General features: G+C 73.3%; 52 protein-coding genes, 1 tRNA gene and 1 pseudogene (1 of these 54 running past the window's edge). 43 read left to right on the top strand and 11 right to left on the bottom strand.

Annotated elements, in window-relative coordinates:
• Positions 1-47 precede the first annotated feature (47 nt).
• The 3 genes from ACF9IK_RS27715 (at position 48) to ACF9IK_RS27725 (ending at position 2,922) form a co-directional block, all read left to right on the top strand.
• Positions 48-1,436 carry a chloride channel protein gene (locus tag ACF9IK_RS27715; RefSeq protein ID WP_395296813.1) on the top strand — a complete coding sequence of 463 codons (1,389 nt, stop codon included), beginning with the start codon at positions 48-50 and terminating at the stop codon, positions 1,434-1,436.
• Between the two features lie 142 nt (positions 1,437-1,578).
• On the top strand, positions 1,579-2,595 hold the full coding sequence (locus tag ACF9IK_RS27720; protein ID WP_395296814.1) for a DUF2278 family protein: 1,017 nt from the start codon (positions 1,579-1,581) through the stop codon (positions 2,593-2,595).
• A gap of 102 nt (positions 2,596-2,697) precedes the next feature.
• Positions 2,698-2,922, top strand: a complete 225-nt coding sequence (locus ACF9IK_RS27725; protein ID WP_395296815.1) for a hypothetical protein — start codon at positions 2,698-2,700, stop codon at positions 2,920-2,922.
• A 106-nt stretch (positions 2,923-3,028) separates the two neighbouring features.
• Here the strand turns inward: ACF9IK_RS27725 and ACF9IK_RS27730 are convergent.
• A tRNA-Leu gene (locus tag ACF9IK_RS27730) sits at positions 3,029-3,113 on the bottom strand.
• Between the two features lie 290 nt (positions 3,114-3,403).
• Between ACF9IK_RS27730 and ACF9IK_RS27735 the strand changes: the two genes are divergently transcribed.
• The 3 genes from ACF9IK_RS27735 to ACF9IK_RS27745 all read left to right on the top strand — a co-directional run bounded on the left by ACF9IK_RS27735 (position 3,404) and on the right by ACF9IK_RS27745 (position 6,395).
• Complete coding sequence (locus ACF9IK_RS27735; RefSeq protein WP_395296816.1) at positions 3,404-4,750, top strand: M20/M25/M40 family metallo-hydrolase; 1,347 nt, start codon at positions 3,404-3,406, stop codon at positions 4,748-4,750.
• Between the two features lie 243 nt (positions 4,751-4,993).
• Positions 4,994-5,239, top strand: coding sequence for a chaplin (locus ACF9IK_RS27740; protein ID WP_395296817.1), 246 nt, complete (start codon positions 4,994-4,996; stop codon positions 5,237-5,239).
• A 322-nt stretch (positions 5,240-5,561) separates the two neighbouring features.
• Positions 5,562-6,395: a chaplin family protein gene (locus tag ACF9IK_RS27745; RefSeq protein ID WP_395296818.1), complete on the top strand. Its 834-nt coding sequence runs from the start codon at positions 5,562-5,564 to the stop codon at positions 6,393-6,395.
• Between the two features lie 200 nt (positions 6,396-6,595).
• On the opposite strand, the gene ACF9IK_RS27750 is transcribed toward ACF9IK_RS27745, so the two are convergent.
• Positions 6,596-6,805 (bottom strand): DUF5703 family protein, encoded by a 210-nt coding sequence (locus tag ACF9IK_RS27750; RefSeq protein ID WP_395296819.1) that lies wholly within the window; start codon positions 6,803-6,805, stop codon positions 6,596-6,598.
• Positions 6,806-7,204: 399 nt separating this feature from the next.
• Between ACF9IK_RS27750 and ACF9IK_RS27755 the strand changes: the two genes are divergently transcribed.
• A complete protein-coding gene (locus ACF9IK_RS27755) occupies positions 7,205-7,810 on the top strand; it encodes a hypothetical protein (RefSeq protein ID WP_313763062.1) in 606 nt (201 codons plus the stop codon).
• Positions 7,811-8,023: 213 nt separating this feature from the next.
• Here ACF9IK_RS27755 and ACF9IK_RS27760 read toward each other — a convergent pair whose 3' ends face one another.
• The 3 genes from ACF9IK_RS27760 to ACF9IK_RS27770 form a co-directional block, all read right to left on the bottom strand.
• A complete protein-coding gene (locus tag ACF9IK_RS27760) occupies positions 8,024-8,584 on the bottom strand; it encodes a cysteine hydrolase family protein (protein WP_395296820.1) in 561 nt (186 codons plus the stop codon).
• 168 nt (positions 8,585-8,752) lie between these two features.
• On the bottom strand, positions 8,753-10,996 hold the full coding sequence (locus ACF9IK_RS27765) for an ATP-binding domain-containing protein (RefSeq protein ID WP_395296821.1): 2,244 nt from the start codon (positions 10,994-10,996) through the stop codon (positions 8,753-8,755).
• 294 nt (positions 10,997-11,290) lie between these two features.
• Positions 11,291-12,271: an aldo/keto reductase gene (locus tag ACF9IK_RS27770; RefSeq protein WP_395296822.1), complete on the bottom strand. Its 981-nt coding sequence runs from the start codon at positions 12,269-12,271 to the stop codon at positions 11,291-11,293.
• 256 nt (positions 12,272-12,527) lie between these two features.
• Here ACF9IK_RS27770 and ACF9IK_RS27775 point away from each other — a divergent pair, with 256 nt between their 5' ends.
• Positions 12,528-13,574, top strand: a complete 1,047-nt coding sequence (locus ACF9IK_RS27775) for an LLM class F420-dependent oxidoreductase (protein ID WP_395296823.1) — start codon at positions 12,528-12,530, stop codon at positions 13,572-13,574.
• Between the two features lie 92 nt (positions 13,575-13,666).
• Here the strand turns inward: ACF9IK_RS27775 and ACF9IK_RS27780 are convergent, their stop codons facing one another.
• Complete coding sequence (locus tag ACF9IK_RS27780; protein ID WP_395296824.1) at positions 13,667-14,659, bottom strand: magnesium and cobalt transport protein CorA; 993 nt, start codon at positions 14,657-14,659, stop codon at positions 13,667-13,669.
• Between the two features lie 159 nt (positions 14,660-14,818).
• Here ACF9IK_RS27780 and ACF9IK_RS27785 point away from each other — a divergent pair, with 159 nt between their 5' ends.
• The 6 genes from ACF9IK_RS27785 to mshC all read left to right on the top strand — a co-directional run bounded on the left by ACF9IK_RS27785 (position 14,819) and on the right by mshC (position 20,633).
• A complete protein-coding gene (locus ACF9IK_RS27785) occupies positions 14,819-15,532 on the top strand; it encodes a histidine phosphatase family protein (protein ID WP_395296825.1) in 714 nt (237 codons plus the stop codon).
• A gap of 151 nt (positions 15,533-15,683) precedes the next feature.
• On the top strand, positions 15,684-16,250 hold the full coding sequence (locus ACF9IK_RS27790) for a DUF3090 domain-containing protein (RefSeq protein ID WP_395296826.1): 567 nt from the start codon (positions 15,684-15,686) through the stop codon (positions 16,248-16,250).
• A 44-nt stretch (positions 16,251-16,294) separates the two neighbouring features.
• Positions 16,295-17,092 (top strand): SCO1664 family protein, encoded by a 798-nt coding sequence (locus tag ACF9IK_RS27795; RefSeq protein WP_395298703.1) that lies wholly within the window; start codon positions 16,295-16,297, stop codon positions 17,090-17,092.
• A 105-nt stretch (positions 17,093-17,197) separates the two neighbouring features.
• Positions 17,198-18,115, top strand: a complete 918-nt coding sequence (locus ACF9IK_RS27800) for an AraC family transcriptional regulator (protein ID WP_395296827.1) — start codon at positions 17,198-17,200, stop codon at positions 18,113-18,115.
• 184 nt (positions 18,116-18,299) lie between these two features.
• Positions 18,300-19,181, top strand: coding sequence for a carbohydrate-binding protein (locus ACF9IK_RS27805; RefSeq protein ID WP_395296828.1), 882 nt, complete (start codon positions 18,300-18,302; stop codon positions 19,179-19,181).
• 222 nt (positions 19,182-19,403) lie between these two features.
• The gene (gene mshC, locus ACF9IK_RS27810; RefSeq protein ID WP_395296829.1) at positions 19,404-20,633 is read left to right on the top strand and encodes a cysteine--1-D-myo-inosityl 2-amino-2-deoxy-alpha-D-glucopyranoside ligase; all 1,230 of its coding nucleotides are present in this window, start codon (positions 19,404-19,406) and stop codon (positions 20,631-20,633) included.
• Between the two features lie 125 nt (positions 20,634-20,758).
• Here mshC and ACF9IK_RS27815 read toward each other — a convergent pair whose 3' ends face one another.
• Positions 20,759-21,709: a PAC2 family protein gene (locus ACF9IK_RS27815; RefSeq protein ID WP_308222265.1), complete on the bottom strand. Its 951-nt coding sequence runs from the start codon at positions 21,707-21,709 to the stop codon at positions 20,759-20,761.
• A gap of 345 nt (positions 21,710-22,054) precedes the next feature.
• On the opposite strand from ACF9IK_RS27815, the gene ACF9IK_RS27820 reads away from it, so the two are divergent.
• Positions 22,055-22,570: an SRPBCC family protein gene (locus tag ACF9IK_RS27820; protein WP_395296830.1), complete on the top strand. Its 516-nt coding sequence runs from the start codon at positions 22,055-22,057 to the stop codon at positions 22,568-22,570.
• A 24-nt stretch (positions 22,571-22,594) separates the two neighbouring features.
• Here ACF9IK_RS27820 and ACF9IK_RS27825 read toward each other — a convergent pair whose 3' ends face one another.
• On the bottom strand, positions 22,595-23,575 hold the full coding sequence (locus ACF9IK_RS27825) for a hypothetical protein (RefSeq protein WP_395296831.1): 981 nt from the start codon (positions 23,573-23,575) through the stop codon (positions 22,595-22,597).
• Positions 23,576-23,828: 253 nt separating this feature from the next.
• On the opposite strand from ACF9IK_RS27825, the gene metH reads away from it, so the two are divergent.
• From metH to ACF9IK_RS27840, 3 genes are all read left to right on the top strand, one after another.
• Complete coding sequence (metH, locus tag ACF9IK_RS27830) at positions 23,829-27,335, top strand: methionine synthase (RefSeq protein ID WP_395296832.1); 3,507 nt, start codon at positions 23,829-23,831, stop codon at positions 27,333-27,335.
• Positions 27,336-27,494: 159 nt separating this feature from the next.
• Positions 27,495-28,199 carry an HAD family hydrolase gene (locus ACF9IK_RS27835; protein ID WP_395296833.1) on the top strand — a complete coding sequence of 235 codons (705 nt, stop codon included), beginning with the start codon at positions 27,495-27,497 and terminating at the stop codon, positions 28,197-28,199.
• A gap of 356 nt (positions 28,200-28,555) precedes the next feature.
• Complete coding sequence (locus tag ACF9IK_RS27840) at positions 28,556-30,163, top strand: ABC transporter substrate-binding protein (RefSeq protein WP_395296834.1); 1,608 nt, start codon at positions 28,556-28,558, stop codon at positions 30,161-30,163.
• A 90-nt stretch (positions 30,164-30,253) separates the two neighbouring features.
• Here ACF9IK_RS27840 and ACF9IK_RS27845 read toward each other — a convergent pair whose 3' ends face one another.
• A complete protein-coding gene (locus tag ACF9IK_RS27845; RefSeq protein ID WP_148647703.1) occupies positions 30,254-30,925 on the bottom strand; it encodes a response regulator in 672 nt (223 codons plus the stop codon).
• Complete coding sequence (locus ACF9IK_RS27850) at positions 30,926-31,831, bottom strand: RecB family exonuclease (RefSeq protein ID WP_395296835.1); 906 nt, start codon at positions 31,829-31,831, stop codon at positions 30,926-30,928.
• A gap of 166 nt (positions 31,832-31,997) precedes the next feature.
• On the opposite strand from ACF9IK_RS27850, the gene ACF9IK_RS27855 reads away from it, so the two are divergent.
• The 3 genes from ACF9IK_RS27855 (at position 31,998) to ACF9IK_RS27865 (ending at position 34,981) form a co-directional block, all read left to right on the top strand.
• Positions 31,998-33,218 (top strand): site-2 protease family protein, encoded by a 1,221-nt coding sequence (locus tag ACF9IK_RS27855; RefSeq protein ID WP_395296836.1) that lies wholly within the window; start codon positions 31,998-32,000, stop codon positions 33,216-33,218.
• 45 nt (positions 33,219-33,263) lie between these two features.
• Positions 33,264-34,217, top strand: coding sequence for a tRNA (adenine-N1)-methyltransferase (locus ACF9IK_RS27860; protein ID WP_395296837.1), 954 nt, complete (start codon positions 33,264-33,266; stop codon positions 34,215-34,217).
• Between the two features lie 125 nt (positions 34,218-34,342).
• Positions 34,343-34,981: a hypothetical protein gene (locus ACF9IK_RS27865; RefSeq protein ID WP_395296838.1), complete on the top strand. Its 639-nt coding sequence runs from the start codon at positions 34,343-34,345 to the stop codon at positions 34,979-34,981.
• Between the two features lie 68 nt (positions 34,982-35,049).
• On the opposite strand, the gene ACF9IK_RS27870 is transcribed toward ACF9IK_RS27865, so the two are convergent.
• Complete coding sequence (locus tag ACF9IK_RS27870) at positions 35,050-35,352, bottom strand: ferredoxin (protein ID WP_395296839.1); 303 nt, start codon at positions 35,350-35,352, stop codon at positions 35,050-35,052.
• Between the two features lie 284 nt (positions 35,353-35,636).
• Here ACF9IK_RS27870 and arc point away from each other — a divergent pair, with 284 nt between their 5' ends.
• The 22 genes and pseudogenes from arc to ACF9IK_RS27980 all read left to right on the top strand — a co-directional run.
• On the top strand, positions 35,637-37,403 hold the full coding sequence (gene arc, locus ACF9IK_RS27875) for a proteasome ATPase (RefSeq protein ID WP_395296840.1): 1,767 nt from the start codon (positions 35,637-35,639) through the stop codon (positions 37,401-37,403).
• 240 nt (positions 37,404-37,643) lie between these two features.
• Positions 37,644-39,155 carry a depupylase/deamidase Dop gene (dop, locus tag ACF9IK_RS27880; RefSeq protein ID WP_395296841.1) on the top strand — a complete coding sequence of 504 codons (1,512 nt, stop codon included), beginning with the start codon at positions 37,644-37,646 and terminating at the stop codon, positions 39,153-39,155.
• Between the two features lie 175 nt (positions 39,156-39,330).
• A complete protein-coding gene (locus tag ACF9IK_RS27885; protein ID WP_238739917.1) occupies positions 39,331-39,549 on the top strand; it encodes a ubiquitin-like protein Pup in 219 nt (72 codons plus the stop codon).
• Between the two features lie 163 nt (positions 39,550-39,712).
• Positions 39,713-40,555 carry a proteasome subunit beta gene (gene prcB, locus ACF9IK_RS27890; protein WP_395296842.1) on the top strand — a complete coding sequence of 281 codons (843 nt, stop codon included), beginning with the start codon at positions 39,713-39,715 and terminating at the stop codon, positions 40,553-40,555.
• Positions 40,556-40,585: 30 nt separating this feature from the next.
• Positions 40,586-41,344 (top strand): proteasome subunit alpha, encoded by a 759-nt coding sequence (prcA, locus tag ACF9IK_RS27895; RefSeq protein ID WP_395296843.1) that lies wholly within the window; start codon positions 40,586-40,588, stop codon positions 41,342-41,344.
• A 124-nt stretch (positions 41,345-41,468) separates the two neighbouring features.
• Positions 41,469-42,830: a Pup--protein ligase gene (gene pafA / locus ACF9IK_RS27900; protein WP_395296844.1), complete on the top strand. Its 1,362-nt coding sequence runs from the start codon at positions 41,469-41,471 to the stop codon at positions 42,828-42,830.
• Between the two features lie 141 nt (positions 42,831-42,971).
• Positions 42,972-43,958, top strand: coding sequence for an FKBP-type peptidyl-prolyl cis-trans isomerase (locus ACF9IK_RS27905; RefSeq protein WP_395296845.1), 987 nt, complete (start codon positions 42,972-42,974; stop codon positions 43,956-43,958).
• A gap of 298 nt (positions 43,959-44,256) precedes the next feature.
• Entirely contained in the window at positions 44,257-45,573 is a 1,317-nt protein-coding gene (locus ACF9IK_RS27910) for an FKBP-type peptidyl-prolyl cis-trans isomerase (RefSeq protein ID WP_395296846.1), read from the top strand.
• A gap of 157 nt (positions 45,574-45,730) precedes the next feature.
• Positions 45,731-46,105 (top strand): FKBP-type peptidyl-prolyl cis-trans isomerase, encoded by a 375-nt coding sequence (locus ACF9IK_RS27915; protein ID WP_395296847.1) that lies wholly within the window; start codon positions 45,731-45,733, stop codon positions 46,103-46,105.
• Between the two features lie 178 nt (positions 46,106-46,283).
• Positions 46,284-47,234, top strand: a pseudogene (locus ACF9IK_RS27920) (helix-turn-helix transcriptional regulator); the annotation flags it as partial.
• A gap of 92 nt (positions 47,235-47,326) precedes the next feature.
• Positions 47,327-48,301: a helix-turn-helix transcriptional regulator gene (locus tag ACF9IK_RS27925; protein ID WP_395296848.1), complete on the top strand. Its 975-nt coding sequence runs from the start codon at positions 47,327-47,329 to the stop codon at positions 48,299-48,301.
• A 17-nt stretch (positions 48,302-48,318) separates the two neighbouring features.
• A complete protein-coding gene (locus ACF9IK_RS27930) occupies positions 48,319-48,558 on the top strand; it encodes a hypothetical protein (RefSeq protein WP_395296849.1) in 240 nt (79 codons plus the stop codon).
• A 51-nt stretch (positions 48,559-48,609) separates the two neighbouring features.
• Entirely contained in the window at positions 48,610-48,786 is a 177-nt protein-coding gene (locus ACF9IK_RS27935) for a hypothetical protein (protein ID WP_238739908.1), read from the top strand.
• Between the two features lie 239 nt (positions 48,787-49,025).
• A complete protein-coding gene (tatA, locus tag ACF9IK_RS27940; protein WP_395296850.1) occupies positions 49,026-49,319 on the top strand; it encodes a Sec-independent protein translocase subunit TatA in 294 nt (97 codons plus the stop codon).
• 142 nt (positions 49,320-49,461) lie between these two features.
• The gene (tatC, locus tag ACF9IK_RS27945) at positions 49,462-50,352 is read left to right on the top strand and encodes a twin-arginine translocase subunit TatC (protein WP_395298704.1); all 891 of its coding nucleotides are present in this window, start codon (positions 49,462-49,464) and stop codon (positions 50,350-50,352) included.
• Positions 50,353-50,485: 133 nt separating this feature from the next.
• Entirely contained in the window at positions 50,486-51,655 is a 1,170-nt protein-coding gene (locus tag ACF9IK_RS27950) for an NAD(P)/FAD-dependent oxidoreductase (RefSeq protein WP_395296851.1), read from the top strand.
• A 185-nt stretch (positions 51,656-51,840) separates the two neighbouring features.
• The gene (locus ACF9IK_RS27955; protein ID WP_395296852.1) at positions 51,841-52,170 is read left to right on the top strand and encodes a (2Fe-2S)-binding protein; all 330 of its coding nucleotides are present in this window, start codon (positions 51,841-51,843) and stop codon (positions 52,168-52,170) included.
• Complete coding sequence (locus tag ACF9IK_RS27960) at positions 52,151-53,593, top strand: FAD-dependent oxidoreductase (RefSeq protein WP_395296853.1); 1,443 nt, start codon at positions 52,151-52,153, stop codon at positions 53,591-53,593. Before ACF9IK_RS27955 ends, ACF9IK_RS27960 begins: the two co-directional genes overlap by 20 nt.
• Before the next feature lie 149 nt (positions 53,594-53,742).
• Positions 53,743-54,606, top strand: a complete 864-nt coding sequence (locus tag ACF9IK_RS27965) for a dihydrodipicolinate synthase family protein (RefSeq protein ID WP_255751613.1) — start codon at positions 53,743-53,745, stop codon at positions 54,604-54,606.
• A gap of 101 nt (positions 54,607-54,707) precedes the next feature.
• Positions 54,708-55,712 (top strand): proline racemase family protein, encoded by a 1,005-nt coding sequence (locus tag ACF9IK_RS27970; RefSeq protein WP_395296854.1) that lies wholly within the window; start codon positions 54,708-54,710, stop codon positions 55,710-55,712.
• 44 nt (positions 55,713-55,756) lie between these two features.
• Positions 55,757-57,121 (top strand): aldehyde dehydrogenase family protein, encoded by a 1,365-nt coding sequence (locus ACF9IK_RS27975; RefSeq protein WP_395296855.1) that lies wholly within the window; start codon positions 55,757-55,759, stop codon positions 57,119-57,121.
• Positions 57,121-57,157, top strand: the beginning of a protein-coding gene (locus tag ACF9IK_RS27980) for a proline racemase family protein (RefSeq protein ID WP_395296856.1). It continues 992 nt past the right edge of the window; 37 of the gene's 1,029 nt are visible here — the first part of the coding sequence; its start codon is at positions 57,121-57,123; its stop codon lies off the right edge, out of view. The genes ACF9IK_RS27975 and ACF9IK_RS27980 overlap by 1 nt, the downstream gene beginning before the upstream one ends.

A 57,157-nucleotide genomic window follows, 5' to 3' on the forward strand; every position in this document is an offset into this window, starting at 1 on the left:
CAGGACGGGGCCGGGCTGCCTGCCCCGGCGAGCGTGAAGGAGCGGGCATGCCCCAGCAGGCCGTGCCGGCGGGCGGCCCCACCGTGCGGGACGTCCTGCTGGCGAAGGGGTACCTTCGCCTCCTGCTGCTCTCGGCCGCGCTCGGCATCCCGGTCTCGCTGATCGCCTTCGCCTTCGTCAGCCTGGAGCACGAACTCCAGCACTGGGTCTGGGAGAGCCTCCCGGTGACCGCAGGCTTCGACCGCGCGCCCTGGTGGTGGGGGCTGCCCGCGCTGCTGCTCGCCGGTCTGCTGCTCGCCCCGATCGTCACCCGGGTGCCGGGGCACGGCGGCCACATCCCGGTCGACGGCCTCGGCGGCCCGCCCACCCCGCCGGTCGCGCTGCCGGGAGTGGTGCTGGCCGCCCTCGCCTGCCTGCCGCTCGGTGCGGTGCTCGGCCCCGAGGGCCCGCTGATGGCGATGGGCAGCGGCCTGGCCCTGCTCGCCGTCCGCTCCTTCCGGCAAGCCGAGCGGCCCCGGCTGGCGCCGGTGCTCGGCGCGGCCGGCTCGGCGGCGGCGATCTCGACCATCTTCGGCAGCCCGCTGGTCGCCGGTGTGATGATGATCGAGGCGGCCGGCCTCGGCGGCCCGCGGCTGATGGCGCTGATCCTGCCCAGTCTGGTGGCGAGCGGCATCGGCGCGCTGGTGTTCACCGGCTTCGGTCACTGGACCGGCCTGTCGATCGGCGCGCTCTCGCTGCCCTCCGTACCGCCCGAGGGCGTCCCCGACTCCGGCGACTTCCTCTGGGGCCTCCCGTTCGCGGCCGCGGTGACCGTGGTCTGCGTCTGCGGCCAGCTGCTCGGACGACGGGTCAAGGCCTACGTCACGGGGGACCCGCAGGGGCCCGCGTCCCGGCCGGCCACCCGTCAGACCGCCGTGCGGACGGTGGTCTGCTCGGTCGCCGTCGGGGCGTGCATCACCGCGTACGCACTGCTCACCGGGCGTTCCCCGGAGGAGGCCGCGCTCTCCGGGCAACTCACCCTAGGCAGCCTGGCCGCGGACCCGGGGGCCTGGCCGATCGGCGCCCTGCTGGCGCTGACGCTCTGCAAGGCGGCCGGCTGGGGCATCGCCCTGGGCAGCATGCGCGGCGGTCCGATCTTCCCGGCCGCCCTGATCGGCGCCGCCCTGGGGGTGGCCTGCGGCCCGCTGCCCGGCTTCGGGGTGGCGTCGGGGCTGGCCGCCGGCATCGCCGCCGCCGCGGCGGCGGTCACCCGGCTGCCGGTCACCAGCGTCATCCTCGCGGCGGAGCTGATCGGCCAGGACGCGCGGAACGCGATGCCGCTGCTCATCGTGGCGGCCGTGACCGCCAGCGTGGTCGGCGCGCTGGTCCGCGCCCTCGCCCGACGGCGGAGCACGGACGCGGCCGTCGCCCCGCCGTCAGCGCCTGCGGCCCGGTAGACCCGTTCGGAGGACGGACGGTGAACACCCGTCGATTCCCGCGCGGTCTTGCCCGCCGGTACGGCATAACGGAGGGGTTTCCCGCACCACGGACGGGCTCCCGGCCACCGGGGCCCACCGGACCGACCGAAGGACCTCACCCATGCCCCTGAAGAACTACGGCGTGCTCGCCGCCACCGCCGTCGACCGCCGCCGCGAAGGCGCCACCGACACCCCGCACTACCAGATCCACCTGCGTGACGCGCACGGCACCGACTACCGGGCGGCGGTCAACGTCCAGTCGCAGCAGGCCCCCTCGGACCTGCTCTACGTCGTCGTCGACGACTTCAGACACCCGCTCACCGCGCAGCTCCCGGACGCCGGCAGCGGCTGGACCGACCTCGACTCGAAGCCGGGCACGGCCAGTCTGGACTTCATCCGGGGCAACCTCTTCGACCCGGCCGCCCTGCGCACCCTGCCCCCGGACCTGCCCGGCGCCGACAACGACCTGGCCGACCTGCTCGACCACTACGTGCAGCGCGCCGTCGCCGATCCCGCCGCCGCCGTGTACCTGATCGGCCAGCGCTTCGGTCCCGAGCCGACCGTCCCCGACAAGGTCTTCGGCTTCCTGCCCGGCAACGGCGTCCACGACATCCACATGAACCAGGGCAACAGCGGCCGCTTCCGCTCCGACGACGGCGTCTTCCAGGACGGCGGCCTGCTGATCCACCTGCCCGCCGACGACCGCTGGGTCGCGGTCTTCCTCGCCTTCCAGTCCCAGGCGTGGCACACCGACGACGTCACCGGCCACGCACTGCCCGGCACTCCGCCCCGCCCGACCGACCCGACCGGCCAGGAGGCCGTGCTGCGCATCGTCGCCGCCGTGGTCAACCCGGTCGGCCCGGCGCCCGAGGACGAGACCGTCACTCTGCTCAACACCTCGGCGGCCCCGGTCGACCTGACCGGCTGGCACCTCGCCGACCGGGCCAAGCACCGGCTCGCGCTGCCGGCCGGCCCGCTGGCGGCCGGTGCCACGCTCGTCGTGCACGGCGGCAACGGCTTCCAACTCGGCAACCACGGCGGGTCGATCACCCTCCTCGACCCCAGCGGTCTCAAGGTCCACGGCGTCGCGTACACCGCCCGCCAGGCGGCCGCCGAGGGGCGGACGATCACCTTCTGAGGGCCCGCCCCGGCCCTGCGGTCGCGGGGCACGGCCGCCGCGGGTGTCCCCCGTCCGGGTGACACCCGGATTCACCCGCCGCGGCCGGGGCAACCTCGCCCCGTGACCACCTCTGCCCCCCGCCGCCGTCGGCGCCGCCGCCCGCCCACCCCGGCCCAGGCGGCCGCCCCCCGCGCGGCCGCCGCGCCGCCCTTGCCCTCCCAGCAGTCGGCCGCCCGGCCGCCCCGCTGCTGCGACGCCACCACCACCGAGCACCGCGCCTTCGGCGGCACCGTCATCCGCACCCGCCACCACCGCCCGACCTGCCCGGTCTGGGCAGCCCGCTGACGCCCCACCGCCTCCCCCTGACGGGACCCGCCCCGAGCAGCCGGCACGGCCGCGAAAACGAAGAATCCCCTCGGAGCTCTCACGAGCCCCGAGGGGATTCCATCTGTGTCCGAGGGGGGACTTGAACCCCCACGCCCGATAAAGGGCACTAGCACCTCAAGCTAGCGCGTCTGCCATTCCGCCACCCGGACCGGGTGTTGTCTCTTCGGCCTCGTCGGCCGCGCTGACAGATGTAACTGTAGCAAAGATCGGCTTGTGGTCCCAAAACGCCTCCGAGCGGGGAGCCGGGCCGGCGGCCGGGGCGGGGGGCGATCCGCGGGGCCGGTGTGACCAGCGGCTTTCCCCGGCTTCCGCAGGATGCGCGGGGTGGATCCGGCCACGGGGCTGGGGGAGGATGGGCGGACGTGCTCGTACGGCCCGGGTGCAGGTCCCGGGGGTGGCGCGCTGGTGCGTCGGTGCGGGCCAGAGACGAGGAGTGACCGTGAGCGAGCGGAGCGAGTCGACGACGGGGCGGGCTGCGGCGCCGAAGGCGACGGCCGAGTCGGAGGTCGTCGAGATCTGCCGCGATCTGATCCGGATCGACACCAGCAACTACGGCGACGGTTCCGGTCCGGGGGAGCGGAAGGCCGCCGAGTACGTGGCCGAGCAGCTCGCGGAGTTCGGCCTCGAACCGCAGATCTTCGAGTCGGCCAAGGGGCGTGCCTCGACCGTGGTCCGGATCGAGGGCGAGGACCGGTCGCGTCCGGGTCTGCTGATCCACGGGCACACCGACGTGGTGCCGGCCAACGCGGCGGACTGGACGTACGACCCGTTCGCCGGGGAGATCGCCGACGGCTGCGTCTGGGGGCGCGGCGCGGTCGACATGAAGGACATGGACGCGATGACGCTGGCCGTCGTCCGCGACCGGCTGCGCACCGGGCGCAAGCCCCCGCGCGACCTGGTGCTCGCCTTCCTGGCGGACGAGGAGGCCGGCGGGACGTACGGCGCGCGCTTCCTGGTGGACAGGCACCCCGGGCTGTTCGAGGGGGTGACCGAGGCGATCGGCGAGGTCGGCGGCTTCTCCTTCACCGTGAACGACCGGGCCCGGCTCTACCTCATCGAGACGGCCGAGAAGGGCATGCACTGGATGCGGCTCACGGTCGAGGGCCGGGCCGGGCACGGGTCGATGGAGAACGACGACAACGCCATCACCGAACTGTGCGAGGCGGTCGCCCGGCTCGGGCGCCACCAGTTCCCGCTGCGGATCACCAAGACGGTCCGGGCGTTCCTGGACGAGCTGTCCGACGCCCTCGGCGTCGAGCTCGACCCGGAGAACATGGACGAGACCCTGCGCGTCCTCGGCGGCATCGCCAAGATGATCGGCACCACGCTGCGCAACACCGCCCAGCCGACCATGCTCGGCGCCGGCTACAAGGTCAACGTGATTCCCGGCCAGGCGACCGCGCACGTGGACGGGCGCTTCCTGCCCGGCTACGAGGAGGAGTTCCTGGCCGAGCTGGACAGCGTGCTCGGCCCGCGGGTGAAGCGGGAGAGCGTGCACTCGGACAAGGCGATCGAGACCAGCTTCGACGGCGCCCTGGTCGAGGCGATGCAGACCGCGCTGCGGGCCGAGGACCCGATCGCGCGCGCGGTGCCGTACTGCCTCTCCGGCGGAACGGACGCCAAGTCCTTCCAGGACCTCGGCATCCGCTGCTTCGGGTTCGCGCCGCTGCAGCTCCCGCCGGAGCTGGACTTCGCCGGGATGTTCCACGGCGTGGACGAGCGGGTGCCGGTGGCCGGGCTGGAGTTCGGCGTCCGGGTGCTGGACCGGTTCATCGACGCCTGCTGAGACGCTTGCCGCGGCCCGCTCCCGGAGTGCCGGGGGCGGGCCGTCCGCATTGTCCGAGCTAATGATTTGGGACGGCGGAACGAAGATCGGGAGAAACGATTCTTCTTGAATCTCCGGTTCGATCATCTGTGCGCAGCATCACCGCTGCGAGTGAATGGGCAGTCCGCTCCGTACCCCGTTTGCCACACCCTCGTTCATCCCTGTGCAGCCCGCCGAACGGGTTGCGTTGTCCATACAGGAGGAATGATGAAGGTCAAGAAGATCGCCGCCGTTACCGCCGTCACCGGTGGTCTGGTGCTGGCCGCCGCCGGTGTCGCGTCCGCTCACGGCGGTGCCGCCGCCGAGGGTGTGGCCGCGGGCTCCCCGGGAGTCGTCGCGGGCAACCAGGTGCAGATCCCCGTGCACATCCCCGTCAACGTCTGCGGCAACACCGTCAGCGTGATCGGCCTGCTGAACCCGGCGTTCGGCAATCACTGCGCCAACTTCTGAGCCGCGTACGACACGCGCCGCTCGACGGGCGCCGGCGGAATCCCGCCGGGCGCCGTCGAGCGCGGGGTTGAGCTCCGGGCCGGCTGACCGGCCGGCTGCCGGGTCGACTCTCCTGGCCCCCGGGTGGCGGACGCGCCGCACCGGGGGCGCTTGTCTGTTCGGGACCGGTCGCCGGCATCGCTCGATCGGGTGAAGCTGGTTCGTTCGGCTCAACCGCGCCGCCGACGCCTCGTTAAGCCTGTGCACTCAAAGGCCGGACCAGTTATTCGGAAATTCCGACTTTCGGTAGGTCTTACCTCGTCTCGATATGTCAGGGGAATATATGAGGAATGTAGCCAAGAAGGGGCTCCTCACGGTCGTGGCCACCGGCAGTGTCCTGGCCTCGACCGCCGGCTACGCCCACGCGGGTGCCGAGGCGCAGGGCGGGGCGGCCGGGTCGCCGGGTGTGGCCTCCGGGAACTCGGTGCAGGTGCCGGTCGAGGTGCCGATCAACGCCTGCGGCAACACCGCCGACGTGGTCGGGGTGCTCAACCCGGCCTACGGCAACCGCTGCGCCAACGTCGACGGCCGGGCCGGTGGCGGGCACGGAGGCGGCGAGAGCGCCGCCTCCGGTTCCTCCGCCTCCGGGACGGCGGCCGGTTCGCCTGGTGTGGCCTCCGGCAACAGCGTCCAGGCGCCGGTCCACGTGCCGGTGAACGCCTGCGGCAACTCGGTGAACGTGGTCGGCGTCGGCAATCCGGCCTTCGGGAACACCTGCGCGAACGAGGGCGCCCCGGTCCCCAACCCGCCCGGCAAGCCCGATGACGACTGCCCCGAGGAGAACGGCACGCCCAGCCCGCCGCCGCCCACCCACTCGACCCCGACCACGCCGCCGTCGCAGCCCCCCGGCGGTGAGACCACGCCGGGCAACCCGCGGACGGGTGGCCCGTCCACCGCGCCGGCCACCCCGGCGGTCGTCCCCGCGGGCAGCCCGAGCAGCCAGGCCGTCCCGGCCGCGGCCCACACCGTGAGCCCGCCGGCCGCCGCGCCGGAGGTCGTCGGGAGCGAGCTGGCCTCGACCGGTGCGGGCGGCACCGAGGTGCTCGGTGCCGCCGGCGTCGCCCTGCTCGTCGGTGGCGGTGTCCTGTACCGGCGGGCCCGCGCCGGCGTGCGCTGAGCCGCTGAGGCCGCCCGGGCCGGCCGGAGGAGCCGGCCCGGGCGGCGGCCAACGCCGCGCGCCCGCGGTCGTCGTCCGGATCCGACGGCCGCGGGCGCGCGTGTGGGTTCAGCGGGCGCCCAACGGCTGCTCGGCCGTCGAGGTGCCCGGGCCGGCTGCGACGCCTGCGGCGCGCGGCCCGGGAGGTGCGGGCGACGCCGTCACCAGCTCCGCACCTGGCGGATGATCCGGCGGCGCAGCAGCACCGTCCGGCTGCCGTCCGGGAGCAGTCTCAGCCGGTCCAGCTCCCAATGCCCGTACTCGGCATGGTCGGTGAGCAGTTGGCGTGCCGCGTTGCGTGAGGTGCCGCGCGGCATGCGCAGCGACTGGTACTCGTACTCCGGCTGCCGGACCGGCTTCGCTGGGGTCAAGACGCTCCTCCTGAAGGACACCTGGAGGCAAGCCTACGGCCTGCCTCCGACAACGGGCCCGGGTATTTTCGGCCGGGCTCGCGCGCCGGCCGCGGCGCGGTTCCACCCGCACCCCGACCGGAGTGATGACGCGGCATCAGATCCGCCTCTTCTGCTGACGGAATACCCCGATCGCGGTACGCCAAGCGGCACTCGGCCGACCCGGCCGTGCCACCGTGCGGCGGCGAGGGGGTCGCGCGTGCCAAGGGGTGGCGAGGGGGGCCGAGGAGGCCGTGCGCGGGGCGTGCGCGGGCACAGAACCACTCGGATCGGACATCGGGGCGGAAGTTGCGGTGAAATCGCGGGTGTAGGTGACAACCGCTGTGCGTACCGACACCGCGGGGAGATAGCGTCTGCACCATGTCTGATGCCGCGCAGCCCACCATTGCCGAGGTACGCGCCGCCGCCGAGGCGGTCAAGGCCGCCATCGACCGTCATCTGGAAGCGGTGTCAAGCCCCAGCACGGCGGATGATCCCGCCGTGTTCGCCGCCTACGAGCAGCTCGCGACGGCGGCCATCGCGTACGACCAACTCCTCTACGAGGCCTACGACGAGGTCACCCCCTTCGAGGTGCCCGGAGACGAGGGCCCGGGCGGGTTCCACGGCCCCGAGCAGCCCGAGGCGATCAGCGTGCTGATCCGTCGCGACTACCACGTGGTGGACCCGAAGCGGCTGCGTGCCCAGGCCGAGCGGCTTGACGACTCGCTGACCCCCGGTGGCGGCGAGACCGGCGGTGTGAACGCGGCGATCGGCGTGCTGTTCGGCGAGTACGAGCCGGACGAGATCGCCGCCCGGAGCGAGGAGTTCGGCCTGGAGGAGGCTGACTCGACGCTCTGGGTCGCGGCGGCCGAGCCGAGCGAGCCGGGGGAGTGGCTGCCGGAGCCGTTCGAGCACGCCGATCCGCGGCTGCTGATCTGCCGGTTCGACGTCAGCGAGGTCTACGACGACGAGGACCTCGACGACTGAGCGCCGCCCGGGGCGGCGGCGGGACACCCGTACCGCCGCCGCCCCGCGCTGTTCGCGGCAGCCTCAGAAGCGCCCGGCGGGCGGTGCGCCCGGCGTGCGCACCGCCCGCCGAATCGCTTCTGCAGGCGCATGGTTTCGGCCGTTCCGCTCCCCGCGAGCGGGGCGCACGCGGCGGCGCCGGGAGCCCTGGGCCCCGGCGCCCGGCGGCGGAGGTCAGGGCGCCGCGGCGAAGTCCACGCTCTTGGTCTCGGCCGTCCCGGCGCTACGGCCGGGCGCCCGCTGGGTGGACCAGTACATGTTGGTGTGCGCGACGACCTCCGCCGGCGCCGGTGCGCCCCATGCGGTCAGGTCCTCCGTCGTGTGGGCGTCGCTGACCAGCAGCGCGTCGTAGCCACGGGCGAGCGCGCCGTGGAGGGTCGAGCGGACGCAGAAGTCGGTCTGCGCGCCGCAGACGACGAGGCGCCCGGCCCCGAGGCCCGCGAGCTCGGCCTCCAGCGTGGTGGCCTCGAAGGAGTCGCGGAAGAGCTTCTCCACGATCGCCTCGCCCGCCGCGGGCACCAGCTCGGGGACGATCTGCCAGCCGTCGCTGCCGAGGACCAGCTCGTCGTCGGAGTGCCGGACCCAAACGATCGGCACCTGCTCCTGCCGGGCCCGGTCCACCAGCGCGGCGATGTTGGCGACGACGGTGTCGCGCTCGTACGCCGCCGCGACGACGTCGTTCTGCACGTCGATGACGAGCAGGGCCGTGCGGGGCCGGTTCTCCAGAGTGGTCATGCTCTCCCCTTGCCTGGTCTTCGCTGTCCTGTTGCCTGGTCTTCGCCGGTCGTCGCTTCGTACGTCGGGCGGTCCGGGACCCGGGCACCCGGACCGCAGCCTAGACCCGGGCCCGACGGCGGGTCAGGTGACTGCCTCGCCGTCGGGCCCGGGTCGGGTGGGGCGCCGTCAGTAGGCCTGCGCGGCGTTCTCGGCCAGGATGGCGCGCAGTCGGGTGGTGCGGGGCCGGGCCGGGCGCTCGGCGACGGCCTGGAGGAGGGCCGGCCCGGCGGCGTGGACCACCGAGAGGTGGCGCTCGCCGCGGCCGAACGCGGTGTAGACCCACTGCCGGGTCAGCGCCGCGCCCGCGTCGCCCGGCACCACGACGACGGCGCCCGGCCAGCGGCGGCCGACCGCCTGGTGGACGGTCAGCGCCCAGCCGTGTCGCAGCCGGGCCGCCTCGGCGGGCGGGACGGTGCGACGGGTGCCGTCGGCGTACTCCAGGTGCAGGCCGTCGGCGTCGCCGTCGAGGACGCGGGCCGGGCGGGCGGTGCCCGGGGCCGGCGAGTCCACCACCCGGTCGCCCGGGTCGAAGCCGCCGAAGCGGCCCGGGCCGGGGTTGAGCCGGGCCTTGGCGGCGGCGTTGAGCGCCCGGGTGCCGGCGGCGCCGCCGTGGCCGGCGGTGAGCAGCACCACCTGCTCGGCGGGGATGCCGAGCGCGCGCGGGATCGAGTCGGTGAGCAGCTGGATCGCCCGGTGGACGGCCTCGGCGCCGTCCCTGGCGGTCAGGATGACCACCTCCTTGTCCGGTGCCTCGACCGGCTGCAGCTCGCCGATGCCGACGCCCGAGACCAGCTCGCCGATCGGGCCGAAGTCCGGGGTCCGGGAGGCGACCGCGGGGCAGGCCTTGGCGGTCAGCAGGTCGGCGAAGAACCGGCCGGGGCCGGCGGACCAGAGCTGGCCCGGGTCGCCGCTGAGGACCAGCCGGGTGCCGTCGGCAAGTGATTCCAGCAGGGTCGCGGCCAGCTCGACGTCCAGCAGCGGGGCGTCCAGGACGACCAGCAGGTCCAGCGCGAGCGTGCCGTCGGGGGAGCGGCCGGGGCCGGCCGTGCCGGCCAGCAGCTCGGCGATGGTGACGACCTGCAACGGGCCGTCGGCGAGCGTGGCGAGGCTGTCCCGGCCCTGATCGGTCCAGGTGGCGGCCCAGGCGCGGAGCCCGAGGCCGGCGGCGGCACGGACCAGCGCGGCCGGCTCGGCCCGGGCGGCCTCGCCGCCGGTGTGGGTGATCAGGGCGTGCTCGGCGGCGGCCCGGATCAGGGCGGTGGCGGAGGTGGAGGGCGCCGCGGTGGCCGCCGCCTCCCAGGCGGTGGGCCCGGGGTCGGTGGGCGCGGTGGGTTCGGCGCTGTCGGTGGTGGCGTCGGCCTCGGTGGTGCCGGTGTCCGCGTCGGCCTCGGTGGTCTCGGACTCGCCCGCGTCCTCGCTCGCGTCCTCGCCTCCGCCTCCGCCTTCGCCCGCGTCCTCGCCCTCGTCCGGGTCCGCACCGGGGACGAAGGTCGACATCAGCCGGACCAGGCCGTCCGCCAGGCTCTCCTCCGCCAGGGCGAGCCGCTCCAGCGCGAGGACGGTACGGGTCTGCGGTTCGTCCTTGTCGCCGCCCGCCGCGTGGGCCTCGGGACCGGTGAGCTCCTCCTGGAACGGCATCGCCCGGCCGTCGAGCACGGCGGCCTGCAGGGCTGCGCCGGCGTCGGGCAGACCGAGGCGGTCGAGACCGGCCGTCACTTCGCCGATCTCGACGGCGGAGTGGCCGCGCAGGGCGGACTGCTCCAGGAGCCATGGCACCAGCGCCCGGGCCCGGCGCTGATCGCCCGGCCCGGCGGCGGGCCCGAGCAGGCCACGCGCGAAGCCGTCCGCGTGCTCGGGGCGGACGCCGGGCAGGACCAGCACGGCCCACGGGTCCGCGCGCAGCTGCTCGGCGGCGCCGTCGCCGAACGCCGCCACGGCGGCGGGCGTGAGGTCCGCGGGCGCGCCGCCGGCGGCCAGCACCTCGGCGGTGTCCTTGAGCGCCAGCGCGCGCTGCTCGTCGGTCTCGGCCCGGACCGGGGCCGGCCGCCGGGCGGCGGGAGCCGGTGCCGACGCGCCCGCGTCCCCGGCCGGAGCCTCCTGGCCGCCCTGGGCCCGACGGCCGGCCTGCGCGTCCGGAGCCTCGGCCTCGGACGGGCGTCCGCCCTCGGCGCTCGGCTGCGGGTTCCGCGGGGTCCGCGGAGCCTGGCCGCCGTCCTGCTGTCCGATGGTCCGGATCCGCTCGGCGAGGGCCGCCACCGCAGCGGCCTTCTCGGCGCCGGAGAGAGCGCCGCCGGATCCGCCGCCGGCGGCCTCGGTCGCTTCGGAGGCAGTCGAGGCCTCCTCCGAAGCGCTGTTCTCCGTGGCACTCATCGTTCGCTCCAAGAAAGGTCACTCCACTGCGGGGCGCCGGCCGGCGCCGGTCGCGGGGCAGCCGTCGGCTGCCGGTGCGCCGGGGTGCGGTCGGCATGGTCGGGTCGGTCCGGCCACCGTGGGCGGCGGCACCGGTCGGTCGGGCCGGGCGGGGCCGGTCGGACCGGATCGGATCGGTCGGGTCACGTCGTGTCCGGTCGTTCTGCACAGGTCGGTACAGGTCGGCACAGGTCGGTACGGGTCGGTCGGTCGTGCGGGGCGGATCGGTTGCCCGCACCGGGGGCCGGCGTGCGTCTACAGCTCGCTCCACCCCTGGTCCGGGTAGCGGTGGACCGGCGCCGAGATGTCGTCGAGCGCACCGCGGATCTCACCCGGAAGAGTAAGCGCCTCCACTGACAACGCCGCCTGCAACTGCCCGACCGTCCGCGACCCGACCAGCGCCGAGGCGACCCCGGGCCGGTCCCGGACCCAGGCGAGTGCCACCGCCAGCGGGCTGCTGGCCAGCCCGTCGGCGGCGGTGGCGACCGCGTCCACGATCCGGCGCGAGCGCTCCCCGAGGTACGGCTGGACGAAGCCGGAGAGGTACGGCGAGGCGCCGCGCGAGTCCTGCGGGACGCCGTGGCGGTACTTCCCGGTGAGCACGCCGCGCCCGAGCGGCGAGGAGGCGAGCAGCCCGACCCCGGCGTCCCGGGCGGCCGGCACGGCCTCACGCTCGATGCCGCGCTGGAGCAGCGAGTACTCCAGCTGTGCGCCGGCCAGCGGCACCCGCCCGTGGTGGGCGCGCTGCCAGGTGGCGGCCTTGGCGAGCTGCCAGCCGCTGTAGTCGCAGACCCCGACGTACCGGGCGCGCCCGGAGACGACGGCGATGTCCAGGGCGCTGAGGGTCTCCTCGGCCGGGGTGGCCGGGTCGAAGGCGTGCACCTGCCAGAGGTCGACGTAGTCGGTGCCGAGCCGTCGCAGCGAGGCGTCCAGCGCCGCGAGCAGGTGGCCGCGCGAGCCGTCGAAGCGGCGGCCGGACTCCGGGACGCTGCCCGCCTTGGTGGCGATCACCAGCTCGGAGCGGGGGATCAGGTTGTCGGTGAGCCTGGAGAGCAGGTACTCGGCGCCGCCGTCCGCGTACACGTCGGCGGTGTCGACCAGGTTGCCGCCGGCGTCGACGAACTCCTTGAGCTGCTCCGCGGCCTCGTGCTCGTCGGTGTCCCGGCCCCAGGTCATGGTGCCGAGGCCGAGCCGGGAGACCTGCAGCCCGGTACGGCCGAGGTGACGCTTTTCCATCGGACGGGCCCCTTCACTGGCCGGGACGGCGGGCTGTCGGGGGGACCGACCCGCCCGGCGAACGCGCAGGTGGGGAGAGGTGTCCCCACGTCGGCTGAGCGTAGCGGCCGGTGCCCGGGCTGGTGTGCAGACCCGCAGGACGATCACTGCGCGCCGGGTCGGCCGCGATGTGGCCCAGGCCACACCTACCGGCCAGTAGCATGGCCGCCGAGAGCACGGCTACCCTCGCGAGCAACCCGACTGGAAGGCATGGCAGATGCGACTCGGTATCAACCTCGGTTACTGGGGACTCGGCATGGACGCCGACAACGTCGCCGTCGCGCAGGAGGCCGACCGGCTCGGCTACTCGGTCTGCTGGGCCGCCGAGGCCTACGGCTCGGACGCCGCCACCGTGCTCTCCTTCGTCGCAGCCCGGACCGAGCGGATCGACGTGGGCTCGGCGATCTTCCAGATCCCCGCCCGGACGCCGGCCATGACCGCGATGACCGCCGCCACCCTGGACACCCTCTCCGGCGGTCGGTTCCGGCTCGGTCTCGGCGTCTCCGGCCCGCAGGTCTCCGAGGGCTGGTACGGCGTGAAGTTCGACAAGCCGCTGGCCCGCACCCGCGAGTACGTGGAGATCATCCGCAAGGCGATGTCGCGCGAGCGGCTGGTCCACGAGGGCGAGCACTGGACCCTTCCGCTGCCGGGCGGTCCGGGCAAGCCGATCAAGCTGACCGTGCACCCGGTGCGCGAGCACATCCCGCTGTACATCGCGGCGATCGGCCCGAAGAACCTGGAGCAGACCGGCGAGATCGCCGACGGCTGGCTGGGCATCTTCTTCTCGCCCGAGCACGCCGCACTCTCGCTCGACCCGCTGAAGGCCGGCCGGGCCAAGGCCGGGCAGGGCCTGGAGGGCTTCGACCTCTGCCCGACCGTGAACATCGCCGTCGGCGAGGACACCAAGGCGGGCGCCGACGCGCTGCGCTCCTACGCGGCGCTCTACATCGGCGGCATGGGCAGCCGGGAGAAGAACTTCTACAACCAGCTCACCCGGCGGATGGGCTACGAGCAGGCGGCGGACGAGATCCAGGAGAAGTACCTCGCCAAGGACTACGCGGGTGCCGCGGCCGCGGTCCCGCACGACCTGATCGACGCCACCTCGCTGCTCGGCGACACCACCCGGATCGCCGACCGGATGCAGGCCTACGCCGACGCGGGCGTCACCACGCTCACCCTCGCGCCGGCCGGCTTCACCCTGGAGGAGCGGGTGCTCGCGCTGCGCACCGGCGTCGAGGCCCTGGAGCGTGCCGGACTCGCCTGACCGGGCGGACCGCCCCGCCGGGGCCCGGGCCGCGCGAACGGACGCGAACGGTCCGGGCCCCGGCGGGGGCGGCCCCCGGCCGGCCCCGGGCCCTACAGCCAGTCGTGCCGCTTGAACACCCGGTGCAGCGCCACGCAGACCAGCACCATCAGCGCCACCGCGGCCGGGTACCCCCAGGGCTGGTGCAGCTCCGGCATGTGCTCGAAGTTCATGCCGTACACGCCGGCGATCATGGTCGGCACCGCGGCCAGCGCCGCCCACGCCGAGATCTTCCGCATGTCGTTGTTCTGCTGAACGCTGACCTGAGCCAGGTTGGCGCTCAGGATGTCCGACAGCAGCCGGTCCATGGCGTCCACCTGGTCGTTGGCCCGGGCCAGGTGGTCGGCGACGGCCCGCAGGTACGGCAGCGCCTCGGGGCGGACGAACGGCACGCCGCCGCCTCCCAGCCGCAGCATCGGCTCCAGCAGCGGGCCGGTCGCCCGGCGGACGGCCACCAGCTGGCGCTTGTAGCCGTAGATCCGGCCGGCCGTGTCACGGCCGATCCGGCCGGGGGCGAACACGTCCGCCTCCAGCTCGTCCAGGTCCGCCTGGAGGGCGACCGCCACGTCCACGTACCCGTCCACCACCGAGTCGCAGACCGCGTGCAGGACTGCGCTCGGCCCGTACTTCAGCACCTCCGGCTGCTGCTCCAGCCCGGTCCGAAGTTCGTCGAGCGGGCTGTCGGCGCCGTGGCGGACCGTCATCACGAAGTCCTCGCCGACGAAGACCATCACCTCGCCGCCGGTCACCGCGTGGCCGCCCGGGTGGTAGCCGAGCGTCTTGAGCGCCACGAACAGCGAGCCCTGGTAGGCCTCCACCTTCGGGCGCTGGTGCGCGCGGACCGCGTCCTCCATCGCCAGCGGGTGCAGGCCGAACTCCCGGCCGACCTGCTCCAGTTCCCCGGCGCTCGGCTCGAAGAGGCCTATCCACACGAAGGAGCCCCGGCCGGCCGCACGCGCGGCGGCGAGGGCGCCGGTGTGGCCCCCGGAGCACTCGGTCCGGCGGCCGTCGCGGTAGATTGCGCAATGGACGATCACGCGGGCCATTGTGGCGCCTCCACGGCCGGGACGGCAGGACGTCGTCCCGGCCCGGGGCCGGAAGCCGCCGCCCCGCAGGCCCTGGTCCGCCACCCAGGAGGCCGGGGACCGGAGCCCGGAGGCCCGGGAGCCGGACGTCGCCGCCCGGGAGGCCGTAGGCTGGGCCCCATGCCCACCCTGCTGCTCGTCCGCCACGGCCGCTCGACCGCGAACACCGCCGGAATCCTGGCCGGTTGGACGCCCGGGGTGGACCTCGACGACACCGGTCGCGCCCAGGCCGCCGCGCTGGCCGACCGGCTCGCCGGGATCCCGCTGGTGCAGGCCGTGAGCAGCCCGCTGGAGCGCTGCCGGCAGACCCTGGAACCGCTGCTCGCCGCCCGGCCCGAACTCGGCCCGCCCGCCGAGGACGAGCGCCTCGGCGAGTGCCGCTACGGCGACTGGACCGGCCGGCCGCTGGCGGAGCTGGCCAAGGAACCGCTCTGGCGCACCGTCCAGGACCACGCCGCGGCCGCGGCCTTCCCCGGCGGCGAGTCGCTGCGCGAGCTCAGCCACCGCACGGTGGGCGCGGTCCGCGAGTGGAACGCGAAGATCGCCGCCGAGCACGGCGAGGACGCGGTCTGGATCGCCTGCTCGCACGGCGACGTGATCAAGGCCGTGGTCGCCGATGCGCTGGGCCTGCACCTCGACCACTTCCAGCGGATCAGCGTCGAGCCCTGCTCGGTCACCGCCGTCCGCTACACCCCGCAGCGGCCCTTCGTGCTGAGGATGGGCGACACCGGCGACCTCTCCCCGCTCGCCCCGAAGCCGGGCGGCCGGTCCGCCGGCGGCAGCGGTGCTCCGGCCGGGGACGCGGTGGTCGGCGGCGCGACCGGCGCGGCCTGACCGGCCCGGCTCGCCCGCCCGGCTCCCCGACTTCGGCTCCCCGGGCCGGGCCCGAAGGTCGTAGGGTGACTTACGAGCCCCATCGATGCCCGACCCGTCCGATTCCTACCCCGATCGACCACCACGATCGACACGATCCGGAGCGAGAAGCGTGCCCCGTCAGGTCTTCTTCTACGACCAGCCCGAACGGTTCGTGGCCGGCACCGTCGGCCAGCCCGGCGCCCGGGCGTTCTACCTGCAGGCCAGCGCCCGGGGGCGGATCACCAGCGTGCTGCTGGAGAAGACCCAGGTCGCCGCGCTCGCCGAGCGGATCGAGGAGGTGCTGGACGAGGCGCTGCGGCGCAGCGGCGGCGACACGTCCATCCCCGCCACCGCGCCGGCCGACCTGCTGGACACCGCACCGCTGGACCTGCCCCTGGAGCAGGAGTTCCGGGTCGGCACCATGGCGCTGGCGTGGGACAGCATCGACAGCTGCCTGGTGGTCGAGGCCCAGGCGGTGATCGAGGACGAGGACGAGGAGGACACCGAGTCCGTCTTCGAGGACACCGAGGACGGCCCCGACATGCTGCGGGTGCGGCTGACCGGAGCCATGGCCCGGGTGTTCGCCAAGCGGGCGCTGGACCTGGTCGCCGCGGGCCGCAAGCCCTGCCCGTTCTGCAACCTGCCGCTCGACCCGGAGGGCCACCTGTGCCCGCGCGCGAACGGCTACCGGCGCTGAACACCGAGACCCCGCCGCAGGCGGACCCTGCGGCGGCCGCCGCGCTGGCGGCCGACGCACCCGCCGCGCTGCGCCTGCTGCGCGAGGGCGGGCTGACGGTGCACGGCCGGCTGGCCGACGCCTCCAACGCCGCCCTGTACTGCAGCGTCGCGCTGGACGGCCGGACCGCGCAGGCGGTCTACAAACCGGTGGCCGGCGAGCGCCCGCTGTGGGACTTCCCGGACGGCACCCTGGCCGGCCGCGAGGTCGCCGCGTACGAGCTCGCCGCCGCCACGGGCTGGGCGCTGGTCCCGCCGACCGTGCTGCGGGACGGCCCGCACGGGCCCGGCATGGTCCAGCTCTGGGTCGAGCCCGACCCGGGTGCCGCCCCGCTGCTCGCCCTCCAGGACCCGCAGGGGCCGGAGGAGGGCTGGCTGCCGATCACCCGCGCGGATGTCGGCGGCGGACGCACCGCCCTGCTGGTGCACCCCGACGACCGGCGGCTGCGGCGGCTGGCCGTGCTGGACGCCGTCCTCAACAACGCCGACCGCAAGGGCGGCCACCTGATCTGTGCCGCCGACGGGCGGATCTACGGCATCGACCACGGGGTCACCTTCAACACCGAGGGCAAGCTGCGCACCCTGCTCTGGGGCTGGGCCGGGCAGCCGCTGCCGGCGGAGGCCCTGGAGATGCTGGCCGGGCTGGCCGAGCGGCTGGCGGCCGACCTCGGCGAGCGGCTCGCCCCGCACCTGACCGCGGCCGAACTCGCCGCCGCCCGCGAGCGGGTGGCCGAGCTGCGCGGCACCGGACGCCATCCGCTGCCCTCCGAGGACTGGCCGGCCATCCCCTGGCCGCCGATCTGACCCCGGCGGTCGCGCAGCCCGCCGGAGGGCGGTACCCGCCGCCGCGGTCCGACTCGACCGGCATTGGTCTGGACCTGTGCGGCGCTCCGGCCGCACACTGCTCCGATGGACGAGCGACGGACCACCCCCCACCTGGACCTGCCGCTGCACCGCCTGCAGGTCCCCCTGCCGCACCTGCTGCCCTTCGCGATCGGCAGCTTCGACTCCATCGGCCCGCTCTCCCGTGCGGGCTTCCCCCACCGGCACTCCTTCTTCGAGATCGTCCACGTCACCGGCGGCCGCGGCGCCCATGTGCTGGACCTGGTCCACCGCCCGCTGCGCCCGCCGCAGTTGTGCGTCATCGCACCCGGCCAGGTGCACTACTGGGCCGACGCCGAGGGGCTGACCGGCCGGGTGGTCCTCTTCAACGAGGACTTCCTGCTCGGGCACCCGCAGGACCTCCCCGCCCTGCGTTCGCTGGCCGTCCGGCCGGCGCTGCCGCTCGGCGACCGGGCCGGGCCGATCGGTGCGCTCCTGGCCGACATGGAGCACGAGTACCGCGGCCGCGCGCCCGGTTACCCGGGTGTGCTGCGGGCCAGCCTGCACATCCTGATCGTCCGGGCGGTGCGCGCAGCCCTTCCCGGACTGGACGGCGCGACGCCCGGCCGGTCGACCGAACTGGCCTCGGCCTTCACCCGGTTGATCGCCGAGCCGGGCTGGGGGTGGCGCTCGGTGGCCTCCTGCGCCCAGGAGTTGGGCGTATCACCCGGGCACCTGCAGGCCCTGGTCAGGCAGGCGACCGGCAGTACGCCCGGCCGGCTGATCCGCCAGCAGCAGACCTTGGAGGCCAAACGGCTACTCGCCTGCACGGACCTGACCGTCCGCCAGGTGGCCGGGGAGGCCGGCTTCGGCGACCCGGCGTACTTCTGCCGCTTCTTCCGGCGGGAGACCGGGATGACGCCGGGGGAGTTCCGGGCGGGCGTCGGAGGAAATCACCACGATCCCCGGATCGCGTCCATCGCGGCGGGCCCGGACGCCCCGTAGGTTGGCTGGTGGCCGCCGGCGAGCGGCCCGCTCCGCGCGGGCGACCCGCCGGCCCGGCCCTTGTCATGCCCCCACCATGGCAAGGGCCGCCCCCGGGCACCGCACCATCCGCGCACCGCACCATCCGCGCGCCGCGCGGCGTTCCGCACACAGTCCCCCGCACCCACACCGAAGGAGTCGGCGCATGCCCGCGTCCGAAGAGCCCGCCACCGGGCGGGACGGCCTGATCGACCGCCGGATCAGCCGCAAGTCCGTGCTGAAGGCCGCCGCGGTGCTCGGTACCGCCCCGCTGCTGATCGGCGGCGGTGTCGCCCTGGCCCGCGACCGGGCCGGCACCGGTGAGGCGCCCGGTCCCACCCCTGCCTGCCACGACGGCGACGGCCCCACCGTCGAGCAGACCGAGGGCCCCTACTTCAAGCCGAACTCCCCGCTGCGGACCTCACTGATCACCGACAGCACCCCGGGCACCCGGCTCACCGTCAGCGGCTACGTCTTCGGCCGGGCCTGCCTGCCGCTCCCCGGTGTGCTGCTGGACTTCTGGCAGGCCGACGTGAACGGCGCGTACGACAACACCGGCTTCGGCTTCCGCGGGCACCAGTTCACCGACGCCCGGGGCGCCTTCGGCCTCACCACGATCGTCCCCGGGCTCTACCCGGGCCGCACCCGCCACATCCACGTCAAGCTCCAGGCGCCCGGCCGTCCGGTGCTCACCACCCAGCTCTACTTCCCGGGCGAGCCGCGCAACGGCACCGACACCATCTACGACGCGCGGCTGCTGATGAACGTCCGCCAGATCGGCTCGGGGAAGGAGGGCACGTACGACTTCGTACTGAACGTGGCCCAGACGCCCGGCCCGACCGGCAGCCCCACCCCGACCTCCACGCCCACCTCCACGCCCACCGTCACGCCGACCGGCCAGCCGGGCGGCACCTGGGCGGCGGGCACGCCCTACACCACGGGCGACCGCGTCGCCTACGCGGGCGTCTCCTACCGGTGCCTCCAGGGGCACACCGCCATCACCGGCTGGGAGCCGCCGAACGTGCCGGCCCTCTGGCAGCGGCTGTAGCGGCTCCAGCTGCGCCCCCCGGGGGGGGCGGGTGCCCGGTCGGCGGCAGGGCCGGCCGGGCGCTCGTCCGTGCATCTGGCACACCGTCGGGTTATTCCCGAGAACCGGAAGAAATCCGTCAATGGCCGGTCATCATCTGTCGGGAACCGTTCGGACAACGAATCCGGTCGATCTTGCGCACTGGTTAGGCTTTCAAATGTTCGCAAGGTTAAAGTCGGTTCCATGCATGCCTGGCCCGCCTCCGAGGTTCCCGCCCTGCCTGGTCAGGGGCTCCCCCTTCGTATCTTCGACACCGCAGCGGGCGGTGTCCGGGAGGTCGTGCCGCAGGACGGCACCGCCCGGATCTACGTCTGCGGCATCACCCCCTACGACGCGACCCACATGGGCCACGCCGCCACCTACAACGCCTTCGACCTCGTACAGCGGGTGTGGAAGGACGCCGGCCACGACGTCCTGTACGTCCAGAACGTCACCGACGTGGACGACCCGCTGCTGGAGCGGGCCGTGGCCACCGGCCAGGACTGGACGGCGCTGGCCGAGCGGGAGACCGCGCTCTTCCGCGAGGACATGACCGCCCTGCGGCTGCTCCCGCCGGCCCACTACATCGGCGCCGTCGAGTCGATCCCGTGGATCGTGCCGCTGGTCCAGAAGCTGCTGGCCGACGGGGCCGCCTACGAGCTGGACGGCGACATCTACTTCTCGGTCGACGCCGACCCGCGGTTCGGCGCGGTCTCCGGCCTCACCCGCGAGGCCATGCGTCCGGTCTTCGCCGAGCGCGGCGGCGATCCGGACCGCCCCGGCAAGCGCAACCCGCTGGACGCCCTGCTCTGGCTCTCCGCCCGTCCGGGCGAGCCCGCCTGGGACACCGAGCTCGGCCACGGCCGCCCCGGCTGGCACATCGAGTGCGTCGCGATCGCGCTGAAGTACCTCGGCATGTCCTTCGACATCCAGGGCGGCGGCAGCGACCTCTCGTTCCCGCACCACGAGATGGGTGCCGCGCACGCCCAGGTGGCCACCGGCGACCACCCGTACGCCAAGGCCTACGTGCACGCCGGCATGGTCGCTCTGGACGGTCACAAGATGTCCAAGTCCCGCGGCAACCTGGTCTTCGTCTCGGCGCTGCGCCGCGAGGGCGTCGACCCGGCGGCGATCCGCCTGGCCCTGCTCTCGCACCACTACCGCGAGGACTGGGAGTGGACCAAGGCCACCCTCGACGAGGCGGTCGAGCGGCTCGCCCGCTGGCGTGCCGCGGTCTCCCGCCCGGACGGCCCGCCGGCCGAGGCGATGCTCGCCGAGGTCCGCGCCGCGCTCGCCGAGGACCTGAACGCGCCCGCCGCGCTGGCCGCGGTGGACGCCTGGGCCGCGCGGCAGGAGGCCGGGGGCGGCGAGGACGCCGGCGCGCCCGGCCTGGTCTCGCGCACGGTCGACGCGCTCCTCGGCGTAGCGCTCTGACACCGGGTCGGCATCCACGAACACCCGTACACGACGCCGAAGGGGCGTCAGGACCAGCGCGGTCCTGACGCCCCTTCGGCGTACCGGTCCGGCGCGCGTCCTGCGCCGGGACACCGGGCGGAGGATCACTCCTCCTCGGCGCCCTCCTGGCTCTCCCGCGCGGTCGGCGGCTCCGGCTCGCTCGGCCGCTCGGCAGTGGCGTGCCCGGCCACCGGCTTCTCGCCGGTCGGGCCGACGTTCTCCCGCCGCCGCAGGTACCGCTCGAACTCCCGGGCGATCGCGTCGCCCGAGGCCTCCGGCAGCTCCGCCGTGTCCTGCGCCTCCTCCAGCTGCTGGACGTACTCGGCCACCTCGCTGTCCTCGGCGGCCAGCTGGTCCACGCCCAGCTGCCAGGCGCGCGCGTCCTCGCCCAGCTCGCCCGGCGGGATCCGCAGGTCCAGCAGGTCCTCCAGCTTGTTGACCAGCGCGAGCGTCGCCTTCGGGTTCGGCGGCTGCGCGACGTAGTGCGGCACCGCGGCCCAGAGCGTCACGGCCGGCACCCCGGCGTGGGTGCAGGCCTCCTGCAGCACCCCGACGATGCCGGTCGGGCCCTCGTAGCGGCTCTCCTCCAGGTCCAGCCGCCGGGCGAGGTCCGGGTCGGAGGTGACCCCGCTGACCGGCACCGGGCGGCTGTGCGGGGTGTCGCCGAGCAGCGCGCCGAGGATCACCACCAGCTCGACGCCCAGCTCGTGGGCGAAGCCGAGCAGCTCGTTGCAGAACGAGCGCCAGCGCATGCTCGGCTCGATGCCGCGGACCAGGACGACGTCCCGGGTCTTCGGCTCGGTCACCCGGATCACCGACAGCCGGGTGGTGGGCCAGGTGATCCGGCGGACACCGCCGTCGAGCCACACCGTGGGCCGGTTGACCTGGAAGTCGTAGTAGTCCTCCGCGTCCAGGGCGGCGAACACCTTGCCGCCCCAGGTGTCGTCCAGATGCGCCAGGGCCGCGGAGGCGGCGTCGCCCGCGTCGTTCCAGCCTTCGAAGGCGCAGACCATGACCGGGTCGATCAACTCGGGAACATCTTCCAGCTCGATCACCCAGCGTCTCCCTCCGGTCGGCGGCGGACCGCACCCCGCCCCGGCTGGCCTGCCCGGGCGCCGGCGGTCCGGCTGCCGACTGTCGAACCTCTCGTCTCCCATGGAACGGCTCGCCCCATGGTCCCTACCTGCCCAGCCTACGGGCTTTGAAGCGCCCGGCGGCCGGGCACCGGGACAGTCTGGGGGAGCGTGGCCCGGCGATCCAGCGGTTATCCGGACGTGCTGCGCGACGGCCGGTCCCGTCCCGTCCCGCCCCGGCCGGGGCCCCGGTCACATCGTGCCCGCCCGCCGGGGCGGCGTGATGATGGAGACGGGGCCGGGCGGCGGGTGTGAGGAGCCGGGCGGATGAACGGACGGCTGTGGATCGGTGCCGGCGCGGTCGCGGCGGCCTTCGGCACCGCGGTGCTGGCGGCCTCGGCGCTCGGGCGGCGCCTGCCGGTGGAGCACGTCACCGAGGGCGGCCTGGACCTGACCCAGCCGCCGGGTGCGGTCTGGGACGTGCTGACCGACATCGACCTCTACCCGGCCTGGCGTCCGGGTCTGTCGCACGTCGAACGGCTGCCCGCGACCGCCGCCGGCCGGTCCCGCTGGCGCGAGTACGACCGGCACGGCCACACCACCTACGAGGTGGTGGAGAGCCAGGCCCCGCACCGCCTGGTGACCGGCATCGCCGACCCGGACCTGCCCTACGGCGGCACCTGGACGTACGTGCTGACGCCGGCGGGCGAGGGGTGCACGCTCACCGTCACCGAGCGCGGCGAGGTCCACAAGCCGATCCACCGGGCGGTCGGCCACTACGTCACCGGCGAGGACGCCTCGATCCACCGCTACCTGGACGCGCTCGCCCACCGCCTCGCCTGAGTCCGGCCCCCCGCCACGGAAGGCTCAGCGCACCCAGCCGCGCCGGTAGTCCTCCCAGTTCTGCTCGGTCGCGGCGAAGTCCACGTACAGCCCGACGCCGAAGTGCTGCCGCCCGAGGTCCCGCCGGCCCAGGCCGAGCCGGATGCCGCGGATCCCGTCCTCCACGGTCTCGGCGTGCCCCCAGTGGCCCCACTTGTCGTCCCAGTAGAACGGCAGGCCCATCAGCAGGTCGACGTCGTCGGGCGTGGCCTCCAGCGCCAGCTCGGTCTGGTAGGCGTTGTAGGCGCCGTAGAAGCCGGCCGTCGGCATGCTGGAGTCGTAGGTCATCAGCGCGATCTGGTCGACCCGGCGGGCGGTCTGTGCGAAGTAGGCCTGGTCCCACCACTTTCCGTGGTCGGTGAGCGCGATCGCGATGTCGTGCTGCCAGGGAAGCGGATCGATCTGCGGGGCGGCGACGGACAGCCGGGCGCCGCGGGCGGCCGTCACCGGGCGGACCTGGTCCAGCAGCGCGAGCCACCCCTTCGAACCCGGCCGGATCGGCTCCATGTCGAAGTGCACGCCGTCGAAACCGAGGTCCAGCACCTGGCGGGCCGAGGCGGTGACCCGATCCCGGGTGGGCGGGTCCTCCAGGTCCAGTGCGTCCTTCTCGGGCTTGACCTCGTCGCCCAGCCAGCCCTGCACCCGGATGCCGGGCAGCGCCCGGTGCGCGGCCTCGGTGAACCACCGGGCCCGGGGGTGGACGGACGCCGGCAGCGAGCCGTCGTGCTCCAGCGGCCCGGTGTGGACGTAGAGGTCGCGGACGCCGGTGGCGGCGAGCCGCTGGGCGAGCGCGGCGAGGTCGGCGTCACCCTTCCGGCCGTCCACCCAGGCATGACCCAGCCAGAGCGCGTCGCGCCCCCGCGTGCGGGCCTCCGGGGAGGGCTCGCCGACGTACTGCAGCCGGAGTGCGAGCGCCGCCGCGCCCACCGGCGTGACCAGTACGGCGACCGCCGCCAGGGCCGCCACCAGGCACTTCCGCCATCGCGACCACCGTCGCCAGCGGCTGCGCGCCGCCCGCAGCGGTCGACCCGCCGCGGTCGTGACCCGCCGTACGCGCATCCCGGACTCCGCCATGCCCGTGGCTCCCCCCTCGTGGCCGAACGCTCAGGATACGGAATGCCCCACCGGCCCCAGGCCTCGGCCGGATACCCTGGCCACGTGCGTCCCCGACTCAGCGGGTTCGCAAAGCCGACAGCCGTCGCACCCAGGGAGAAGCCCCATGGCCACTGCAGCCGATCCGTCCATCACCCAGCAGAGCCGCGCGAACGCGCTGCGTGAGGCGCTCGCCACCCGCGTGGTGGTGGCCGACGGGGCGATGGGCACCATGCTCCAGGCACAGGACCCGACCCTGGAGGACTTCCAGAACCTGGAGGGCTGCAACGAGGTCCTCAACCTCACCCGGCCCGACATCGTCCGCTCCGTCCACGACGCGTACTTCGCGGTGGGCGTGGACTGCGTGGAGACCAACACCTTCGGCGCCAACCACTCGGCGCTCGGCGAGTACGAGATCGCCGACCGCATCTTCGAACTCTCCGAGGCCGGCGCCCGGATCGCCCGCGAGGCGGCCGACCGGCACGCCGCCGACGGCCGCACCCGGTGGGTCCTCGGCTCGATCGGCCCGGGCACCAAGCTGCCGACCCTCGGCCACGCCCCGTACGACACGCTGCGCGACGGCTTCCAGCAGAACGCGGCCGGCCTGATCGCCGGCGGCGCGGACGCGCTGCTGGTCGAGACCAGCCAGGACCTGCTGCAGACCAAGGCCGCGATCCTGGGCTGCAAGCGCGCGCTCGCCGAGGCAGGCCTGGACCTGCCGGTCCTGGTCCAGGTGACCGTGGAGACCACCGGCACCATGCTGCTCGGCTCCGAGATCGGCGCCGCGCTGACGGCGCTGGAGCCGCTCGGCGTCGACTACATCGGCCTGAACTGCGCCACCGGCCCGGCCGAGATGAGCGAGCACCTGCGCTACCTGGCGAAGAACGCCAGGATCGGCCTCTCCTGCATGCCGAACGCGGGCCTGCCGGTGCTGGGCAAGGACGGCGCGCACTACCCGCTGACCCCCGCCGAACTGGCGGACGCGCACGACGTCTTCACCCGCGAGTACGGTCTCTCGCTGGTCGGCGGCTGCTGCGGCACCACCCCCGAGCACCTGCGCCACGTGGTCGAGCGGGTCCAGGGCCGCCCGATCGCCGTCCGCGACCCGCGCCCGGAGCCGGCGGCCGCCTCGCTCTACCAGGCGGTGCCGTTCCGTCAGGACACCTCTTACCTGGCGATCGGCGAGCGCACCAACGCCAACGGCTCGAAGAAGTTCCGCGAGTCGATGCTCGCCGGCGACTGGCAGGCCTGCGTGGAGATCGCCCGCGAGCAGATCCGGGACGGCTCCCACCTGCTGGACCTCTGCGTGGACTACGTCGGCCGCGACGGCGTCGCCGACATGAAGGAGGTCGCCGGCCGGCTGGCCACCGCCTCCACCCTGCCGATCGTGCTGGACTCCACCGAGCCGGACGTGCTGCGGGCCGGACTGGAGGCGCTGGGCGGCCGCGCGGTCCTCAACTCGGTCAACTACGAGGACGGCAACGCCCCGGACTCCCGCTTCGGCCGGATCGCCTCGCTGGCCCGCGAGCACGGCGCCGGCCTGATCGCGCTGACCATCGACGAGGAGGGCCAGGCCCGCACCGCCGACAAGAAGGTCGAGATCGCCGAGCGGCTGATCGGGGAGCTGACCGCGGACTACGGGATCGACGAGGGCTCGATCCTGGTCGACTGCCTCACCTTCACCCTGGCCACCGGCCAGGAGGAGTCCCGCCGGGACGGCATCGAGACCATCGAGGCGATCCGCGAGCTCAAGCGCCGCCACCCGGACGTGCAGACCACACTCGGCCTCTCCAACATCTCCTTCGGCCTCAACCCGGCCGCCCGCGTGGTGCTGAACTCGGTCTTCCTGCACGAGTGCGTGGAGGCCGGCCTGGACTCGGCGATCGTGCACGCCTCGAAGATCCTGCCGATCTCGCGCATCCCCGAGGACCAGCGCGAGGCGGCGCTCGACCTGGTCTACGACCGCCGCCGGGACGACTACGACCCGCTGCAGCGCCTGCTGCAGCTGTTCGAGGGCGTCTCCTCGGCCTCGGTCAAGGCGTCCAAGGCGGAGGAGCTGGCCGCGCTGCCGCTGGAGGAGCGGCTGCAGCGCCGGATCATCGACGGCGAGCGGAACGGCCTGGAGGCCGATCTGGAGGAGGCGCTCACCGCGCGCCCGGCGCTGGAGATCATCAACGACACCCTGCTGTCCGGCATGAAGGTGGTCGGCGAGCTGTTCGGCTCCGGCCAGATGCAGCTGCCGTTCGTGCTGCAGTCCGCCGAGGTGATGAAGACCGCGGTGGCCCACCTGGAGCCGCACATGGAGAAGTCCGACGCGGAGGGCAAGGGCACCATCGTGCTGGCCACGGTCAAGGGCGACGTCCACGACATCGGCAAGAACCTGGTCGACATCATCCTGTCCAACAACGGCTACAACGTCGTCAACCTGGGCATCAAGCAGCCGGTCTCGGCGATCCTGGACGCCGCGCAGGAGCACAACGCGGACGTGATCGGGATGTCGGGCCTGCTGGTGAAGTCCACGGTGATCATGAAGGAGAACCTGGAGGAGCTGAACCAGCGCAAGCTGGCGGCGGACTACCCGGTGATCCTCGGCGGCGCCGCGCTCACCCGGGCCTACGTCGAGCAGGACCTGCACGAGATCTACGAGGGCGAGGTCCGCTACGCCCGGGACGCCTTCGAGGGCCTGCGGCTGATGGACGCGCTGATCGCGGTCAAGCGAGGGGTGCCCGGTGCGGCGCTGCCGGAGCTCAAGCAGCGCCGGCACGCCCGGGTGGAGGTCGAGGAGGCGGAGGAGGTCAACCTCGGCCAGATCCGCTCCGACGTGGCGGTCGACAACACCGTGCCGGCCCCGCCGTTCTGGGGCGACCGGATCGTCAAGGGGGTGCCGTTCGCCGACTACGCCTCCTGGCTGGACGAGGACGCGCTGTTCAAGGGCCAGTGGGGGCTGAAGGCGGCCCGCAACGGCGACGGGCCGTCCTACGAGGAGCTGGTGGAGTCGGAGGGCCGGCCGCGGCTGCGGATGTGGCTGGACCGGCTGCAGACCGAGGGCTGGCTGGAGGCGGCCGTCGTCTACGGCTACTACCCGGCCAACTCCAAGGGCGACGACCTGATCGTCTTCCACGAGGACGGCACCGAGCGGACCCGGTTCACCTTCCCGCGCCAGCGCCGCGGGCGCCGGCTCTGCCTGGCGGACTTCTTCCGCCCGGAGGAGTCGGGCGTGCGGGACGTGGTCGGCCTGCAGGTGGTCACCATGGGCAACCGGATCTCCGAGGCGGCCAACGAGCTGTTCGCGAACAACTCCTACCGCGACTACCTGGAGCTGCACGGTCTCTCGGTGCAGCTGGCCGAGGCGCTGGCCGAGTTCTGGCACGCCCGGGTCCGGTTCGAGCTGGGCTTCTCCGGCGAGGACCCGCAGGACGTCAAGGACATGTTCGCGCTGAAGTACCGGGGCGCCCGGTTCTCGCTCGGCTACGGGGCCTGCCCGGAGCTGGAGGACCGCGCCAAGATCGCCGAGCTGCTGCGGCCCGAGCGGATCGGCGTGGTGCTGTCCGAGGAGTTCCAGCTGCACCCGGAGCAGTCCACCGACGCGATCGTGATCCACCACCCGGAGGCCAAGTACTTCAACGCGCGGTAGCCCGCACGTCGCGTTCCGTTCGCTCTTTTCGGACGTACGGGGCGTATCCTGGATCATCCTGAACGGGCCGGTCCGCTCACCAGCGGGCCGGCCTGTGCCATCCCCGGGGGCGGTGCCCCGGCCGCGCCGCCCCGGGGGAACCGACGGAAGGATCCCGCCATGACCACCAGCTCCACCGCCACCCGCGTCCTCGACCGCGGCGACGGCCGGGGCCTGCAGGCGGTGCTGCTGGACATGGACGGGACCCTGGTGGACACCGAGGACTTCTGGTGGCAGGCCGAGGCCTCGCTCTTCGCAGAGCTGGGCTACGAGCTGGACGAGAAGGACCGTGCCCAGGTGGTCGGCGGGCCGATGAGCCGGGTGATCGACTACCTGCTCGCCACCACCGGGGTCGACCTCTCGGCGGCCGACCTCACCGTGCTGATCAACCAGCGCTTCGTGGACCTGCTGGCCGGCGGCGTACCGCTCATGCCGGGCGCCGAGCGGCTGCTCAACACCCTTGCGGCGCACGGCGTCCCGGCCGCGCTGGTGTCGGCGTCGCACCGTCAGATCATCGACATCGTGCTGCAGTCGCTGGGGGCCCACCACTTCGCCTTCAGCGTCGCCGGGGACGAGGTCGCGCGGACCAAGCCGCACCCGGACCCGTACCTGGAGGCGGCGCGCCGGCTGGGCGCCGAGCCGGGCCGCTGCGTGGTGGTGGAGGACGCCCCGACCGGGGTCCGCTCGGCCGAGGCGGCCGGCTGCCCGGTGATCGCGGTGCCGTCGGTGGCGGTGATCGAGCCGGCGCCCGGGCGGCTGGTGCTGCCTTCGCTGGAGCAGGTGGATCTTGAACTGCTCCGCTCGCTGGTCACTTCGCGAGTGTGATTGTCGTCTCATTGCATGCGAGTGCTACCGGCCGGTAGGTGACCGCGGCCGCCCGTCGTGCCTGGACGCCCGGGGAGAAATCGGGCATTGCCTGACAACTCGTCGGATGGCCGCCATCAATTCGGCCTCCCGTGTCCCAACTGTCACCTGCGCGGGTGGCGGTGGTGCGTGTTCGATATGGCACGCTACTCCAGTTCGTTCCCCACCCCGAGCCCTGCCGCCGCCGCCCGAACGGGCAACCCCGTCCTGACTGCGGTCGCACGGCGACCGGTCCGCGCGCGCCCTCCGCACCCCGGAGGCACTTTCGTGTGCGGACCACCCGGCCCATGCCGGACCGCACCCAGAAGGACGCGCCCGTGAAGACTTCAGCTGGACGACTGGCAGCGCTCGGCTGCGCCGGCCTGGTGGCCGCCTCGGTGACGGGCTGCGGCTCGGTCACCGACGCCGTCAAGGGGGACGGCGGCAAGGCGATCACCATGGGCACCACCGCGACCACCGGTGTGCTCGACCCGGCCGGCGCCTACGACTCCGGCGCCTGGCTGGTGCTGCGCAACACCTTCCAGTCGCTGCTGACCTACCCGGCCGCCTCCAGCTCGCCCGTTCCGGACGCCGCGCAGTCCTGTGAGTTCACCGGCGGCGAGGCCACGCTCTACCACTGCACGCTCAAGTCCGGCCTGAAGTTCTCCAACGGCCACCCGCTGACCGCCGCCGACGTGGTGTTCTCGATCGAGCGCACCAAGAAGATCAAGGACGACAACGGTCCGGTCGGCCTGCTCGACACGATCCAGTCGGTCGAGGCCAAGGGCGACACCGAGGTGGTCTTCCACCTCGCCCAGCCCGACGCCACCCTCCCGGCCAAGCTGGCCACCCCGGCCGGCGCCATCGTCGACCGCCAGGTCTTCCCGGCCGACAAGCTGCTCGGCAACGACAAGCTGGTCGGCTCCGGCCCGTACAAGATCGACACGGTCGAGACCGCGAGCGGCGGCAAGGTCCCCAGCAAGATCGCCCTCTCGGCCAACGGCGACTACACCGGCGACGCCAAGCTGCGGAACAAGAAGTTCACCGTCCGCTACTTCGACAAGGCCGACGCGCTGAAGGACGCCCTCGACAAGGGCGAGGTCGACCTCACCGACGACAGCCTGGAGCCCAACACCGCGGCCCAGGTCCGCTCCGACCAGCAGGGCGGCAAGACCGACCTGCAGGTCGTCGAGGGCGACAGCAACGACACCCGCAGCATCGTCTTCAACACCAAGGACGCGACCACCGGCAACGTCGCCGTGCGGCAGGCCGCCGCCCAGCTGGTCGACCGCAAGACGCTCGCCCGCGACGTCTTCGCCCGCACCGTCCAGCCGGTGTACTCGATGGTCCCGGCCGGCGTCACCGGCCACACCACGTCCTTCTTCGACAAGTACGGCGACCAGGACGTCGCCAAGGCCAAGGCGATCCTGGCCGCGGCCAAGGTCCAGACCCCGGTCAAGCTGAGCCTCACCTGGTCCCGCTCGCGCGCCGAGGGCGCCGAGAGCGAGATGCTCAAGAAGCAGCTGGAGGCCGGCGGTCTCTTCCAGGTCACCGTCCAGCACGAGGCGGACTGGGAGGCCTTCAAGAAGGGCTGGACCGAGGGCAAGTACCAGGCCTACGTCGTCGGCTGGTTCGCCGACTACCCGGACGCGGACAACTACATCGCGCCGCTGATCGTCGAGGGCGGCGCCTACCACCACGGCTGGGACGACCAGCGGATCAGCCAGAGGCTGGTGCCGGAGGCCCTCAAGCAGGCCGACCGCGGTGCCGCCACCTCGTCCTACAACCAGATCCAGGCGATCGTGGCCGAGAACGTGCCGCTGATCCCGCTGTTCCAGAACAAGGCGTTCTACGCGGCGAAGTCCTACATCACCGGCGTCGAGTCGACCGTCGACACCACCGGCGTCTTCCGCTTCTGGGAGATCGGCCGCTCCGGCGGCAAGTAGCCGGGACCCTCGGCACGGTGGCCCGTCCGCTTCCCCCAGGGTGCAGGGGGAGCGGACGGGCCACCGTCACGTCCGGGGCCGGTCGCCCGGTCAGAGCGTCCCGGGGCGGACCAGGCCGCTCTCGTACGCGTAGACCGCCGCCTGCACCCGGTCGCGCAGCTGGAGCTTGGTCAGCACGTGCCCGACGTGCGTCTTGACCGTGGTCTCGCTGACGAACAGCTCCGCCGCGATCTCCGCGTTCGACAGCCCGCGCGCTACCAGCTTCAGCACCTCCAGCTCGCGCTCGGTCAGCGCGTTCAGCGCCTGCGGCGGCGCCTCCTCTCCGGAGGGCAGCTTGGTGGCGTACATGTCCAGCAGTCGGCGGGTGATGCTCGGCGCCAGCATCGCCGCGCCGTCGGCGACCACCCGGATCGCCTGCACCAGCTCCTCGGCCGGGACGTCCTTCAGCAGGAAGCCGCTGGCCCCCGCACGCAGCGCCTCGACCACGTACTCGTCCAGGTCGAAGGTGGTGAGCACCAGCACCTTGGCCGGGCCGTCCCGCCCCGGTCCGGCGATCCGGCGGGTCGCCTCGACCCCGTCCATCCTGGGCATCCGGATGTCCATCAGCACCACGTCGGGCTGCAGCGCGCGGACCTGGTCCAGCGCCTGCTGGCCGTCGCCGGCCTCGCCGACCACCACCAGGTCGGACTCGGCCTCCAGGATCATCCGGAAACCGGTGCGCAGCAGCGGCTGGTCGTCGACCAGCAGCACTCGGATCGTCACCTAGGACTCCTTGCTCATCGGATCCCCCGTGGGATCGTCCTCGTCAGACGTACGCGCCAGCGGCAGCGGGTACGGCGGGGGAGTGCCGCCGAACTCCGGGCAGCTGGCCCGGTGGTCGCACCAGTCGCAGAGCCGGTTGCGGGTGGCCGGGAAGTCGCCTGTGGCCACCGCCAGGGCGATCCGCTCCCAGAGCGCCTGCAGCTTGCGTTCCACCGCCAGCAGGTCGGCCTCGTCCGGGTCGTAGCTGACCACGTCCCCGCCGCCGCCGAGGTAGACCAGCTGCAGCCGCTTCGGGATCACACCCTTCCACCGCCACACCACCAGCGCGTAGAACTTCATCTGGAACATCGCCTTGCCCTCGAAGTCCCGCGAGGGCGCCCGGCCGGTCTTGTAGTCCACCAGCCGGACCTCGCCGGTCGGGGCGACGTCGACCCGGTCGATGTAGCCGCGCAGCAGCAGGCCCGACTGCAGGGCCGTCTCCACGTAGAGCTCCCGCTCCACCGGGTGCAGCCGGCTCGGGTCCTCCAGCCGGAACCACTGGGCGACCAGCTTCTCGGCGTCGGCCAGCCAGCGGGTGAGCGCCGCGCCGTCCGGATCCTCCGGGAAGAGCGAGCCCAGCTCCGGGCGCTCGCCCAGCAGGCGCTCCCACTGCGGGCGCAGCAGGCCCAGCGCCCGCTCCGGGGTCCGCTCCGCCGCCGGGCTGTCGAACAGCCGCTCCAGCACCGCGTGCACCAGGGTGCCCCGGGTCGCCGCCGCGCTCGGCGGCTCCGGCAGCCGGTCGATCACCCGCAGCCGGTACAGCAGCGGGCAGGTCAGGAAGTCCCCCGCACGGGACGGGGACAGGCCGGTCGGGGGCGCCGGCGGCCGGGCCGGGGCCGCGGTGCTGCTGGTGTCGGTCTGCTGCATACCCCGACCCTATTGCCCCCGGCTGCCATCCCGCTGACACGGTGCTGCCACACGTCCTTTCCAGTTGGGTATGAACTCTGCGAGAGGGGCGCGCGCCGCCGGACCGCCCCGATCACGTAGCGTGGGCGAACCGGGGCGCGACGGGGAACCGACGGAAGGGATCACGGTGAGCGACAGCAGGGGGCGGCAGACCTCCGACCAGCCACCGCACGGCGGTGGCGCCCGGCCGGGGCCCCGGCCGCCCGAGGAGCCGGAGCGCCGCGGCGGCATCCTGATGGGCCGCCCGTTCGGCGTCCCGATCTACGTCACGCCCTCGTGGTTCGTCATCGCCGCGCTGATCACCTGGGTGTTCGGGGGCCGGCTCGACCGCGTCCTGCCCGAGCTCGGTGCCACCCGCTACCTGGTCGCGTTCTCCTTCGCGGTCGCCTTCTACGGCTCCGTGCTGGTCCACGAGCTCGCCCACACCCTGGTGGCCCTGCGCTACAAGCTCGGCGTGCGCCGCATCCAGCTGCAGTTCTTCGGGGGCGTCTCGGAGATCGAGAACGAGGCCGAGAGCCCCTGGCGCGAGTTCTGGCTGGCCTTCGTCGGCCCGCTGCTCTCCCTGGTGCTCGGTGGCGTGTTCTACCTCGCCGTCCAGGCCGTCGAGCTCTCCTCCGTGCCCGGGGTGCTGCTGACCGGCCTGATGGTCTCCAACCTCGTCGTCGCCGCCTTCAACCTGCTGCCCGGCCTGCCGCTGGACGGCGGCCGGATGCTGCGCGCCGTCGTCTGGGCCGTCACCGGGCGGCCGATGGCCGGCACGGTGGCCGCCGTCTGGGTGGGCCGGGCGCTGGCCGTCGCCGTCCTGATCGGCCTGCCGCTGGTCAGCGCCGCCCGCGGGACCGAGCGAAGCGACACCGACACCCTGGTGGACGCGGTGCTCGCCGCCGTCCTCGCCGCGATCATCTGGAACGGAGCCGGCGGCAGCCTGCGCAACGCCCGGCTCAAGGAGGTGCTGCCCGGCCTGCGGCTGCGCGAGCTCGCCCGGCGCGCGGTCGAGGTCACCGGCGACACCCCGCTCGGCGAGGCGATGCGCCGTGCCCGCGAGGCGGAGGCCGGCGCCCTGGTCGTGGTCGACGGCCGGGGCGAGCCGACCGGCATCGTCCGCGAGTCCGCCGTCCGCGGCGTCCCCGAGCACCGCCGTCCCTGGATCGCCGTCGGCGCCCTGGCCCGCGACCTCGAACCGGGCCTGCGGCTCTCCGCCGACCTGGCCGGCGAGGACCTGCTGCGCGCCGTCCGGGCCACCCCGGCCGGTGAGTACCTGGTCGTCGAGGACGACGGGCGGGTCTACGGCGTCGCCGCGCTCACCGACATCGAGCAGCGGCTGACCGCCGCCGTCACCGGCCGGTGATCACCGTGGTCGGGCGGAGCGCACGCTTCCCTTAGGATTGTCCGCATGTCCGAACCGACCGGTGCCACCCGCCGACGCGGGCCCTTCCAGGTCGGGGACCAGGTCCAGCTGACCGACCCGAAGGGCCGCCACTACACGTTCACGCTCCAGGCCGGGAACCAGTTCCACACCCACAAGGGTGCGTTCCCGCACGACGAGCTGATCGGCGCCCCGGAGGGCACGGTCGTGCGCACCACGGGGAACGTCCCGTACCTCGCGCTGCGCCCCCTGCTCCCCGACTACGTCCTGTCCATGCCGCGCGGCGCCGCCGTGATCTACCCCAAGGACGCGGGGCAGATCCTGGCGATGGCCGACATCTTCGCGGGTGCCCGCGTCGTCGAGGCCGGCGTCGGCTCCGGCGCGCTCTCCAGCTACCTGCTGCGCGCCGTCGGCGACACCGGCATGCTGGCCTCCTACGAGCGCCGGCAGGACTTCGCCGACATCGCCAAGGGCAACGTCGAGCGCTACTTCGGCGGGCCGCACCCGGCGTGGAAGCTCACCGTCGGCGACCTCCAGGACAACCTGGTGGAGACCGACGTCGACCGCGTCATCCTCGACATGCTCGCCCCGTGGGAGTGCCTGGACGTCGCCTCCAAGGCGCTCGTCCCCGGCGGCCTGATCTGCTGCTACGTGGCCACCACGACGCAGATGTCGAAGACCGTCGAGGCGCTGCGCGAGCACGGCACCTTCACCGAGCCGCAGGCCTGGGAGACCATGGTCCGCACCTGGCACCTGGAGGGCCTGGCCGTCCGCCCGGACCACCGGATGATCGGCCACACCGGCTTCCTGCTCACGGCCCGCCGCCTCGCCGACGGCGTCGAGCCGCCGCTGCGCCGCCGCCGCCCGGCCAAGGGCGCGTACGGCGAGGACTACGACAACGGGGCGCCCGCGCCCTCGCTGCAGGAGCGCGCCGCGGCCCGGACCGCCGCCCGCACCTCCGAGGAACCCGACCTCGGCTGACCGCACACCCGGACAGGGGTGGTACCGCGGGCTTACGGCCCCGGTACCACCCCTTCGCGCTACCCCCGCATCCGCACCACCCCGCGGCCGCCCCCGTGTGGGACGATGCTCGCTCACACCGACCCATGCGCACACCGACCCGCTGGAGGGGACGCCTGGTGGAGACCGCGGTCAAGGCGACGGCCGAGCAGCAGACACCGCAGGAGCGCAGCGGGCCCGGACACGTCCGCACCGCGCCGTGGCACTGGGTCCTCACGATCGCCGGCACCGCCGCCGTGGTCGCCACCACGCTCGCCGCCGATCCGGCCACCGGCACCCCGGTGCCCGCCCGCCGCACCGTCAAGGCACTCCCGGCCGCCGTTGCCCCCGATCCGGCCAAGGCCGAACTCCCGCTGGACTGCGGTCCGTTCCCGGTGAAGATATCCGTCAGCTTCGCCGCCGACCTCGGTGACGGGCGCCCCGGCACCGTCGCCGCCGCGCACTGCGCGGCCGAGAACGGCACCCCGCCGGACGCGGTCTACCTGCTCGGCCCCGGCCCCGCCGACCGGCCCGTGGTGCTGGCCACCCTGGTCTCCGAGCGCGAGAACCTCACCGTCACCCGGCTCGGCCTGCGCAGTGACGGCGTCATCACCGGCCACGCGCAGGGGTATTCCAGCGACGACGTGCCGCGGTTCAGTCCCGACATCTCACTGGACCTCACCTGGACGCGCAGGGGCGGCGGCTGGGACCGTTCCCAGACCGCCGCCCCGGTGACGCTCACCTGAGCCGCCCGCGGCGGGCGCCGGCCCGCCGCCGGGCGCTCCGGCGCGTTCCCCCGGCCGGGCGGCGCGGGCTACTCGGCGTCGGGCCCGTACACCTCGACCCGGTCCGCCACCCGGCGCACGTGGATGCAGTCGCCGGGGCACTCCTTCGCGGAGTCCACCACGTCCTGAAGCAGCGTCAGCGGTACCGGCGCGGTCTCGCCGGGCTGCTGACGCAGCTCGTCCTCCGGCCCCTTCACGTAGGCCAGGCCGTCGATGTCGAGCTCGAAGACCTCGGGCGCGTACTGCACGCAGATGCCGTCACCGGTGCACAGGTCCTGGTCGATCCACACCTCAAGCGGCTCGCCCGCCGCCGCTTCCTCGGTCACCGACATGGTCCCCTGCCGTTTCTGTCCCGGGACGCCCCTTCTTGGGCGCAATCCCGCCATTCGTACAACGATCGGATCCGGCGACCCGGTTCCGATCGGATATCGACTCGCTCGACGATACATCTGGTCCGCATTGGCCGGTGCGCGGTGGGTATCCCCCTAACAGAGGGGAAGCACGCGAGGGCGAAGATCGGACACGCCCGTTCCATCTTTCTTGATCTAGGGGTTTACGGACCCCTGGTCCCAGGTAGGGTCTGGAAGCGTCCAGCTCCCCGGAGGAGGTGAGGACCGTGGCAGCCCACGATGACGACTACAACCGCAGCACCGGCAGGCCCGCTCGTGGTTCCGACGAGGCCGCTCAGGTCTCGTACCTTGAGCAGGAAATCGCCGTGCTGCGCCGCAAGCTCGCCGACTCGCCGCGCAATTCGAGAATCCTCGAAGAGCGGATCGTCGAGCTCCAGACCAACCTGGCCGGCGTGACCGCCCAGAACGAACGGCTCGCCTCCACCCTGCGCGAGGCCCGCGACCAGATCGTGGCCCTCAAGGAGGAAGTGGACCGGCTGGCACAGCCCCCGGCCGGTTTCGGCACCTTCCTCGACCAGAACGAGGACGGCACCGCCGACATCTTCACCGGGGGGCGCAAGCTCCGCGTCAACGTCAGCCCCAACGTCGACCTCGACGAGCTGCGGCGCGGCCAGGAGGTGATGCTCAACGAGGCCCTCAACATCGTGGACGCGATGGCCTTCGAGCGCATCGGCGACATCGTCACCCTCAAGGAGATCCTGGAGGACGGCGAGCGCGCCCTGGTCATCGGGCACACCGACGAGGAGCGGGTGGTGCGGCTCGCCGAACCGCTGCGCGAGGCCACGATCCGGGCGGGGGACGCCCTGCTGCTGGAGCCCCGCTCCGGCTACGTGTACGAGGTCGTGCCGAAGGCCGAGGTCGAGGAGCTGGTCCTCGAAGAGGTCCCGGACATCGACTACCGCCAGATCGGCGGTCTGAGCAACCAGATCGAGCAGATCCGCGACGCGGTCGAGCTGCCCTACCTGCACGCCGACCTCTTCAAGGAGTTCGAGCTGCGCCCGCCCAAGGGCGTGCTGCTGTACGGCCCGCCCGGTTGCGGCAAGACGCTGATCGCCAAGGCGGTGGCCAACTCGCTGGCCAAGAAGGTCGCCGAGGTCACCGGCCGTCCCCAGGGCAAGAGCTACTTCCTCAACATCAAGGGCCCGGAGCTGCTCAACAAGTACGTGGGCGAGACCGAGCGGCAGATCCGGCTGGTCTTCCAGCGGGCCCGGGAGAAGGCCGGCGAGGGCACTCCCGTCATCGTCTTCTTCGACGAGATGGAGTCGCTCTTCCGCACCCGAGGCTCGGGTGTCAGCTCGGACGTGGAGAACACCATCGTCCCGCAGCTGCTCGCCGAGATCGACGGCGTGGAGGGCCTGGAGAACGTCATCGTGATCGGCGCCTCCAATCGCGAGGACATGATCGACCCGGCGATCCTGCGGCCCGGCCGCCTGGACGTCAAGATCAAGATCGAGCGCCCGGACGCCGAGGCCGCGAAGGACATCTTCTCCAAGTACCTCAAGGGCACGCTGCCGTTCCACCCGGACGACCTCAAGGAGCACGACGGCTCCGTCGAGACCACGGTGGCGGCGATGATCCAGTCGGTCGTGGAGCGGATGTACTCCGAGACCGAGGAGAACCGCTTCCTGGAGGTCACCTACGCCAACGGTGACAAGGAGGTCCTGTACTTCAAGGACTTCAACTCCGGCGCGATGATCCAGAACATCGTCGACCGCGCCAAGAAGATGGCCATCAAGGACTTCCTCGACCACGGCCAGCGCGGTCTGCGCGTCTCCCACCTGCTCGCCGCCTGCGTGGACGAGTTCAAGGAGAACGAGGACCTGCCGAACACCACCAACCCGGACGACTGGGCCCGCATCTCCGGCAAGAAGGGCGAGCGGATCGTCTTCATCCGCACGCTGGTCACCGGGAAGCAGGGCGCCGAGTCCGGCCGCTCCATCGACACTGTCGCCAACACCGGGCAGTACCTGTAACGACGCGCTGCGCACGCCGCAGCGCCCCGGGCCGGCAGCGGTCCCCGGAGCAGTACGCACCCGTCCGGCTGTGGCGCCTCGCGGCCCCGCAGCCGGACGGCGCGTCTCGGGGCCCGCGTGTCGGTGCCGCGTTCTAGGCTCGACCCACCGTGCGCGGGCAGACCGCCGGCGTCGGTGTTGTTCAGCGGTACGTCAGCGTGTTCCGTCCGCGGGGGCGGTGCACCGGGCAAGGAGGGCCGCATGACCGTACGGCGCGTGATGGGCATCGAGACCGAGTACGGGATCTCCGTGCCCGGGCACCCCAACGCCAACGCCATGCTCACCTCGTCCCAGATCGTCAACGCCTACGCGGCGGCGATGCACCGGGCGCGGCGGGCCCGCTGGGACTTCGAGGAGGAGAATCCGCTGCGCGACGCCCGGGGCTTCGACCTCGCGCGCGACGTCGCGGACGCCAGCCAGCTGACCGACGAGGACATCGGCCTCGCCAACGTCATCCTGACCAACGGTGCGCGGTTCTACGTCGACCACGCGCACCCCGAGTACAGCTCGCCCGAGGTGACCAACCCGCGCGACGCCGTGCTCTGGGACAAGGCCGGCGAGCGGATCATGGCGGCCGCCGCCCAGCGCGCCCTGGAACTGCCCAACGGGCAGACCATCCACCTGTACAAGAACAACACCGACAACAAGGGCGCCTCCTACGGCACCCACGAGAACTATCTGATGAAGCGGGCGACGCCGTTCGCCGACATCGTCCGCCACCTCACCCCGTTCTTCGTCTCGCGCCAGGTGGTCACCGGCGCCGGCCGGGTCGGCATCGGCCAGGACGGCTCCGCCAACGGCTTCCAGATCAGTCAGCGGGCCGACTACTTCGAGGTCGAGGTCGGCCTGGAGACCACCCTCAAGCGGCCGATCATCAACACCCGCGACGAGCCGCACGCCGACGCCGAGAAGTACCGCCGGCTGCACGTGATCATCGGGGACGCGAACCTCTCCGAGATCTCCACCTACCTCAAGCTGGGGACCACCTCGCTGGTCCTGGCGATGATCGAGGACGCCTTCATCGCCTCCGACCTCGCCGTCGACCAGCCGGTGCGCACCCTGCACCGGGTCTCCCACGACCCGACCCTGAAGCACCTGGTCACGCTGCGCAACGGCCGCAAACTCACCGCCGTCCAGCTGCAGCTGGAGTACTTCGAGCTGGCCCGCAAGTACGTCGAGGACCGCTTCGGCAACGACGCCGACGAGCAGACCGTCGACGTGCTGGCCCGCTGGGAGGACGTCCTGGGCAAGCTGGAGCGTGACCCGATGTCGCTCTCCAGGCAGCTGGACTGGCTCGCCAAACGGGAGATCCTGGAGGGCTACCGCAGCCGGGACGCCCTGGAGTGGGACAACTCCCGGCTGCACCTGGTCGACCTCCAGTACAGCGACGTGCGGCCCGAGAAGGGCCTCTACAACCGCCTGGTGGCCCGTGGCAGGTTCGAGCGGCTGCTCACCGAGGAAGAGGTGGAGCGGGCCGTCACCAAGCCTCCGGAGGACACCAGGGCCTACTTCCGCGGGCGCTGCCTGGAGCAGTACGCCGAGCACGTGGCCGCGGCCTCCTGGGACTCGGTGATCTTCGACCTGCCGGGCCGGGACTCGCTCCAGCGGGTGCCGACCCTGGAGCCGCTGCGCGGCACCCGCAACCACGTCAAGGAGCTGCTGGACCGCTGCCGCACGGCCGAGGACCTGCTCCGGGTGCTGTCCGGCGGGTAACTTTTCGATCACCATGGGTGAACGTCCGCCGAATGGGAATCATCCGGGGTGTCAGCGGGTGTTGGACAGGAAGCGCCACCGGCAAACCGGAAGCGGGTAGTCGCACCTTGTGTATAGGGTCGGTGCAGCAAGCAGCGACCAAACCGTGCCAGACCGATCGAGCGGGGTGAGGGAAATGGCGAGCAAGGACACCGGCGGCGGCCAGCAGCGGGCGAACCGCTCCTCCGAGGAGGTCGAGGAGCAGGCCGCGGAAGCGCAGAATTCCGACGACCTCAAGGAGCGCCAGGAAAAGCTGAGCGACGACGTCGACGCGGTTCTGGACGAAATCGACGAGGTGCTTGAGTCGAATGCCGAGGATTTCGTGCGGCAGTTTGTCCAGAAGGGCGGCGAGTAACCTCGTCCGGGGCATTCGGGAATTCGCGGAAGAGACCGCCGGGAGCGGGCGGGCGGCAGGGGCCGTCCGCCCGCCCGGGTCCGGCCCCTACCCGCACGGACGTTGATCGTCGGGCGGGTAGGGTGCGGGCAGAACGCGCTTCAAGCTACCTGGAAGGAATCGTGTGGAAGCCAACACTCGTGGCACCGGGCGTCTACCGGCTGCCTTCCTGACCCCGGGATCCTCGTCGTTCCTCGACTTCCTGGCCGAGCACCAGCCGGAGCTGATCCCGGGTCGGCGCGGGCTGCCCGAGGGCGTCGTGGTCGAGGCCCCGCACGGGACGACGATCGTCTCCGCGGTGTTCGACGGCGGCGTGGTCCTCGCGGGTGACCGCCGCGCCACCATGGGCAACGTGATCGCCCAGCGCGACATCGAGAAGGTCTTCCCGGCGGACGAGTACAGCGCCGTCGGCATCGCCGGCACCGCCGGCCTCGCGGTCGAGATGGTCCGGCTGTTCCAGCTGGAGCTGGAGCACTACGAGAAGATCGAGGGCACCGTGCTCTCCCTGGAGGGCAAGGCCAACCGCCTCACCACCATGATCCGGGGCAACCTCGGCATGGCGATGCAGGGCCTGGCGGTCGTCCCGCTCTTCGCCGGCTACGACCTGGACCAGGGGCGCGGCCGGATCTTCACCTACGACGTCACGGGCGGCCGCTCCGAGGAGCGCGGGTTCGCCGCCACCGGCTCGGGCTCGGTCTTCGCCCGCGGCTCGATGAAGAAGCTCTACCGCGACGACCTGACGGCCCAGCAGGCCGCCACCCTGGTCGTCCAGGCGCTCTACGACGCGGCCGACGACGACTCCGCCACCGGCGGGCCGGACCTCGCCCGCAAGATCTTCCCGATCGTCTCGCTGATCACCGAGGACGGCTTCCGCCGCCTCACCGAGGCCGAGGTCTCGGAGATCGCGGTCTCCATCACCGACCAGCGTCTCACCCACCCCAACGGCCCGCAGGCCCCGCTGCTCTAGCCACACCTACCAAGGAAGGGACGACCGCCGGTGTCGACACCGTTCTACGTCTCGCCCCAGCAGGCCATGGCGGACCGCGCGGAGTACGCCCGCAAGGGCATCGCGCGCGGTCGCAGCGTGGTCGTGCTCACCTACGCCGACGGCATCGTCTTCGTCGCCGAGAACACCTCCCGGGCGCTCCACAAGGTCTCCGAGATCTACGACAAGATCGCCTTCGCGGCGGTCGGCCGGTACAACGAGTTCGAGAACCTGCGCATCGGCGGCGTCCGCTACGCCGACCTGCGCGGCTACTCCTACGACCGGGCCGACGTCACCGCCCGGGGCCTGGCCAACGTCTACGCCCAGACGCTCGGCACCATCTTCTCCTCGGTCGGCGAGAAGCCGTACGAGGTGGAGCTGATCGTGGCCGAGGTCGGCCGCACCCCCGACGAGGACCAGATCTACCGGCTCACGCCGGACGGCTCGGTCGTCGACGAGAAGAACCACGTCGTGGTGGGCGGCAACGCCGACTCGATCGGCAACTACCTGGGGCAGCGCCACCGCAGCGGCCTCTCGCTCACCGAGGCCGTCAAGGTCGCCGTGGACTCCCTCGCCAGGGACCCGAACGGCGGCACCCCGCGCACCCTCACCCCCGAACAGCTGGAGGTGGCGGTGCTGGACCGCCAGCGCTTCCAGCAGCGCAAGTTCAAGCGGATCCTGGGCGGCCAGCTCGCCCGGCTGCTCGACGGCGACCAGTCCGCCGAGACGGACGACGAGGAGAAGCCGGCGGCCGGAGGGCCGTCGGACTAGCAGTACCCGGCGAGTCCCGTAACGGCGGCGGTCCGCCGCCGTTACGGGACTCCGGTGCCCCTGCGGCGGCCGGCACGGCGCCGTGGAGGCGGTTTCGGACAGCTCCCATCTAGGAGGACGCCTCATGGACCGCCGGATCTTCGGGCTGGAGAACGAGTACGGCGTCACCTGCACGTTCCGCGGGCAGCGGCGGCTGTCGCCGGACGAGGTGGCACGGTACCTCTTCCGCCGTGTTGTCTCCTGGGGCCGCAGCAGCAACGTGTTCCTGCGCAACGGTGCCCGGCTCTACCTCGACGTCGGCTCCCACCCCGAGTACGCCACCCCCGAGTGCGACGACGTCGTCGAGCTGGTGACGCACGACAAGGCCGGCGAGCGCATCCTCGAAGGCCTCCTGGTGGACGCCGAGCGGCGGCTGCACGAGGAGGGCATCGCGGGGGACGTCTACCTCTTCAAGAACAACACCGACTCTGCCGGCAACTCCTACGGCTGCCACGAGAACTACCTGGTGGCCCGGCACGGCGAGTTCTCCCGGCTGGCGGACGTCCTGATCCCGTTCCTGGTGACCAGGCAGCTGATCTGCGGCGCCGGCAAGGTGCTGCAGACCCCGCGCGGTGCGGTCTACTGCGTCAGCCAGCGCGCCGAGCACATCTGGGAGGGCGTGAGCTCGGCGACCACCCGCTCCCGCCCGATCATCAACACCCGCGACGAGCCCCACGCCGACGCCGAGCGCTACCGCCGGCTGCACGTCATCGTCGGCGACTCCAACATGTCGGAGACCACCACGCTGCTCAAGGTGGGCGCCACCGACCTGGTGCTGCGGCTGATCGAGGCCGGGGTGGTGATGCGCGACCTCACGCTGGAGAACCCGATCCGGGCGATCCGCGAGGTCAGCCACGACCTCACCGGTACCCACCAGGTCCGGCTCGCCAACGGCCGGGAGGCCAGCGCGCTGGACATCCAGGAGGAGTACTTCACCAAGGCGCTGGAGTTCGCCGACCGCAAGGGCATCAACACCGGGACCATCGCCTGGGTGCTGGACCTCTGGGGCCGCACCCTGGAGGCGGTCCGCACCGAGCGGCTCGACGGCGTGGCCGGCGAGATCGACTGGATCATGAAGTACAAGCTCATCGAGCGCTACCGCGAGAAGCACCAGATGAGCATGTCCAACCCGCGGATCGCCCAGATCGACCTCGCGTACCACGACATCCACCGCCGGCGCGGGCTGTTCTACCTGCTCCAGGGCAAGGGCCAGGCGCAGCGGGTGACCACGGACCTCAAGACCTTCGAGGCCAAGTCGATCCCGCCGCAGACCACCCGGGCCCGGCTGCGCGGGGACTTCATCCGCCGGGCGCAGGAGCAGCGCCGGGACTTCACGGTGGACTGGGTCCACCTGAAGCTGAACGACCAGGCCCAGCGGACGGTGCTCTGCAAGGACCCGTTCCGCTCGGTGGACGAGCGGGTGGAGAAGCTGATCGCCGGGATGTGACCCCCGCGGGCCGTGGTGCCCGCGGACTGCGATCTTCGTCGGTGCCGGGCCCCGGTGGTGTCTACCGGGGCCCGGCACTGCCTGGGCATACGCTGTCGGTCGAGTCCGGAGAGTCGACTTCGACCGACAGTTAGGAACGCCGTGCGCCGCACCGCCGGTTTGCTTCTCACCCTGCCCCTGCTCCTGGCGGTCGCCTGCAGCAGCTCCACCAAGGCGACCAGCCCGGCGACACCCACTTCGCCCACCGCGGCCCCCACCGTGCCCTCGCCGGTGTCCGAGGCGTCGCCGATGCCGACCGTGTCGGGCGGCGGGTTCGGGAGCAAGGCCACGATCACCATCCCGGACGCACCGCCGAGCGGGCAGTTCGTCGTCAACGTCGTGAGCGAGGGTGACCGCTCCACGGTGAACAAGGGCGACTGGGTGACGGTGAACTACACCGCCACGGACTGGACGACCGGCAAGGAGCTGCCGAGCTCCTACGACGCCGGCGGCAAACCGCAGCTCTACCAGGCGGGCAGCGGCCAGCTGGTGCCGGCGTTCGACCAGAGCGTGATCGGCAAGAAGGTCGGCAGCCGGCTGCTGGTGGTGGCCCCGCCGGCCGCCGCCTTCGGCGAACAGGGCAACACCCAGCTCGGCGTCGGCCCGGGGGACACCGTGGTGTTCGTGCTGGACATCATGGAGAGCCTGCCGCCGGACTCCACTCTCTCCGGGACGATGACGCAGCCGCCGCCGACCATGCCCCAGGTGAAGGACAACGGCAAGGCACCCGTGACCATCACCATCCCGCCCGACCAGCCCGCGCCGACCGAGCTCCAGCAGGCCGTGCTGATCAAGGGCGAGGGCAAGCAGGTGAAGGCCGGGCAGACCCTGGTCGTGCAGTACACCGGGGTGCTCTGGAGCAACGGACAGCAGTTCGACTCGTCCTGGAGCCACGGCGGCGCGCAGGCGCTGCAGATCGGCACGGGCAGTGTGATCGAGGGCTGGGACAAGGGCCTGGTGGGCCAGAGCGTCGGCAGCCGGGTGGAGCTGGTGGTGCCGCCGGCCCTCGGCTACAAGGACCAGGCACAGGGCGCGGTGCCGGCCAACTCGACGCTGGTGTTCGTGATCGACATCCTTGAGGCGGTCTAGCTAGGACGGTCCGGGATCCGTGCGGTTCGGGATTCCGGTGCGGTCGGGATCACCGCGCGGTCCGGGACCCGCAGGGTTGTGACCCCGCACGCTCTAGGAGCGGCGGGTGGGATTCCGTACGCTTGGGCGGGCGCTCGCACATGGAAGCGTCCGCCCTCATCCTGACCTGTCATACTGCCCTCGCACTGTGGTAGGCGCCGCCGGCGTCCGGGTCCCGGGCGGCAGTGCGACAGCACCCCGGCGCTCACCACGCCGGCCGTAGACCTCGAAGACCTCGTGGCGAGATGGATGGGGAGTCATGTCTGAGAATGCGTCGAGCCCGGGCGGGGCCGGCACCGCGAACGGGAACTCCTCCGGGGACCCGGCCGACTCGCGCCCCGGCGGCCCGCTGCCCGGCCACGGCGAGTCGATCGTCGTGCCGCCGTCGATCCTGAAGCAGCAGGCCGGCTGGGCGCAGCCCGGCGAGAGCCAGCCGTCGGCGGGCGCGACGAAGACCGAGGACACCCCGCAGATCTTCGCGTCCAACGTGCGCCGCCAGGACGCCTCGGAGGCCGGGTACGACGAGAACCCGCCCGGCGTCGGCAAGCTGGGTGTGATCCTCGGCACCGTGCTCACCCTGCTGCTGGTCGGCAGCGGCGTCACCCTGTACCTGGTGAACAAGGACGGCGGCGACTCGAAGTCCGACAACGCGGCCAAGCCCGACGCGGTGAAGACCGCGCCGGCCACGCCCACCGCCGACCCGGTCCCGCCGATCAAGGACAGCGCCAAGGTGCTGCCGACCATCACCGGCGAGTTCGGCAAGAAGGCCGGCATCGAGGTGCCCGGCGAGCAGGCCGACGGCAGCTTCGTGGTGAAGGTCCTCTCCGAGGGCACCGGTCCCAAGGTCGAGAAGAACTCCTGGGCCTCGGTCGACTACACCGCCAAGGACTGGACCACCGGCAAGGACATCCCCAGCTCGTACGACGAGAAGGGCAAGCCGCAGATCTTCCAGGCCGGCACCGACGCGCTGATCCCGGCGCTCGACCAGGCCGTGCTCGGCAAGAAGGCCGGCAGCCGGCTGCTCGTGGTGGCCCCGCCGGCCGCCGCGTTCGGCGCCCAGGGCAACCCGAGCATGTCGATCGGAGCCAAGGACAACCTGGTCTTCGTCATCGACGTCCGCAACGCCAACGCGCCCGACGCGGTGGTCAGCGGCACCGTCACCCCGCCGCCCGCGGACTTCCCGCAGGTGAAGGACAACGGCAAGAAGCCGGCCGAGATCACCCCGGTGGCGGGCGCCGCCGAGCCGACCGAGCTCAAGAGCCACGTCCTGATCAAGGGCACCGGCCCCAAGGTCGAGAAGGGTGAGAAGGTCGTCGTCCAGTACACCGGCGCGCTCTTCAAGGACGGCAAGGTCTTCGACTCCTCGCTGAGCAAGGGCCAGGCGTTCTCCTTCCCGGTGGGCGGCGGCCAGGTCATCGCGGGCTGGGACCAGGGCCTGGAGGGCCAGACCGTCGGCAGCCGCGTCGAGCTGGTCATCCCCGCCGCGCTGGCGTACGGCGACAAGGGCCAGGGCGACATCCCGGCCAACTCCACCCTGGTGTTCGTGGTCGACATCCTGGATGCGGGTCAGGGCTGATCCACTTTCGAGGGACAATGGTGCGCGTGTGACCTTCGGGCTCGGCCGCGTGGCCTGAGTCCGGACGGGGGCGCCCGTACCGTGGTCCGGGAACGGACCGGGGTGCGGGCGCCCGCCGCTTGGTCATGGATGGAACCGAAACCGAGAAGAGGCAGTTGTGAGCAACAAGACGAAGCCGGAGATCGACTTCCCGGGCGGCGACGCCCCGACCGAGCTCCAGATCCGCGACATCGAGGTCGGCAGCGGCGAGGAGGCCAAGCCGGGTCAGGTCGTCGAGGTGCACTACGTCGGTGTCACCTTCGAGACCGGCGAGGAGTTCGACGCCAGCTGGAACCGCAACAGCACCTTCAAGTTCCCGCTCGGCGCCGGCCGCGTCATCAAGGGCTGGGACCAGGGCGTCGTCGGCATGAAGGTCGGCGGCCGCCGCGAGCTGGTCATCCCGGCGAAGCTGGGCTACGGCGCGCAGTCGCCGACCCCGGCCATCCCGCCGAACTCGACGCTGATCTTCGTCGTCGACCTGATCGCCGTCTGACCCGGTCCCGACCGGTCGCGAGCGCGGGCCGCACCCCCCTGCCGGGGGTGCGGCCCCACGCGTTTGCGGACTCGGCTTTTGCAGTGCGTACCGCTACCGGTACGGTCGGTCCCGCCGGGTCGAGGACCACCCGGCGGGCGCACCCCGCGCGCGGCGCGGCACACCGGAAGGGTCAGCGATGGCGATCGCCAAGGCAGAGCGGCTGATGAATCTCGCCCTGTGCCTGATGAACACCAGACGGCCGCTCTCCAAGAAGGAGCTGCGGGAGTCCATCGAGGCCTACCGCGAAGCCTGGCAGAGCAGCAGCGAGGACGCCTTCAACCGGATGTTCGAGCGGGACAAGGACGACCTGCGCGAGCTCGGCCTGGTCATCGACGTCGACGAGAACGCCCTGGACGGCGAGCTCGGCTACCTCGCCCGCGCGGACCGCAACCGCCTGCCCGAGATCGCCCTGGACGCCGAGGAGGCCGCCGCGCTCACCCTGGCGGCCCGGGTCTGGCAGCAGGCCAAGATGTCCGGGGCGGCCAGCGGTGCCCTGCAGAAGCTGCGCGCCGCCGGCGTGCCCTTCACCGAGACCGAGGGCCGCACCGCCCTGGAGCCGCGCATCCCCGCCCGCGAGGCCGCCTTCGAGCCGTTGCTCACCGCCGCCCGCGACCGCCGCCCGGTCACCTTCGAGTACCGCAAGGCCGGAGCCGCCGCGGTCGAGCAGCGCGCCGTCGAGCCCTGGGCGCTGGAGTGCTGGCGCGGCCACTGGTACCTGGCCGGCTGGGACCGCGACCGCGGCGACGCCCGGGTCTTCCGGCTCAGCCGGATCACCGGGAAGGTCCGCGCCCGCTCCGGCGCCTTCCTCGGCACCGTCCCCGAGCACGTCGACGTCCGCGCCACCGTGGCCAAGTTCGCCGGCGAGGGCGCCACCGCCACCGCGGCGGTACGGGTACGCCGGGACGCCGGCTTCCCGCTGCGCACCAAGGCGCTGAGCTCCCGGCGGGTCGACGGGACCTGGGACGAGCTGGAGATCCCCTACGGCAACGGGCTCGGTGCCGACCTCGCCGAGTTCGGCCCGGACGTGCTGGTGCTCGGCCCGGAGGAACTGCGCGCCGACGTGATCGAGCGGCTGCGCGCGGTCGCCGGCGTGGCGCCGGCGGACGGGGCGGCCGCGGCCGACGGGGCCGCTGCCGGTGACGGGGTTGCTGCGGTTGACGGTGTCGAAGGAGTACGGGCATGAGCAACGCGATCGACCAGACCCGGCGGATGCTGTCGCTGGTCACCTACCTGCGTGAGCGCCCCGGAGCCGAGGTGGCCGAGGTGGCCCGCGCCTTCGGCATCACCGAGCGCGAGCTGATCGGCGACCTCAACGTGCTGCCGATGTGCGGCACCAGCTTCCGCGGCGGCGACCTGCTCGACATCGACACCGACGGTGAGCGGATCTGGTGGCACAACGTCGACGACGTCGCGCAGCCGCTGCGGCTGGCCGCCGACGAGGCGACCGCGCTGCTGGTCGCCGCCCGTGCGGTGGCGGGCCTGCCCGGCCTGCGCGCCGGCGACCGCGAGGCGCTCACCCGCGCCGTCGCGAAGATCGAGAACGCGGCCGGGGACAGCGCCGAGGGCAGCGCCCGGGTCGGCGTCACCTTCGAGGCCGAGAGCCACGTCTTCGCCGACATCGACCGCGCGCTCAGCGAGGGCCGCCGGCTCTGGCTGCGCTACTACTCGCACGGCCGTGGCGGCATGACCGAGCGCGAGGTGGACCCGATCCGGCTGCTCACCGAGGGGCACACCTACCTGGAGGCCTGGTGCCGGACCTCCGAGGACCACCGGATGTTCCGGCTCGACCGGGTCGCCGAGATCAAGGTCCTGGACGTCCCCTCCGACCCGCCGAAGCGCGAGCCGCGCGACCTCTCCGGCGGACTGGTCAACCCGTCCGCCGACGACCCCGAGGTGGTCGTCGAGGTCTCCTCCGGCGGGCGCTGGGTCGCCGAGTACTACACCCACGACCGCGCCGAGGAACTGCCCGACGGCGGCCTGCGGATCACCCTGCGCAGCGCCGACCCCTCCCAGCTGCGCCCGCTGGCACTGCGGCTGGGGCGCGACGGGCGGATCGTCTCGCCGCCGGAGCTCGCGGAGCAGGCGCGCGCGGCGGCGCGGGAGGCACTGGCGGCCTACGGCGAGCCGCCGGCCGTCGTGGCCGGGCTGGTCTGAGCCCCGTGGAGCCGAGGATGGGCCCCGTGGAGCCGGGGACCAGATTCAAGGTGTACTGCTCCGAGTGCAGGGAGAAGGTCGAGCTGCCCGCGGAGGAGTTCCGTCTCACGCTCGGCCGCACCCCGGCACAGGCGCACTACAGCTTCGGCTGCCCGCTCTGCGGGGCCTCGGTACGCAAGCCGGCGGGGGAGAAGATCGTCACGGCGTTGACCGGGGCCGGGGTGCGGACGATGCGGCTGGTGCCGGCCGAGGGCTGACGCCCGCCGCGGGGGCCTGGCGGCGGGGGCCGGGTCGATAGGGTGGTGGGCATGTCCTGGATGCTCGTCGCCGCCGTTCTGCTCGTCACCGCCGGTCTGATGGTCCTCGGCGTCCTCGCGATCCGGCTCTGGCTGGACGTGCGGGCACTGGCGAAGGGGGTGGACACCGCCTCGCGCGCGCTGGCCGAGGCGGCCGGCGACCTCGCCGCGGCGGTGCCCCAGCGCTAGGAACGGTGCCGCCCCGGGCCCGGCGGCGCTCGACGTGGCGCCCGGCACATCGGGAGCCCGGGGGTCCCGGGGGCTGCTGCGGGCGGCGTCGGGCGCGTTACGCTCTCAGATGGCTCCTGCAGCTTGCGACCGGGGCCGCTGTCCTGTTCGGGCGGCCGTCGTCAGGGCGTTACCCGCTGCGGTTACCATCCCCGCAGCGGGCGGCCGGCCGGTGCCGCCGTGACTGAAGGTGGTCGAGTATGCGGGTCTCGGGGACCGCGATCCTGGTGATCGTGGTTTTTGCCATTGTGCTCTTCGGTGCGAAGCGACTGCCCGATCTGGCGCGCTCGCTCGGCCAGTCGATGCGGATCCTCAAGAGCGAGGCCAAGGCGATGAAGTCCGACGGCGCCGCCGAAGAGGCCGCGCCGGCCAAGGGGGCGCCCGCGGTCACCGACGCCGCGCCGGCGAAGACCATCCAGGCCGCGCCGGGAGCGTCCGCGACCGCCCGGCCGGTGAACGAGCAGGCCGCCGGGGACGCCGGCCGACCGCATTGAGCGGTACCCGCCGTGCCCGGGAACGGGTGCCGCGCGCGACCATGGAGGCCCGTCGACCGGCGGGCCCCGACGCACGAGTTGAGGACCGGGGTTGAGCAAGCTCTCCAAGGCGTCGAAGGCGCCCAAGGATCCTGAGGGGCGGATGGCCCTCGCCGACCACCTGCGGGAACTGCGGAACCGCGTGGTCAAGTCGGTCCTGGTGATCGTGGTGTTCACGATCGTCGCGCTGATCTTCCACAAGCAGATCGAGTCGCTGCTGCTGAAGCCGATTCCGCAGTGCGACCCCACCGACCCCACGAAGTACGAGGGCCGCTGCGCGCAGGTCTCCACCGTCGGCCTCACCGCCGGTTTCAACTGGATGCTCAAGGTCGCGCTGACGGCCGGCGTGGTCGCCGCCGTGCCGGTCTGGCTCTACCAGCTCTGGGCCTTCGTGGCACCCGGTCTGCACAAGCACGAGCGCAAGTACACGATGATCTTCATGGCCTGCGGTGCGCCGCTGTTCCTGGCCGGCGTGGGCTGCGCGTTCCTGGTGATGCCGACCACGGTCGAGGTGCTGATCTCGTTCAGCCCGACCGCCACGACCCCGATCCTGCCGCCCGACGACTACTTCGACATCGCCACCCGGATGGTGTTGGTCTTCGGCCTCGCCTTCGAGTTCCCGCTGCTGCTGGTGATGCTGAACATCGTCGGCATCGTCACCGGGAAGCGGCTGCTCGGCTGGTGGCGCGGCATGGTGATGGCCATCACCGTGTTCGCGGCCTTCGCCACACCGAGTGCCGACCCGGTCAGCATGCTGGTGCTGGCGGCGCCGATCTGGGCGCTGTACTTCCTCGCCGTCGTCATCGCACTGTTCAACGACAAGCGGCGGGCCAGCCGCAACCCCGACCTCGCGCTGGAGGACGAGGAGGCTTCGCACCTGGACCTCTCGGTGCAGCCGGTGAGCGGGCCCGAGGCCGTGGAGGCGTCGTCCGCCCCGGTGGCGAGCGCACCGGTCCCGGCCGCGCGGCACGAGCAGATGGACGACATCACCTGAGCCGCCGTCCGAGGAGCTGAACCGTCCTGAGGCCCCGGCCCGCCGCACCCCGGCGGGCCGGGGCCTTTGCACGGGCGCGCCCGTCCGGCGGGGCGCTCTTGGCAGCCGGGATGGCATGTGACATATTACTGCCGTGTCCAAGCCTCAGAGACCTTCCCTGGATGTCGTCGTGGTCGGCGCCGGAGTGGTCGGCGCCGCCTGCGCCCACTACGCCGCCCGCGCCGGGCTCGCCGTCGCCGTGGTCGACCGCGGTCCGGTGGCCGGCGGCACCACCGGTGCCGGCGAGGGCAACCTGCTGGTCTCCGACAAGGAGCCCGGGCCCGAGCTCGACCTCGCGCTGCTCTCCACCCGGCTCTGGCGGGACCTCGCCGAGGAGCTCGGCGAGGCGGTGGAGTACGAGCCCAAGGGTGGCCTCGTCGTGGCCGCCACGCCCGCGCGGCAGGACGCCCTGCGTGCTTTCGCCGCCGAGCAGGCGCAGGTCGGGGTGGTGGCCGAGGAGATCCCCGGCGACCGGCTGCACGAGCTGGAGCCGCACCTCGCGCCCGGGCTGGCCGGCGGCTTCCACTACCCGCAGGACGCCCAGGTCCAGCCCGCGCTGGCCGCCGCCCACCTGCTCCGGGCCGCCCGCCGGGCCGGCGCCGTGCTCCACACCGGCGAGACCGTCCGCGAGCTGGTGACCGGCCCGGACGGCGCCGTGCGGGGCGTGGTGACCGACCGGCTGCGGCTGGCCGCGCCGGCCGTGGTCAACGCCGCCGGCACCTGGGGCGGCGAGCTGGCCGCGCTGGCCGGGGTGCACCTGCCGGTGCTGCCGCGGCGCGGGTTCGTCCTGGTCACCGAGCCGCTGCCGCGGATCGTCCGGCGCAAGGTCTACGCCGCGGACTACGTCGCGGACGTCGCCAGCGGCTCGGCCGCGCTGCAGACCTCGGCGGTGGTGGAGGGGACGCCGGGCGGGCCGGTGCTGATCGGCGCCAGCCGGGAGCGGGTCGGCTTCGACCGGACGATGTCGGTGGAGGTGCTGCACCGGCTCGCCGCCCAGGCGGCGGCACTGTTCCCGGTGCTCGCCGAGGTCTCCGTGCTGCGCGCCTACCGGGGCTTCCGGCCCTACCTGCCGGACCACCTGCCAGCGATCGGCGCGGACCCGCGGGTGCCCGGGCTGTACCACGCCTGCGGCCACGAGGGCGCGGGCATCGGGCTCGCCCCGGCGACGGGGCTGCTGATCGCCGAGCAGCTCACCGGCAGGCAGCCGGAGCTGGACCTCGCCCCCTTCCGGGCCGACCGCTTCCCGGTGCCGGCCCCGGCCTGAGCTCCGCAGCGTGCGGAGAACGCCCTGCAAGGTGCAGGCCGGTGGGGGCGACCGGGCTCGGGTGGCCCCTGCGCCGCCCGGGCGGCCGGGCAGGCAGCGTCCGGCCGGCGGGGAGCCCGGCTCCGGCGGGGGCCGGCGTGGCCGGAACGATCGAACAGTGGACCTTCGGAATGGAGAACGCGCGGATGAACCCGCCCAATCGGCGCCGGACCCCGGCTGCCCTGGTCGGGGCGGAGCCCGGCCCCGCCCACACCATCGAGTTCGACGGCCGACCCGTCCCCGCGCTGCCCGGGCAGACGATCGCCGCCGCGCTCTGGGCCGACGGCGTGCTGGCCTGGCGCACCACCCGGGTCGGCGGCAGGCCGCGCGGGGCGTTCTGCGGGATCGGCGTCTGCTTCGACTGCCTGGCCACCGTCGACGGGCGCCCCAACCAGCGCACCTGCCTGGTGCCGGCCGAGCCCGGCACCACCGTCACCACCCAGGAGGGCAACGGCCGTGCCGACCTCGCCGTCTGACGCCCCCCGCCCCGGTGGCGGCCCCGGGTACGACCTCGCCGTGATCGGTGCCGGCCCGGCCGGCCTCGCCGCGGCCGTGACCGCCGCCGACCTCGGCCTGCGCTGCGCCCTGCTCGACGCGGCCGCGCACACCGGCGGCCAGTTCTACCGCCACCCCGCGCCCGGCCTCGGCGCCGCCCGTCCGGGGCGGCTGCACCACGGGTGGTCCGCCTACACCGGCCTCGCGGACCGGCTCACCGCGCACCGCGGGGCCGGCCGGGTCGACCTGCTCGGCAGCCACCAGGTCTGGGCGCTGGAGCGCGTGGGCGAGACCGCGTGGGCCGTGCACGCCACCCTCGGCCCCGGCGCCGACGACCGGGCGACCGTCCGGGCCGGCGGCGTGCTGCTCGCCACCGGCGCGTACGAGCGGCAGCTGCCGTTCCCCGGCTGGACGCTGCCCGGGGTGGTCACCGCCGGCGGCGCCCAGGCCATGCTCAAGTCCGGGCTGGTCCTGCCCGGCCGCCGGATCGTGGTGGCCGGCAGCGGTCCCCTGCTGCTCGCGGCGGCCTCCTCGCTGGTCGCCGCCGGGGCCGTGGTGCCCGCCGTGGTCGAGGCCACCGACTACCTCGGCTACGCCCGGCGCCCGCACGTGCTGGCCGCCGTTCCGGCCAAACTCGCCGAGGGCGTCGTGCACGGCACCGCGTTCCTGCGCCACCGCGTCCGGCTGCGCCGCCGTGCCGCGGTCGTCGAGGCCCACGGGACCGACCGGGTCACCGCGGTCACCGTCGCCGGGCTGGACGCCCGGTGGCGGCCGGTGCCCGGCACCGAGAAGCGGATCGAGTGCGACGCGGTCGCGGTCGGCCACGGCCTGCTGCCGCAGATCGAGCTCGCCACGGAGGCCGGCGCCGAGACGGTGGCGGGCCCCGACGGCGCGGTCGCGCTGAAGGTGGACGCCGGGCTGCGCACGACCGTCCCCGGGCTCTGGGCGGCCGGCGAGACCTGCGGGGTCGGCGGCGCCGACCTGGCGATCGCGGAGGGTGAGCTGGCCGCGTACGCGGTGGCCGGGGCCGCTCCGCGCGGCCCGGCGCGCCGGCGCCGTGCCCGGCTGCGCGCCTTCGCCGACCTGATGGCGGCGGCCCACCGGCCCGGCCCCGGCTGGACCGGGTGGCTGCGGCCGGACACCGACGTCTGTCGCTGCGAGGAGGTCCCGGCCGCCGCGATCACGGAGGCGGTCGAGGAGCTCGGCGCCGGCGACGCGCGGACCGTCAAGCTGCTCACCCGGGCCGGGATGGGCTGGTGCCAGGGCCGGATGTGCGGTCCGGCGGTGGCCTGCCTCTCCGGTGCGTCGGGAGAGCCCCGGGCGGACAGCCGTCCCCTGTCCTGCCCGGTCCCGCTGGCGCAGCTGGCGGCGGAAACCGCCGGGCCGGCCGGCGACGGCGCGTGAGCCCGGACCGGCCGTGAACCCGCGGTTCCGAGACCGCGCGGCGGGGACTCTTGTCTCCGTTCGCGCGGTCTAATAAAATGTCACACCTCACCAAGGAGTCACCTGTGTCCCACACCCCGCACGACACCACCCGGCCCTGGCGCGGGATCATGGTCGCCACCACGATCCCGCTGCGCGACGACCTCTCCGTCGACTACGACGCCTACGCCGAGCACGTCCGCTGGCTGATCGACTCGGGCTGCGACGGCGTCGTCCCGAACGGCTCGCTCGGCGAGTACCAGACCCTCACCGCCGAGGAGCGTGCCCGGATCGTCGAGGTCGCGGTCGAGGCCGCGGGCGACGGCTCGCGCGTCATGCCCGGCGTCGCCGCCTACGGCAGCGCCGAGTCCCGCCGCTGGGCCGAGCAGGCCGCCGAGGCCGGCGCCGGCTCCGTCCTGCTGCTGCCGCCGAACGCCTACCGCGCCGACCACGACGCCGTCCGCGCCCACTACGCCGAGGTGGCCAAGGCCGGCGTGCCGATCGTCGCCTACAACAACCCGATCGACACCAAGGTCGACCTCGTCCCCGCGCTGCTCGCCCAGCTGCACGGCGAGGGCTCGATCGTCGCGGTCAAGGAGTTCAGCGGCGACGTCCGCCGGGCCTACGAGATCGCCGAGCTGGCCCCCGGCCTCGACCTGCTGATCGGCGCCGACGACGTGCTGCTGGAGCTGGCGCTGGCCGGCGCGGTCGGTTGGATCGCCGGCTACCCGAACGCGCTGCCCGAGGCGAGCGTCGCCCTCTACCGTGCCGCCGTCGCGCACGAGCTGGAGACCGCGCTGCCGCTCTACAAGGCGCTCCACTCGCTGCTGCGCTGGGACTCCAAGACCGAGTTCGTCCAGGCCATCAAGCTCTCCATGGACATCGCCGGCCGCCGCGGCGGTCCGACCCGGGCGCCGCGCCTGCCGCTCACCCCGGAGATCGAGGCGGCCGTCCGCGCCGCCACCGAGAAGGCGCTCGCCGAGGGTCTCGCGTAGTCCCGCTCGCGTAGTCCCGCCCGACGTCACCGAGGTAAGGCCGGCTGCGGGGGCAGCCGGCCCGGCCCACCACCACCCACCCCGATGGGAGCAGTAGCCGCATGCGCAGCCGCCATGTGTTCCATGCCGTCGACTCGCACACCGAGGGCATGCCGACCCGGGTCGTGACCGGCGGGTTCGGAGTCGTCCCGGGCGCCACCATGGCCGAGCGCCGGGTGCACTTCCAGCAGCACCTGGACCACTTCCGCACCCTGCTGATGTACGAGCCGCGCGGCCACGCGGCGATGAGCGGCGCGATCCTCCAGCCGCCGACCCGCCCGGACGCCGACTTCGGCGTGCTCTACATCGAGGTGTCCGGCCTGCTGCCGATGTGCGGCCACGGCACGATCGGCGTCGCCACCGTGCTGGTCGAGACCGGCATGGTGCCGGTGGTCGAGCCGGTCACCACCGTCCGGCTGGACACGCCCGCCGGCCTGGTGATCGCCGACGTCCGGGTCGAGGACGGTGCCGCCACCGCGGTGACCATCCGCAACGTGCCGTCGTACGCGGTCTCGCTGGAGAACACGATCGAGGTGCCCGGTTACGGCACGGTCGGCTACGACCTCGCCTACGGCGGCAACTTCTACGCCATCCTGCCGCTCGCCGAGTTCGGCCTGCCCTTCGAGCGCGGGCGCAAGCAGGAGATCCTCGACGCCGGCCTGGCCCTGATGGACGCCGTCAACGCCGGCCCGGACCGGCCGGTGCACCCGGAGAACCCCTCCATCCACGGCTGCCACCACGTCCAGCTGCTCGCCCCCGGCTCCACCGCCGAGCACTCCCGGCACGCGATGGCCATCCACCCCGGCTGGTTCGACCGCTCGCCCTGCGGCACCGGCACCTCCGCCCGGATGGCCCAGCTGCACGCGCGCGGCGAGCTCCCGATCGGGCGGGACTTCCGCAACGACTCCTTCATCGGGACCACCTTCGTCGGCCGCCTGGTCGAGGAGACCGAGGTCGCCGGCCGGCCGGCCGTCGTCCCCACCGTCACCGGACGGGCGTGGATCACCGGCACCGCCCAGTACTTCCTCGACCCGAGCGACCCGTTCCCGGCCGGCTTCCTGCTCTGACACCCACCACCCCCGTTCGAAACCCACCGAAGGGCAGCCCTGCTGTGACGATCCGTTCGTACAACCCCGCCGACCCCACGGACCTCGTCGCCGAGGCGCCCGCCCCCGGCGTCGGCGCCGTCCGCGCCGCCGTGGGCCGGGCCCGGGCCGCGCAGCCCGGATGGCTCGCCTCCGGGGCCGGCGCCCGCTCGGCCGCGCTCACCCGGATCGCCGACGCCGTCGAGGCGCACGCGGACGAGCTCGCCGCCCTGGTCGTCCGCGAGGTCGGCAAGCCGCTCGCCGAGGCGCGCGGCGAGGTGGCCCGGACGGCCGCGATCTGGCGCTACTACGCGCAGGCCCCGTTCGCGGCGTCCGGCGCCGTGCACGAGACCGCGGGCGGACCCGGGCTGCTGCTCACCCGCCGCCGCCCGTACGGGGTGGCCGGGCTGATCACGCCGTGGAACTTCCCGCTGGCGATCCCCACCTGGAAGGCCGCCCCGGCGCTGGCCGTCGGCAACGCCGTGGTGCTCAAGCCGTCCTCGGAGGCGATCGGCTGCGCGCTGCGGCTGGCCGAGCTGGTCGCCGCGGCCGGGCTGCCGGAGGACGTGTTCACCGTGCTGCCGGGCGGCGGCGCGGAGGGCGGGGAGCTGGTCTCCAGCGTGGACGTGGTCTCCTTCACCGGCTCCACCGGGGTCGGCCGGCAGGTCGTGCGCACCGCCACCGAGCACGGCACCCCGGTCCAGGCCGAGCTGGGCGGCCTCAACGCCGCGATCGTCCTGCCGGACGCCGACATCGACCAGGCCGCCGCCCACCTGGCCGCCGCGATCGCCGGCTACGCCGGGCAGAAGTGCACCGCCACCAGCCGGGTGGTCGCCGTCGGCGAGGCGTACGAGCCGCTGCGGGCCGCGCTGGTCAAGGCCCTCGGGCAGGTCGACGACACGGCCTGCGGGCCGGTCATCAGCGCCGCCACCCGGGACGGGATCACCGCGGCGGTGGCCTCGGCCCGGGAGGCCGGCGCGGAGGTGCTGACCGGTGGCGGCACGCCGGACCGGGCCGGCTGGTACCTCGACCCGACCCTGGTCGCCGGCGTCCCGGACGACCACCCGCTGCGGCGCGAGGAGTTCTTCGGCCCGATCGCCGTGCTGCACGCCGCCGCCGACCTGGACGAGGCCGTCGCGCTCGCCAACGACACCCCGTACACCCTCTCCGCCTCGATCCACACCCGGGACCTCGACGCGGCGCTCATCGCCGCCGACCGGCTGGACGCGGGCATGGTCCGGGTCAACGCGCCCTCCAGCGGCGTCGACTTCCACCTGCCGTTCGGCGGGGCCAAGGGCGCCAGCCACGGCGAGCGCGAGCAGGGCCCGGCCGCCCTGGACTTCTACACCCAGAGCCGCACCGTCACCCTGCTCCCGGCCGGCGGTGCCTGATGCAGGTCCGGACCGTGGACTACCACACCGCGGGAG

Origin of the sequence: Kitasatospora hibisci (assembly GCF_043950205.1) — a bacterium.
Taxonomy (GTDB): Bacteria; Actinomycetota; Actinomycetes; order Streptomycetales; family Streptomycetaceae; genus Kitasatospora; species Kitasatospora hibisci.

Coding starts and splice junctions, on each gene's coding strand:
- ACF9IK_RS27715 (WP_395296813.1), top strand. CDS start 48: ATGCCCCAGCAGGCCGTGCCGGCGGGCGGCCCCACCGTGCGGGACGTC.
- ACF9IK_RS27720 (WP_395296814.1), top strand. CDS start 1,579: ATGCCCCTGAAGAACTACGGCGTGCTCGCCGCCACCGCCGTCGACCGC.
- ACF9IK_RS27740 (WP_395296817.1), top strand. CDS start 4,994: ATGATGAAGGTCAAGAAGATCGCCGCCGTTACCGCCGTCACCGGTGGT.
- ACF9IK_RS27745 (WP_395296818.1), top strand. CDS start 5,562: ATGAGGAATGTAGCCAAGAAGGGGCTCCTCACGGTCGTGGCCACCGGC.
- ACF9IK_RS27755 (WP_313763062.1), top strand. CDS start 7,205: ATGTCTGATGCCGCGCAGCCCACCATTGCCGAGGTACGCGCCGCCGCC.
- ACF9IK_RS27760 (WP_395296820.1), bottom strand. CDS start 8,584: ATGACCACTCTGGAGAACCGGCCCCGCACGGCCCTGCTCGTCATCGAC.
- ACF9IK_RS27765 (WP_395296821.1), bottom strand. CDS start 10,996: ATGAGTGCCACGGAGAACAGCGCTTCGGAGGAGGCCTCGACTGCCTCC.
- ACF9IK_RS27770 (WP_395296822.1), bottom strand. CDS start 12,271: ATGGAAAAGCGTCACCTCGGCCGTACCGGGCTGCAGGTCTCCCGGCTC.
- ACF9IK_RS27775 (WP_395296823.1), top strand. CDS start 12,528: ATGCGACTCGGTATCAACCTCGGTTACTGGGGACTCGGCATGGACGCC.
- ACF9IK_RS27780 (WP_395296824.1), bottom strand. CDS start 14,659: ATGGCCCGCGTGATCGTCCATTGCGCAATCTACCGCGACGGCCGCCGG.
- ACF9IK_RS27785 (WP_395296825.1), top strand. CDS start 14,819: ATGCCCACCCTGCTGCTCGTCCGCCACGGCCGCTCGACCGCGAACACC.
- ACF9IK_RS27800 (WP_395296827.1), top strand. CDS start 17,198: ATGGACGAGCGACGGACCACCCCCCACCTGGACCTGCCGCTGCACCGC.
- ACF9IK_RS27805 (WP_395296828.1), top strand. CDS start 18,300: ATGCCCGCGTCCGAAGAGCCCGCCACCGGGCGGGACGGCCTGATCGAC.
- mshC (WP_395296829.1), top strand. CDS start 19,404: ATGCATGCCTGGCCCGCCTCCGAGGTTCCCGCCCTGCCTGGTCAGGGG.
- ACF9IK_RS27820 (WP_395296830.1), top strand. CDS start 22,055: ATGAACGGACGGCTGTGGATCGGTGCCGGCGCGGTCGCGGCGGCCTTC.
- metH (WP_395296832.1), top strand. CDS start 23,829: ATGGCCACTGCAGCCGATCCGTCCATCACCCAGCAGAGCCGCGCGAAC.
- ACF9IK_RS27835 (WP_395296833.1), top strand. CDS start 27,495: ATGACCACCAGCTCCACCGCCACCCGCGTCCTCGACCGCGGCGACGGC.
- ACF9IK_RS27850 (WP_395296835.1), bottom strand. CDS start 31,831: ATGCAGCAGACCGACACCAGCAGCACCGCGGCCCCGGCCCGGCCGCCG.
- ACF9IK_RS27860 (WP_395296837.1), top strand. CDS start 33,264: ATGTCCGAACCGACCGGTGCCACCCGCCGACGCGGGCCCTTCCAGGTC.
- ACF9IK_RS27865 (WP_395296838.1), top strand. CDS start 34,343: ATGCGCACACCGACCCGCTGGAGGGGACGCCTGGTGGAGACCGCGGTC.
- ACF9IK_RS27870 (WP_395296839.1), bottom strand. CDS start 35,352: ATGTCGGTGACCGAGGAAGCGGCGGCGGGCGAGCCGCTTGAGGTGTGG.
- dop (WP_395296841.1), top strand. CDS start 37,644: ATGACCGTACGGCGCGTGATGGGCATCGAGACCGAGTACGGGATCTCC.
- ACF9IK_RS27885 (WP_238739917.1), top strand. CDS start 39,331: ATGGCGAGCAAGGACACCGGCGGCGGCCAGCAGCGGGCGAACCGCTCC.
- pafA (WP_395296844.1), top strand. CDS start 41,469: ATGGACCGCCGGATCTTCGGGCTGGAGAACGAGTACGGCGTCACCTGC.
- ACF9IK_RS27910 (WP_395296846.1), top strand. CDS start 44,257: ATGTCTGAGAATGCGTCGAGCCCGGGCGGGGCCGGCACCGCGAACGGG.
- ACF9IK_RS27925 (WP_395296848.1), top strand. CDS start 47,327: ATGAGCAACGCGATCGACCAGACCCGGCGGATGCTGTCGCTGGTCACC.
- ACF9IK_RS27930 (WP_395296849.1), top strand. CDS start 48,319: ATGGGCCCCGTGGAGCCGGGGACCAGATTCAAGGTGTACTGCTCCGAG.
- ACF9IK_RS27935 (WP_238739908.1), top strand. CDS start 48,610: ATGTCCTGGATGCTCGTCGCCGCCGTTCTGCTCGTCACCGCCGGTCTG.
- tatA (WP_395296850.1), top strand. CDS start 49,026: ATGCGGGTCTCGGGGACCGCGATCCTGGTGATCGTGGTTTTTGCCATT.
- tatC (WP_395298704.1), top strand. CDS start 49,462: ATGGCCCTCGCCGACCACCTGCGGGAACTGCGGAACCGCGTGGTCAAG.
- ACF9IK_RS27955 (WP_395296852.1), top strand. CDS start 51,841: ATGAACCCGCCCAATCGGCGCCGGACCCCGGCTGCCCTGGTCGGGGCG.
- ACF9IK_RS27965 (WP_255751613.1), top strand. CDS start 53,743: ATGGTCGCCACCACGATCCCGCTGCGCGACGACCTCTCCGTCGACTAC.
- ACF9IK_RS27970 (WP_395296854.1), top strand. CDS start 54,708: ATGCGCAGCCGCCATGTGTTCCATGCCGTCGACTCGCACACCGAGGGC.